Genomic DNA, 57,671 nt, shown 5'->3' with positions numbered 1-57,671 from the left:
TGCCGCAGATCTGACCAAGGTCGAGCCGGAATTCTACCGCCAGGAGGTGGATTACCCCACCTATGAGCCCGCCGGCACGATCGTGGTGGATACGCAGGCGCGCCACCTCTACCTCGTCGGCACCAATGGACGCGCCTTGCGCTACGGCATCGGCGTCGGCAAGGCCGGCCTCGCCTTCGAAGGCACCGCCCGCATCCAGTATAAGCGCGAATGGCCGCGCTGGACGCCGACGCAAGACATGATGACGCGCGATCCCGAGCGCTACGGTCATCTGGCCGACGGCATGGAGCCCGGCCCGACCAATCCGCTCGGGCCGCGCGCGCTCTACCTCTTCAAGGACGGCGTCGACACGCTGTTCCGCATCCACGGAACGACCGAGGATTGGTCGATCGGCCGCGCTGTGTCGAGCGGCTGTATCCGGCTCCTCAACGCGGATATCATCGATCTCTACAGCCGCGTTCCGAGCGGTACCCGCGTCGTCGTTCTGCAAGGCGATTCAGATCCGGTCGTCTGAACCAGGAAGGAAGTGAAATGAACGTCCAGCCCAAAGCTTCGCATTACATCAACGGCCGCTTCGTCGAGGATGAAGGCGGGCAGGCGCTGGATGTTCTTTATCCCGCAACGGGCGAAGTGATCGCCCGGCTCCACGCCGCCACGCCCAACATCGTGGAACTGGCGATCGAGGCAGCTAGAGCGGCACAACAAAGCTGGGCGCGTTTGAAGCCGGTCGAGCGCGGCCGCATCCTGCGCAAGGCGGCCGATCTTCTGCGCGAACGCAATGCCGAGCTGTCGCGCCTGGAAACGCTCGATACCGGTAAGCCGATCCAGGAAACGCTGGTCGCCGACGCGGCTTCCGCTGCCGATGCACTGGAATTCTTTGCCGGCGCGATCCAGAGCTTCAATGGCGACTTCGTGGATCTCGGCGGTCCTTTCGCCTATACCAAGCGGGAAGCGCTGGGCGTCTGCGTCGGCATTGGCGCATGGAACTATCCCATCCAGATCGCCGTTTGGAAGTCTGGCCCGGCACTCGCGATGGGTAACGCCTTCGTCTTCAAGCCGTCGGAAAACACGCCGCTTTCGGCGCTGGCCTTGGCCGAGATCTACACCGAAGCCGGCCTGCCGGACGGCCTCTTCAATGTCGTGCAGGGTTTTGGCGATGTCGGTGCGGCGCTGGTGTCGCATCCCGTGACCGCGAAAGTCTCCGTCACCGGCTCCGTGCCGACGGGCAAGAAGGTGATGGGCCTTGCCGGCTCGCATATGAAGCATGCCACGATGGAGCTTGGCGGCAAGTCGCCGATCATCGTGTTTGATGACGCCGATCTCGAAAACGCCATCGGCGGCGCCATGCTCGGCAACTTCTATTCCGCCGGCCAGGTCTGCTCCAACGGCACGCGCGTCTTCGTGCAGCGTGGGTTGCATGACCGCTTTCTGGAACGCCTCGTCGAGCGCACCAAGGCCATCCGTCTCGGTGATCCGCTCGATGAGGACACGCAGATGGGTCCGGTGATGAATGCCGACCAGCATGCCAAGGTTATGGACTATATCGCGTCCGGCAAGGCCGAGGGCGCTACGCTTGCGGTTGGCGGCAGTGCGCCCGCCATGCAGGGCTTCGAAGGCGGTTTCTTCGTCGAGCCGACGGTGTTTTCCGGCGTCACCGATCAGATGCGGATCGCCCGCGAAGAAATCTTCGGCCCGGTCATGAGCGTGCTGTCCTTCGACGAGGAAGACGAAGTGATTGCCCGCGCCAATGACACCGAATTCGGCCTCGCCGCCGGCGTCTTCACCCGCGACCTGCCGCGCGCCCACCGCGTCATTGCCGAGTTGCAGGCCGGCACATGCTGGATCAATGCCTACAACCTGACGCCGGTGGAACTGCCCTTCGGCGGCTACAAGGCATCCGGCATCGGCCGCGAGAATGGGCTGGCGGTGCTCGGCCATTATTCTCAGCTGAAGTCGGTTTACGTGGAAACCGGCAACGTGGAGAGCCCCTACTAAGGGCTCCTATTCCACCCGATCCAGATACTGCGTCAAAGCGCTGACGAGATGGTAGAAGATCGAGGCCGGGACTTCCGTGGCGGAGGCCCGGCCTTTTTCATCGATCTGGTCGATCCACATGCCGGTCGGCGCGGGGTCGATGTGCCAGCGGAACAGGCGGCCGACGCGCTGCTCGATTTCCGGCTTGAGATCAGGGCCATCGGTGCCGTCCAGCGCGATTGCCGCCTTGATCGCTTCGGATTGCGGCCAGGAGCGGGATTGCCGATCTAGCGGCAGGCCGGCGCGTGACACCGCGCCGTAGGCCAAGCCCGTCGCACGGTTGAGACCGTTTGCGACAGCCGACGCATAGAGCTTGCGGCCGAACGGGATCAGGTCCTTCTGGCCGCTGGCATGGGCGAAGTCGATCAGCAGCGAGGCCCATTCGAAATGGTGGCCGGGCTCGGTCCACTGGCCCTTTTCGCCTTCCGCGCGGCTCCAGTCGTCTTCGAAATATTCGCCCAGCGTCCAGGTGTCGGCATCGAAAAAGCTCGCGCGGAACAGGTCGACGATGCGGGCTGCACGGCGCAGGTAAGCGCGCTTGCCCGTGACCTGATGCCAGGCAAGAAACGCTTCCAGCAGGTGCATATGCGGATTGGAGCGCCGCAGCCCCTTGCCTTCCGACGTTTCAAGGAAGCCGGTCAGGCGCTGGTCTTCCAGATGCTCGTCGAGGAATTCAAAAGTGGCATCGCCGAGCCGCATCGCGTCCGGATTGCCGACCGCATGGGCATGCGCCAGCGCCAGCAAGACGCAGGAATGGTCATAGGCGTCTTCGGCCGGATCGATGACGCGGCCATCGACCGACAGAGTGCGCACGAAGCCGCCGCGCACGGTGCGTGCCTTCAGCGCTAGGAACTCGATGCCATGCGCGATCAGTTGCTCGGCATTGCCGCCCCAGCCCTGCTGCTTGGCGATGGCGAAAGCATAGATCTGGCGCGCCTGCGTGCGCACGCGCTTGTCACGGCCGGCGATTGGCTGGCCATCGAAGGACAGCGCCTCATGGAAGCCGCCATGTACGCGGTCGACGCCGTTCTCGCACCAAAGCGGTAGCGTTTCCTCGAACAGCCAGTGGCGCACGCGCTTGCGCCAGGCGCCGCTTTCCACGATGCGGTCTTCGGTTGGCGTGAAGCGGGTTTCGAGGCGCCCGTTCTTTTCCAACTCCTCGACGATCTTCTTGACGTGCTGCGAATGGGTGACCGGTGCAACGAAGGTCGCATCCAGCGTCGACACCACCGCAACATCCTTCATGCCGATGGCGGTCAAAAGCCGACCGTGGCTGCGAAAATAAGCGTTCTCGCAGTCGATCGCGACCACATCGCCGAGCTTTACGTTGCCCTTCTCGTCGGCCTGCGAAACCTCCAGCAGCGACTGCCAGGAGCCGAGATCGCTCCACTTGAAGCCGGCCGGCACCATGGTGATGTCGTCGGCGCGCTCCATCACGGCATAGTCGATGGAGTCGGAGGGAACGTCGGCATAAAGCTCGGCCGGCAGGAACACGCCGCCGACTTCGTCAGACGCCTGCCCTAGTGCCGCTTCGGCCTTGGTCCAGATGTCCGGCGCCAGCTGCGCAAAGGCATCGCGCATGGCGCTGGCCTTGAACAGGAAAATGCCCGCATTCCAGTAGAAGCCGCCATCGGCGACATAGCGCTCGGCGGTGGCGAGGTTGGGCTTCTCCACGAAGCGCTTGACCTTGCGCGGCTCGTCGCCTTCGCCGGGCGCTTCTATATAACCATAGCCGGTTTCCGGCTGCGTCGGCTTCACGCCGAAGACGACGAGGCTGCCCGCCTTCGCCGCCGGCACGCCGCTCTCGATGGTCGCCCAGAACTGCGCTTCGGTGGAAATCTCGTGGTCCGACGGCAGGATCAGCACCAGCGCGTCGTCATGCTTGGCAAGAACGCGCAAAGCCGCAACCGCCACCGCAGCCGCCGTGTTGCGGCCCATCGGCTCGAAGATCGCCGCGCCGCCGGCCAGATCGATTGGCGCAAGATCGTTGCGCACGCGTTCGGCATGGCGTTCTGATGCAATGAGATAGACCGGCGTTTCGCCTGAAGTGCGCGCCTTCAGTCGCTTCACTGTCTTCAGCAGCATGGAGCCGCCGCCGGACAGGTCGTGGAACTGCTTTGGGTTATCCTCACGCGACAGCGGCCACAGGCGCGAGCCCACACCGCCGCTCATCACGAATCCGACGATGCGTTCGGCCGAGGCGTCGGTGCTCTTGAGGTCGGAAGGGCGCGCATCCATAATCGCGATCTCCTTAGAAGGTCTGGTTGTATGCGCCGACGGCATCGTTGCGGCGCAAAACGGCGTCCACGGCCTCGAACATCGCACGACGGCGCTCCGACGATACCGGGCTTTCGATCACCACCACCAGTTCCGGCTTGTTGGAAGAGGCCCGCACCAAGCCCCATGTGCCGTCTTCCGCCGTCACGCGAATGCCGTTGACGGTGACAATGTCCACGATCTGCTGCCCGGCCAGTGCCTCGCCGCGATCGCGCATGGCGGTGAAGTCGGCGGTCACCTTCTCCACCACGCCGTATTTACGGTCGTCGTCGCAATGCGGCGACATGGTGGGCGTGCCGTAGGTCACTGGCAGCGCGCGGTAGAGATCGGCCATGGACCGGTCGGGGTTGCGGTCGAGCATTTCGCAGACGGCGATCGCAGTAACCAGCCCGTCATCATAGCCGCGGCCAATCGGCGGATTGAAGAAGAAGTGGCCGGATTTCTCGAAGCCGGCGATGGCATCGAGCTCCTTCACGCGTCGCTTGATGTAGGAATGGCCAGTCTTCCAGTAGTCGGTCTTTGCGCCCTTCGCCTTCAAGTCCTCGTCGGTCAGGAACAGGCCGGTCGACTTCACGTCGACCACGAACTGCGAGCCGGGATGCTGGCCGGCGATGTCGCGCGCGAGCATCACACCGACCTTGTCGGCAAAGATCTCGTTGCCCTCATTGTCCACCACGCCACAGCGGTCGCCGTCACCATCAAAGCCAAGGCCGACATCGGCGCCGACCTCTAGCACCTTGTCGCGGATCGCATGGAGCATTTCCATGTCCTCCGGGTTCGGGTTGTAGCGCGGGAAGGAGAAGTCGAGTTCTGTGTCGAGCGGCACCACCTCGCAGCCCAGCCGCTCCAGCACCTCCGGCGCAAAGGCCCCCGCCGTGCCATTGCCGCAGGCCGCCACAACCTTCAGCTTGCGGCTGATGCGCTTGTTCGCGACGAGATCATCGACGTAGGTCTGGCGGAAGTCTTCGACGAAGCGATAGGTGCCCCCGCCAGCCAGATCGAAGTCGCCGTCGAGCACGATCTGCTTCAAGGCGCTCATCTCGTCCGGCCCGAAGGTGAGCGGCCGTTCGCAGCCCATCTTCACGCCGGTCCAGCCGTTTTCATTATGCGAGGCGGTGACCATCGCGACGGAGGGCAGATCAAGCGCGAACTGCGCGAAGTAAGCCATTGGCGACAGGGCAAGGCCAATGTCATGGACCTCGGCGCCTGCAGCCATCAGCCCTTGCGTGAGCGCGATCTTGATCGCCATGGAATAGGAGCGGAAATCATGGCCAACCACGATGCCCGGTGCGACGCCGCGTCTACGAACTAGCGTGGCGAGCCCCATGCCGAGGGCCTGCACGCCCATCAGGTTCAGTTCGGGCGTCTTGCTCGATGCCGGATGACCGAACCACCAACGCGCATCATATTCGCGGAAGCCCGACGCCTTCACCAAGGGCGTCGTTTCAAAAGCGAAGCTGTTGGGTTGGAGATCTTCGGCAGGTTTGAAACGCATCTTGGACTCGGGGGCTCACACAGGCAAAGCTGCGCCCTTATGCCGAACCCCGCCGGCTTTTTCTACGGCAAAGAGCCGGCTTGCGACCAAGACTTTCCGGGTTGAGTTAGCGCGTTGCTGTACTTGCATGCTTTCACTGCATCCAGAAGCGAGCGCTTTTGCTGCGTCTGCAAAGAAAAAGCCGCATCCTTGTTGGGCTACGGCTTTCCTGTTCTTTGATCTGATCTCAACTCAGACGTTGATGTCAACATCCTTGGTTTCACGGCCAAGCAGCAGCGCAATCAGCGTCAGCACGGCCATGGCGCTGAGATAAACGCCGACCCAGAACGGGCTGCCATTGCCATAGCTCCACAAGGCCACCGCCACGAAAGGCGCGAGAGCAGCGCCCAGGATCGAGGACACGTTGTAGGAGATGCCGGAGCCGGTGTAGCGCACATTGGCCGGGAAAAGTTCCGGCAACAGCGCGCCCATCGGGCCGAAGGTGATGCCCATCAGCGAAAAGCCGAGCACCAGCCAGGCGATCACGCCGAGCGTGCCGGCCGACAGCATCGGCACCCAGAGCAGGCCGAAAATGGCAATCGCCAGCGTCACCCAGATCAGCGTGCGGCGGCGGCCGAAGCGGTCTGCCCACGGTCCCGATACCAGCGTGAAGATGCCGAAGAACACGACGCCGAAGATCATCATCAGCACGAAGTGGTTGTAGCTGAAGCCGAGACCCGGCAACGGCGCAGTAGTGGCGGCGCGACCGTAGGACAGGGAGAAGGTCGTCATGAGGTAGAACAGAACGTAGGTCGCCAGCATGTAGAACGTGCCGAGGATCAGCTCCTTCCAGTGGCCCTGGAAGGCGGCGGCTAGCGGCACCTTCTGCACGGCACCCCGCTCCACAGTCTTCTCGAAGGCGGCGCTTTCAACGAGGTTGAGGCGAACCCACAGGCCGACCACGACCATCACGGCCGAAAACAGGAACGGGATGCGCCAGCCCCAATCGAGGAACGCCTGCGAGGGACGCGAGGGGTCCTCAGAGGGCAGTGCTGCCGCAATCAGCAGGAACAGGCCGTTGGCGATAATGAAGCCGATCGGTGCGCCGAGCTGCGGGAACGTGCCGAAGATGGCGCGCTTGCCGGCCGGGGCGTTTTCCGTCGCCACCAGCGCCGCACCGCTCCACTCGCCACCGAGCGCAAAGCCTTGCGCCAGACGCAGGATCACCAGCAACAGCGGGGCAAGCCAGCCAACGCTCGGATAGGTCGGCAACGCGCCGATCAGGAAGGTTGCGATGCCCATCGTGAGCAGCGCACCGACCAGAGTGATCTTGCGGCCGCGTTTGTCGCCTAGGTGGCCGAAGAAGATGGCGCCGAGGGGGCGGGCAACCATGGCTGCGCCGAAAACTGCGAAGGAGGCAAGCAACGCGGTGGTTTCGTTGCCGGCCGGGAAGAAAAGATGCGGGAAAACGAGGACTGCAGCAGTAGCATAAACATAAAAGTCATAGAATTCGATGGTCGTGCCAACCAGACTTGCCAGGATAACGCGAGAACGCGGATTGGCAGGCGCCGGGGTGGCCACCTTTTGATATGATGTCGCGGACATAAGGGTGAGTGCTCCAGAAATATCCAGAGACAGCCACTCGACGGAACATTGTTACCGGGGAGCCTTGGGAGGCCATCGCTGGGAAGGTTCGGCGCGGGCAAAAAGCGGGCGTCGAAAGACCGCCGTCCTTAGTCCCGATATTGGGGAGGCGGCAAGGGTTATTGTGCGGGACGATGGCGTTTCTTGTGCAACGTGTGCGCGCCTGAAGCCGGAAGGTGTCAGGCAGCGAAGATGTTTGCCCTGTGAACGCGCAAAACACCGATATCGCCGCGCAAAACGCGCGTTTCAGGTGGCACATCGAGCTCGATCTGGGTGCCATCAGCGAGCTTGGCCAGGACTCGGCGGTGATCGGGACGATCGATGACACGCGTCACAGTCGCCGACAGTCCCTCGCCTTCCACCGCCCATTCGAGGTCGGCTGGACGGACATAAACATCCGCCTTGCCATCGCGAATGCCGGGCGCCGCCACCGCCGTGCCGCCGAGCTGGACCTGTCCACCACCGACCTGGCCTTGCAGCCGATTCGTGTCGCCGAGAAAGCGGGTGACGAAGGCGGAGTTGGGTCGGCGCGTGACCTCTTCCGGCGTTCCTTCCTGGACGATCTTGCCTTCGCTCAGGATCACGACGCGATCGGCAAGATCGAGGGCTTCTTCCTGGTCATGGGTCACGAACAGGGTGGTGATCCCCAGCTGTTCCTGGATCTCGCGCAGCCACACGCGCAGATCGCGCCGAACGGCTGCATCCAGGGCGCCGAAGGGTTCGTCCAGCAGCAGCACCTTGGGGTCGACGGCAAGGGCGCGCGCCAGGGCCACACGCTGCCGCTGACCGCCGGAAATCTGTGACGGGAAGCGGTTGCCGAGACCTTCCAGCCGCACGAGCTTCAACAATTCGTCCACCCTTGCGGCAATCTCGGATTTGGAGCGCTTCACCTTTGAGACCTTCATGCCGAAGGCGATGTTTTCGCCCACCGTCATATGCGGGAACAGCGCATAATGCTGGAACACGAAACCTACGCCACGCTCGCGCACGGGAATGGCGGTTGCATCCTGATCGCCGAAATAGATTGCGCCGCCATCGGCAAATTCGAGGCCGGCGATCATGCGCAGGATCGTGGTCTTGCCGGAGCCGGAGGGCCCGAGCAGCGCAACCAGTTCGCCGCTCGCCACTTCCAGCGATACGCCATGCACGGCTCGGAAGGTGTCGAAGGTCTTCACCACCTGGTCGAGGCGGATTTTCATGGTTTCTCTCCCTCCGCAATGACATTCGGCGCGGCAAGGCTGACTCGGCTGCGCCGCCCGGCACCTCGACGCTCAAGTGCGACCTTGGCGATGATGGTGACAACGGCCAGCACGGTCAGGATCGAGGCGGCCGCGAAGGCGCCGGCGGTCTGGTAGTCGTGATAAAGCAGCTCGATATGGAGCGGCAGCGTGTTGGTCTGGCCGCGGATGTTGCCGGACACGACCGACACTGCACCGAACTCGCCCATGACGCGGGCATTGCAGAGCACGACGCCATAAAGCAGCGCCCAGCGGACATTCGGCAGGGTGACCGACCAGAAGGTGCGCCAGCCGGATGCGCCGAGCGAGGTCGCGGCTTCTTCGAGATCTCGGCCTTGCGCCTGCATCAGCGGGATGAGTTCGCGCGCCACGAAAGGTGCGGTGACGAACAACGACGCCAGCACGATGCCGGGTAGCGCGAAGAGGATCTTGATGTCGGCGGCTTGCAGGGCGGGCCCGAACAGGCCCTGCAGACCGTAGACGAAGAGATAGGCGACGCCGGCGACGATCGGGGAGATCGAGAACGGGATCTCGATGATGACGATCAGCAGCCGCCGGCCCGGAAAGTCGAACTTGGTGACGGCCCAGGCAGCCGCCACGCCGAAGGCGGTGTTGATCGGGACGGCAATGAGCGCCGTCACAACCGTCAGGAAGATGGCGTGCAGCGTATCGGGTTGACCGATCGCAGCGGCAAAGGCGGAAAGCCCGAGCGAAAAGGCCTGCACGAAGATGACGATCAGCGGTGCCAATACCAGTACGGCGCCGACCAAGAGAACGAGCGTAATCAGCGTGCGGCGAACGGCCGGGCTGTCGCCTACGCGCGGCGGCTTCTTTCCTGTCACAGCAGCGCTCATCTCAGGACCTTTGGGTGTAGCGCAGAGCGCGCGCTTGCAGGAGGTTGGTTACGGCCAGCATAACGAAGGCGGTAATCAGCAGCACGGAAGCGATCGCAGCGGCGGCCTGATAGTCGTATTCTTCCAGCCGGATGAAGGCGAGCAGCGCCGTGATCTCGGTCTGCATCGGCTGGTTGCCGGCAATGAAGATGATAGCGCCGAACTCGCCCAAGCTGCGGGCGAAGGAGAGCGACACGCCGGCCAGAAGGGCTGGTGTGAGCAGCGGCAGGATGACCTTGCGGAAGATCGTCCAGTCCGATCCGCCGAGCGACTGCGCGGCTTCTTCAAGTGCGGGATCAAGGTCTTCCAAAACAGGCTGCACGGTGCGGACCACGAAAGGAAGGCTGGTAAAGGCCATCGCCACCATGATGCCGAGCGGCGTGTAGGCCACGGGGATGCCGATGGCCGCCAGCGGCGCACCGAACCACCCATTAGCCGCGAACAGGGTGGTCAGCGCTATGCCGGCCACCGCTGTCGGCAGCGCGAAAGGCAGATCGACGATCGCATCCACCAGCCGCTTGCCGGGAAAGTTGTAGCGCACCAAAACCCAGGCCAGCGCCATGCCGAAGACGAGGTTGAAAACGGTAGCGACGGCTGCCGAGCCGGCGGTCACGCGGTAGCTCGCCAATGCGCGATTGGAGGAGATGATGCGCCAGTAATCGTCAAGGCCAAGCGAGGCTGCCTTGAAGATCAGCGCGCCGAGCGGCAGCGCCACAATGAGCGCAACATAGAAAATCGTGATCCCGAGCGCCAAAGGCAGACCCGGCAGGACCCGGCGTTTCAAGATGCGCTCCCCCTTGCAATAGACCAATGGCCGGCGCGCCCAGCACGTCGGCCATCAAGCTTAAAGCCTATCCGAGGTCAACGGTCGCCGTAGATCTCGTCCAGCAGCGCACCGGATGCGAAGTGCTCCTTCTGGACTTTTTCCCAGCCGCCGAACACGTCCTCTACCTTCACGAGACGGACCTGGGGGAACTGGTCCTTGAACTCTGCCGAGACGGCTTCGTCGTTCACGCGGTTGCCGTTCTCGGCGATGATCTTCTGCCCTTCCGGCGAGTACAGGAAGTCGAGATAGGACTTTGCGAAATCCCGTGAGCCGCGTTTGTCGACGACGCGATCAACGATCGCGACCGGAAATTCCGCGAGAACGCTCACTTCCGGCACGACAATGTCGAACTTGTCTTCGCCGAACTCCTTGGCGATGCCGCGGGTTTCCGCCTCGAAGGTGATCAGCACGTCGCCGATGTTGCGCTCCACGAAAGTGGTGGTGGCTGCGCGGCCGCCCGTGTCGAACACCGGCACATTGTCGAACAGCTTCTTGACGAAGGCTTTGACCTGCTCCTCGTCATTGTTGAATTTCTCTTTCGCGTAGGCGGTCGCGGCGAGATAGGTGTAGCGGGCGTTGCCGGAGGTCTTCGGGTTCGGGAACACGACCTTCACGTCGTCGCGAACCAGATCGTCCCAGTTCTTGATGCCCTTCGGGTTCCCAGCGCGCACCAGGAAGGCGGGGAGCGAGTAATAGGGCGACGCGTTGTTGGCGAATTCGCTCTGCCAATCGTCTGACACCGCGCCGCCCTTGACCAGCGCGTCGATATCCGTGACCTGATTGAAGGTCACCACGTCGGCGTCGAGCCCTTCCAGGATCGCGCGCGCCTGCTTGGACGAGCCGGCATGCGACTGATCAACAGTCTTGCCAGGGTTCTTCGCGATATAGGCCTCGTTGATTTTGGCAAAAAGCTCGCGCGAGATGTCGTAGGAAGCATTGAGGATTTTGTCCGGCGACTGCGCGGAAGCCGGCCCGGAGATGAGAGCGGCAAGAGCGGCGCCGAGAAGGAGAAGACGCATGTGGTAGGTCCTGAAGCTAAGATGGGCTTCAACCTAGCCGACACAACCGTGCAAGAGGAGGCAAGCCGCCACGGCACCCCCCTCCCATCGGGAACATCTATCTAAAAAGATGTCGTTGAAGGAAACTTTGTTCCTAGACCTTCACCATGTCCAATCAGTCTGTGGGATAAAGATCCTTCGCGCGAACGCGATCGCGGACTTTCTCCTCGATCTTGTCCAACGGCTTTTCGTCGAACCGGCCGGCAAGTTCGGAAGCGATCTGCTTAACCGGGATCATCACTTCGCCATGGGCTGCGGCGTCGTCGACATATTGGTTGATGGCGGAAAGAAGTTCTGGGCTCGTCGTCATTGTCGTTCCTCCCAAAGACTGACGGGCCGAGTATGCCTCAGCCCGTCAGGAGTACAACAGTGAAAGCGGTGCTGGTCGCGTTTAGTCGACGAACTCGACCTTGGTCTTCTTCGCCTTCACCAGCTCGGCCAGGCGGCCGACATCCCAGTTCGTCAACCGCACGCAGCCATGGCTGCCGCTCTTGTTGACGAGGTTAGGCCAAGGGGTGCCGTGAATGCCATAGGTAGGCTTGGACAGGTCGATCCAGACATTGCCGACCGGGCCATTCGGGCCAGCCGGAAGCTCCATCTTTTCCTTGTTCTCGCCCTGCTGGAAGTTGATTTCCGGATTGTAGGTGTAGGTCGGGTCCTTCACCACGGCGACGACTTCAACCTTGCCGGACGGGGACGGCGTGTCTTCCGAGCCGATAGATGCGGGCGCCACGAAGGCCGGCTCCTTGGCGTCGCCAACATAAGCGCGCAACTCACCCTTCTTCTTGTCGACGAGGATGCGGGTAACTTCAGCGTCCGGCGCACCGCCCGGAGCCACGACGGTAATCTTGGTGCCGGCTTTCTCGAAGTCGGCATCCGGATTGAGCGCCTTCAGCAGGCCCTCATCCATATGGAAGCGCTCCGCAAGCATTTCGGTGACATTGCGGTAGCCGATCTGCTCGAGCTTAGCGAGTTCGGCATAATCCTCTGCCAAGTCCGGGAAGTAAGGACCCTTGATGTCCTCGGCAGTCAACTCATAGGACTGAATCGGGCTCGCCGTATCCTGTGCGAGGCTGTCCCAAAGCTTCTCGTCGAGCTCACCCTTGGCTGGCAGACCCTTCATCGCCCGGTAGGCAGCTAGGGCCTTTCTCGTGTTGTCGCCGAACATGCCATCGATCTCGCCAGGCGAGGTGTAAGCGCGGTCGAGCAGAACCTGCACGCGGATCAGAAAAGGATCGGCCTCGGCCTGCTTCTTGTCGCCGCCCTCCTCGCTCTTCTTTTCTTCAGCAGCCTTTTCCTCGGCGGCCTTCAGCTCTTTTTCCGCTTCCGGGTTAGCGGAAACCTGGGCGGCCGCTTCATCGGGGACGTCGGTGGACTGTTCTGGCGTTTCTACGACGGCATCCGGTTGTCCCGGCACCGCGACCTTCGCAGCGTCGGGCTTCGGCGCCTCAGGCTTGGCAGCTTCCACTTCGCCGGACTGCTGATCGATTTCCAGAACAGCCTCTTCGCCGCCGTTCTTGCTGTCGCCCTTGCCGCTCTTGCTTTTCTGCCAGCTGTCGAAAGTCGCATTGGCGATTGCGTCAGGCTCGATCGGCGCCCCATAGGCGAAGGAAGCAGCCAGCGGCATGATCGCGAGGATCGTTGCCAGTTTCAGCGTTGTTTTGGAAATCACCGTGCCCACCATCATCTAAATGACTTTGGGCTTCAACGATCAAGCGTGACAATGGCTCCATTGAAAACGCTTAAATTTCAAGATGCTATCAGAGGTTAAAGGAAGTAGCCCAGCAGGACGACGACGATCAGTCCCAGCAGAACGAAGGCAAGTAACCAGCCCAGCAGATTAGGCGGACCATCGCGGTGCCTGTCGTAGTCGCTCATTGCCCGTGTCTCCGTCGAGGCCGACCAAACGGCCCGGCGTATCCTCAGGGCAAAGCGATTCGATCCGCCCTCGTCACGTATTCCCGCCAGAAAAACGAAAGGAGGGCAAGACCTCGTCCCCGGCTAACTGTGTTTTGGTCTATTCGGTCGCGGCGTCGGCGGACGCTACAATCCCGGTTTCGTTGAACACGGACGTCCGTCCACCAGCGAGGAAGACAAGGACGATGGAGGCGAACAAGGCCCCCCAGATCATCATAAGGCGCATGGGATAATCATTCACTTGGTTGAGTGGCTGATTAACGGAATGCAACCCTGGCGGTTCCCGACGCGGGCTTAGGCGGGTGAATGCCGTTGCACAAAGACAACAGCGGATGGCGGCCAGGCTGTGGGGAGATCAGTGAGCTGAGCGTTTCGGGACCGCTAAACCATTGTTTCGACTGGTCGGAGTGAGAGGATTCGAACCTCCGACCCCCTCGTCCCGAACGAGGTGCGCTACCAGGCTGCGCTACACTCCGTGACCAGTGGCGGGCTTATAACTTTGCGCTTCGCTGATCGCAAGCGGGCTCATGGCAATTTGCAAAAGTTTCCAGACGAGATCGGCGCCCAGCACATCGTGACGGCCGTCGGCACCTGTCAGCAGCGCTGCAACCTCTGCGAGTTGTTATCGAGTACTTAATTTCAGGCAGCATCTAGTGGTTGCATGATCTAAGCTTTAATCGGCGGATGCATTGAGAATGCAAGCAAAGTGGATGAGCCTGTCTTCGCGTTTGTTCGCCTGTAACAAGGGAACGGCAGCGGTTGAGTTTGCCTTGCTGTCGCCGCTCTACATCATGCTCTTGATGGGGCTGATCGCCTACGGCATCTATATTGCGGCCGCTCATTCCGTGCAGCAGATTGCTGCCGACGCAGCGAGGATCGCGGTGGCGGGCATGGATGATGCCGAGCGCCAGAAGCTCGTCACCGACTTCGTGTCGGGTCATTCGCAGGGCTACGCCTTCGTCAAACCCGAAAAGCTGACCGTCGTGGTCAGTCAGCCCGCTGCGGGCAGCGAGTATTTCGTCGTGACGCTGACCTATGATGCGGGCGAGTTGCCGATTTGGCAGCTGGCCACCAACCTGCCTTTGCCGCAAACCGCCATCATCCGGCAGTCGGTGGTGCGGATCGGAGGGCTGTGAGCGATGCTGGCGCGGCTTGGCGCTTTCTGGCGTAATCGGAACGGCAACTTCTCCACGTTGACGGCGATCACCTTTCCCGTGCTGCTCTTGGGCGCGGGTCTCACCTTAAACGCCGGCGCTCTTTTTCTGCAAAAGCGCAACCAGCAGGCCATCACCGATCTTGCCGCCATGACGGCGGCGGCTCATCTGACGAAGGCCGAAGACGCCAGCCTCATGACGTTTGGCGATAACGGACTGTCGGGCATGAGCCTGATCGACGCCAAGGCGTCATCCGGCGCGGCAGTCGGCCCGACCGACACGGTGAAAGTGGAGCCCGGCCGCTACGTGCTCGACGCGGCCAAACCGTTGGCAGAGCGTTTCACGGCAGGAGCAACGCCGCCAAACGCGGTTAGGGTCACCGCGCACAGAAAGGGCGAGACCTACTTTCCGACGCCGGTTCTGTCCGACGCCGTGATAGGCACCACGGCGATCGCGCTGATAGCGCCGGAAGCGAGTTTCTCGGTAGGCTCGCGGCTGGCGGATGTGGATACGAGCGCCAGCCCAATCATTAACAGCGTCTTGGGCGGACTGCTTGGAACCAGCTTGAAACTCAGCTTCAATGATTACCGAGCGCTGCTGAACACCGAGATCGATGCCTTCGCCTTCATGGATGCGCTGGCCAGTGAGCTCAAGCTGACGGCCGGCACGTATCAGCAGGTTCTCGACAGTTCGGCTTCGGTTGGGACTATTCTGAAAGCAGCGTCAAAGGTTTCGGGGATCAGTGCCAACGCCAAGACAGCCCTGTCAGCAATTACCACGGCGCTGCCATCGAAACCGCCTGCGCTGGCGCTCAATAAGCTGATCAGCCTCGACAAGGCGGCTGCAAACAAGGTGGGGACGCAGCCGGTGCATCCTACTGCTTACAGGTCGCCGAAGCTTGCTCTTCTGGACCTCATCAATGCTGCGGCCGCGCTCGGCAACGGGAAGAACCAGGTGGCGGTGAACACCGGCCTGAACATCCCCGGGTTGACGAAGGTGACGGCGGACATTGCCATCGGCGAGCCGCCGCAGAACTCGGCCTATCTTACCATGGGCAGGCTTGGCACGGTTGTTTACACCGCGCAGACACGCGTTCGGTTGGTTGCCACTGTGGGCCTTCTTCCAGACATCTCCATCTTGCCGCTGCCAAAGGCGGAAATATCCGTACCGTTGCTGCTCGATGTCGGCAGTGCCCGTGGTGAGCTGACGGCCGTTTCCTGCCGCAGCAATGATGCATCGACCGCGTCGGTTTCGATCGCTGCGCGCCCGGCGATCGCACAGGTGTATATTGCCGATATCCGAACGCCCACACAGATCAAAGACTTCACTCGCCTGCCAACTTTGAACGATGCAACGCTCATCAATGTCAGCGCTACCAGTCTTCTGGGCGATCTTCTCAGCTTGAAGGTGACCGCAGGAAACGGTTCGGGTGTCAACGCAGCGATCAGCAATGTTCGCGACACGCCGCTGACGTTCAATGCGCTGGCGATACAAAGCCATACGATCAAGACGGCATCGGTCGAGAACTACTCGCAGACGTTGACCGCAAGCCTGCTCAAGAATCTCGCTTTGAACGTTGAACTCAAGCCGCTCAAGGTGGGGGTTGATGTCGGTGCGCTTGTTAAGCCGATCCTTTCGGACGCCGTCATCCCCCTCGACACCCTGCTCAACACCATCCTCACTGCGCTCGGGGTAAAACTCGGTTCGGTCGATGTGTGGGTCAACGGCGTGAACTGCAGCCAGCCCGTGCTGGTTCAGTAAAGCGCGTTGGCGACCGGCCTCTCGGCAGCGAGAACGACGCTGCGGGAGGGACAGGCCATTCGGCCTTCCTCGGCTTCCACGCCGTCGAAAGCTATCCAGAGCAAGTCCCCATGGTGAGGTAGGGCAAAGGTGCAGGGTTGGTCGGCGCCGTTGATCAGGATGGCGATTCGTGCGGCGTCAGTCTTACGGATCAAAGCGAGCTGGCGGTTCTGGCCGTCGTGCCAATCACCTTCGGTGAAGGCTTGGCCATCGGGGCGCTGCCAACTGACATCGGCGTCGCGCAGGAACGACGCGGCATTGATGTCGAGAAAAGAGCGGCGGAAGCGTGAGAAGGTTTGCGCGTGCGCAAGCAGTTCGGCGTCAGCGTGTTTCCAGTCGAGCCAGCTGATCTCGTTGTCCTGGGCATAGGCGTTGTTGTTGCCGCGCTGGGTGCGGCCCAACTCGTCGCCGGCGGTCAGCATGATCGTGCCGGTTGAGGCGAAAAGGGTGCCGAGCATGGCCTTGATGTCACGGCTGCGGGCGTCCTGGATTGCGGGATCGTCGCTCGGACCTTCGACATCGTGGTTCCATGACAGATTGTCGTCGTGCCCGTCGCGATTGTCTTCGCCATTGGCGGCGTTGTGCTTGTGGGCGTAGGCGGTGAGGTCGGCGAGCGTCATGCCATCATGGGCGGCGATAAAGTTGACGCTTCGTGTCTCGTTCGCGTCGCCGCGCCCAAAGATGTCCGAAGAACCGGACAGGCGCGTCGCCAGGGCGGCCAGGCTGCCGTCGCCGCGCCAGAAGCGCCGGATATCATCGCGATAGCGGTCGTTCCACTCCAGGAACGTTGTGGGGAAGTTGCCGAGCTGGTAGCCGTTCGGGCCGATGTCCCAGGGTTCGGCGATCAGAACCCGATCAGCCAGAACGGGGTCTTGCCGCATAGCCTGAAGCAGTTCGGCTTGCGGGGAAAAGCCCTGCGCATCGCGTCCGAGGATCGGCGCGAGGTCGAAGCGGTAGCCATCGACGCCGGCATAGAGAACGAAATGGCGCAGCGACTCCAGCACAAGCCGTTGGACGACCGGATGGTCGCAGGCCAGCGTATTGCCTGTGCCAGTGTCATTCACCAGCCGCCCATCCGCGCGATGCCGGAAGTAGGTTTGCGCATCAAGCCCGCGCAGCGACAGCGTCGGCCCCTGCTCGTCGCTTTCGCCGGTATGGTTGAAGACGACATCGAGGATGGTGCCGATTCCGGCCTCGCGCAGCGCCGCTACCGTTTCGTGTAGTTCAGTCAATCCACCCGGCGCGAGACGCGGATCGAGCGCGAAATAGGAAACGGGATTGTAGCCCCAGGCATTGCTTAGCCCCAGCGGCGGCAGATGCCGTTCGTCGATCCAGGCATGAACCGGCATGAGCTCGACCGCGGAAACGCCGAGTTTCTGGAGATGCTCAATGATGACGGGTTCAGCGAGGGCGGCGATCGTGCCGCGCTTGTGCTCCGGCACGGGTGGATGTTGCATGGTGAAGCCACGCACGTTCAGCTCGTAGATCAAGCCGCCCGGTTTGAAGATCGGAGCTTGTTGATCGAGTTCAGGCGGAAGCTTGATGACGATGCTCTTCGGCATCAGACTTGCGGTGTCGATACCCTCGTCACGCCGAGCGCCCAGACGCGGATCGTAGTGGTAGGGGCGGTCGATCGTCAGGGCATAAGGATCGTTCAGGAGCTTGGCCGGGTCGAACCACAAGCCGGCAGTGGGATCATACGGGCCATCTGCGCGGAAGCCGTAGCGCGCGCCTTCACCGATGCCGGCTACATGCAGCGCGAACACACCATCATCTCCGCGCGACAACTCATGCCGCGCGACTTCATGGTCGCCGCTTTCATCGAAGAGCGAAACCCAGATCCGCTCCGCCGCGCCGGACCAAACAGCGAAGCGTGTTCCATGCTCGTCTGGGATTGCGCCAAGCGTCATGCGCGCGGAAGCAGATGGATCACGTAATCACGCTTGGTTCGTTGCGGCCGGTCTTGGCGCGAATACCGGCGATTTCGTCTGCGGCGGCGATGAGGTCGGCCAGCGCTTCCGGGGTCGGCACGTCGTGCTTAGCGGCGTCGGGTTCGAAGCGCTCGATGTAAACGCGCAAGGTCGCACCTGATGTGCCGGTGCCCGACAGGCGATAAACGATGCGCGAGTCGCCTTCGAACAAGATGCGAATGCCCTGGTTGGCGCTGGTGGAGCCGTCGACCGGATCGAGGTAGGAGAAGTCGTCGGCGGCTGCGATCGTCATGCCCTGCACGCTTGTGCCGGCCAGGCGGTCGAGCTTTTCGCGCAGTTCGGCAACGAGGCCGTTGGCGGCTTGCGTGTCGACATCCTCATAATCGTGCCGCGCATAGAAGTTACGGCCGTATTCGGTCCAATGCGCTTCAGCGATCGCCTTTACGCTTTCGCCACGCACGGCCAGGATGTTCAGCCAGAGCAGAACGGCCCAGAGACCGTCCTTTTCGCGCACATGGTCGGAGCCGGTGCCGGCACTTTCCTCGCCGCAGATCGTAGCAAGACCAGCATCCAGCAGGTTGCCGAAGAACTTCCAACCGGTGGGCGTTTCGTAGGCCTTTACGCCGAGCTTTTCAGCCACGCGGTCGGCCGCGCGGCTAGTCGGCATGGAACGAGCGATGCCCTTCAACCCGCCGGCATAGGCTGGTGCGAGATGCGCGTTGGCGGCGAGCATGGCGAGCGAATCCGACGGGGTGACGAAGATGCCTTTGCCGATGATCAGGTTGCGGTCGCCGTCGCCGTCGGATGCCGCGCCGAAGTCCGGCGCATCGTCCGACATCATCAAGTCGTAGAGGTCCTTGGCATGCACCAGGTTGGGATCGGGATGATGGCCGCCGAAATCTTCCAGCGGCACGAAGTTCTTGACGCTGCCTTCCGCCGCGCCCAGCCGACGCTCCAGGATCTCCTTGGCGTACGGGCCGGTTACGGCATGCATGGCGTCGAAGGTAAGGCGGAAGCCGCCCGCGATCTTCGCCTTGATGGCGGCGAAATCGAACAGCTCTTCCATCAAGGCGGCGTAATCGGCGACGGAATCGATGATCTCGACATCCATGGTGCCGACCTCGACGCGACCGATCTGGTCGAGATCGACATCCGGCGTTTCGCAGATCTTGTAGGTGTCGATCACCCTGGAGCGTGCATAAATCGCGTCGGTGACCTTTTCCGGAGCCGGGCCGCCATTGCCGGTATTGTACTTGATGCCGAAATCTTCGTTCGGACCGCCGGGATTGTGGCTGGCCGACAGGATCAGGCCGCCAAACGCCTTGTTCTTGCGGATGACGTTGGACGCGGCCGGCGTCGAAAGAATGCCGCCCTGCCCCACGAGAACGCGGCCGAAGCCATTGGCGGACGCCATCTTGATCGCGATCTGGATGACTTCTCGATTGAAGAAGCGGCCATCACCGCCGATCACCAGGGTCTGGCCCTCGAAGCCTTCGAGACTGTCGAACACCGACTGAATGAAGTTCTCGACATAGTTCGGCTGCTGGAAAACCGGCACCTTCTTGCGCAGGCCGGATGTGCCCGGCTTCTGATCCTGGAAGGGCGTGGTGGAAACGGTTTTCATAGATGTGTTCCCCGAAGGAGCGAGCGATAAACGTCGATATAGCACTCGGCGCTGTGGTCCCAAGAGACGTCCGACTTCATCGCCTGGATCTGCATCTGCCGCCAATCCCCGGGCTCGCGATGCACGTTGAGCGCGCGGCGGATGGCGTTCAGGAAAGGCTGCCTTGCCAGCGGCTCGAACTGGAATCCGGTGGCGACCTTTGCCGTAAGCGCCGCTTCGTTGGCGTCAATGATCGTATCCGCCAGACCGCCGGTGCGCGTCACGATCGGCACGCAGCCATAGCGAAGGCCATGCAACTGCGTCAGACCGCAGGGCTCGAAGCGCGAGGGTACGAGGATAGCGTCGGCACCGGCCGTGAGTTGATGCGACAGCCCTTCGTCATAGCCAGTCACGACGCCGATGCGGCCGGGATGGCGGCCGGCTGCGGCATGGATCTCGCCTTCGAAGCGCGCGTCGCCATTGCCAAGCAGCGCAACCTTGGCACCCATGCCGACGATGTCGTCCAGGCAATCAACGAGAACGTCGATGCCCTTCTGCCAGGTCAGGCGGCTGACGAGGCACAGAAGCAGGTTGTCGTCCCGATCGAGACCGAAGCGTTCTTCCACATGGTGGCGGTTGCTTTGGCGATCATCGAGAGAGTCAGCGGAATAATGCACCGGCAGATGCGGATCGGTTTGCGGATTCCACTGATCGATATCGATACCGTTGACGATGCCAACTAGAGAAGCCGAGCGGCTGTTCAGAAGGCCTTCGAGACCCATGCCGAATTCGGGCGTGCGGATTTCCTGCGCATAGCTCGGGCTCACCGTAGTGATCGCCCAGGCGGACTGGAGGCCCGCCTTGAGGTAACCGACGCCGCCGTAATATTCCACGCCGTGGATCGACATGGCTTCATCGGGCAGTCCGAGTTCGGCAAAGATGCCGGCATCATACTGCCCTTGAAAGGCCAGGTTGTGGATGGTGATGACGCTCGGCGTTGCGACCGCCGCGCCATAGCGCATGTAAGCCAGCGTGAGTGCGGCTTGCCAGTCATGGACATGAACGAGGTCGGGCCGGTAATCGGCCAGCAAGCCGCCCGCGATATCAGCACCGGCGCGAGACAGAGCTGCGAAACGCCGCCAGTTGTCGCCCCAATCCACGGCGCCATTGCCGTAGATGCCGCCATCGCGCTCGAACAGATGCGGGGCGTTCAGCACGAACAGTTTCAGCCCGGCCACTTCCGCCTGGATGATCTCGGCCCAGCCGCCGTAGAACTCACCCCAGTTGAACACGCTGCGTGCCGTGCCTGACGCATGCACGCGTGCCATGACCTGCTTGTAACCGGGGATCAGCGTGGTGGTGCCGACGCCGTGGCGTTCAAGGGCCAGCGGCAGCGCGCCAGCCACATCGGCGAGGCCGCCGGTTTTGACGAGGGGGTAGATTTCAGAGGCGACTGCGAGAACTTGCATCAGCTGTATGGAAGCCTGTCGATCATTTCCTGGGTGATGAGGCACACGCCGCCTTCGGAGCGGCGGAAGCGGCGGGCGTCCACTTCCGGATCGAAGCCGACGACGAGACCTTCCGGCACTTCGACACCCCGGTCGAGAACCACCTTCTTCAGCTTGACGTTGCGGCCGACGATGCAGTCCGGCATCACCACCGCTTCTTCCAGCGAGGAGAAGGAGTTCACGCGTACGCCGGTGAACAGGAGGCTGCTGCGGAGCGATGCGCCGGAGACGATGCAGTCGCCAGAGACGAGCGAGGAGATTGCCGAGCCGCGGCGGCCATCCTCATCATGCACGAACTTTGCTGGTGGGCGCACCTCGGCATAGGTCCAGATCGGCCATTCGCGGTCGTAAAGGTCGAGTTCCGGCACGACATCGGTGAGGTCGATATTGGCCTCCCAATAAGCGTCGATCGTGCCGACATCGCGCCAATAGGCCTTGTCCTCGAAGCGCGACTTCACGCAGGAGGTGGAGAAGCGGTGCGCGACGGCTTTGCCGTGCTGGACGATGTAAGGGATGATGTCCTTGCCGAAATCGCGGCTGGAACCATGCGTAGCCGCATCGCGGCGCAATTGTTCGAACAGGAACTTGGTGCGGAAAACATAGATGCCCATCGAGGCCAGCGCCATGTCGGGCTTGTCGGGCATAGCAGGCGGATCGGCTGGCTTTTCGACGAAAGCCGAGATGCGGTCTTCGCCATCCACATGCATAACGCCGAAGCCAACGGCTTCCATGCGCGGCACTTCCAGACATCCAACAGTCACATCGGCGTTCTGGTCGACATGCTGACGCAGCATCAGCTCGTAGTCCATCTTGTAGACGTGGTCACCAGCCAGGATCACCATGAATTCTGGATGGTAGTCCTCGATGATGTCGATGTTCTGGAACACGGCGTCGGCCGTGCCCTCATACCATTGATGCTCCGAAACGCGCTGGCTGGCAGGCAGGATGTCGAAGCTTTCATTGCGTTCGGGGTGGAGGAAGTTCCAGCCCTGCTGCAGATGGCGGATCAGCGAATGCGCCTTGTATTGCGTGGCCACGCCGATGCGACGGATGCCGGAATTGAGTGCGTTCGATAGCGCGAAGTCGATGATGCGCGACTTGCCGCCAAAATAAACAGCCGGTTTCGCGCGCCGGTCCGTCAGTTCCTTCAGCCGGCTTCCTCGTCCGCCGGCAAGCACATAAGCCATGGCGTCGCGCGCCAGAGGCTGCTCACGATTCCTGCCCATTCTTCCCTCCCGCCTGCACGTCCAGTCTCATTCCAAGTTCAGTTTGCGAAGTTCAGTTCGCAGTGCAAGTTGCACCATTGTAGCTAGAGGGGGAATGGCGAAAGTCGCGAGCCTTTATGCTTTATTTTGTCGATTACGCATATGACAAAAAAGGGCCGGTGCATGCACCAGCCCCCTATCGTTGCGTCAGGATGCCCGGTCAGGCCGGGACGTCCCAGATCTCGCCGGCATATTGCCGGATCGTGCGATCCGACGAGAACCAGCCCATGCGCGCGGTGTTGTGAACGGCTCGCCTGTTCCAGTCGGCGCTATCGCGCCACAGGTCATCCACGCGGCGCTGGGCATCGGCATAAGAGTCGAAATCGGCGGCGCACATGAAGGTGTCGTGCTCATAAAGCCCGCCGATCAGGCCACGGTAGCGCTCCGGCTCGTCATGCGAAAACACGCCGGAGAGGATGGCCGACAAAGCTTGTGACAGCTCGGGCGAGTTCTCGATTGCCTCGCGCGGATTGTAGCCGTTGGTTCGCGCATCCTTCACCTCAGCTGCCGTCAACCCGAAGATGACGATGTTGTCGTCGCCGACATGCTCCTTCATCTCGACATTGGCGCCGTCGAGCGTGCCGATGGTCAAAGCGCCGTTGAGGGCGAACTTCATGTTGCCGGTGCCGGATGCTTCCATGCCGGCGGTCGAGATCTGCTCCGACAGGTCGGCTGCCGGCATCATGACTTCGGCAAGACTCACATTGTAGTTCGGGATGAACACGACCTTCAGCAGACCACGCACGGCCGGATCATTGTTGATGACGCGGCCGACATCGTTGGCGAGCTTGATGATCTTCTTGGCGTTGAAATAGCTCGGCGCCGCCTTGCCGCCGAAGAATTTTACACGTGGGACCCAGTCCCGCTCGGGGTGCGAGCGGATCTGGTCGTAGAGCGCCACGGCCTCGATAATGTTGAGGAGCTGGCGCTTGTATTCGTGGATGCGCTTGACCTGGATGTCGAACAAAGCCGACGGATCGAGGTTGAGCCCCATCCGCTCGCTCACGACACGCGTCAGCCGCTCCTTGTTGGCGCGCTTCACAGCGGCGAACTTTTCGCGGAACGAGGCGTCGTCGGCGAAACGGTCAAGCTCCTGCAAGGCTTCGATGTCGTCCATGAAGCGATCGCCGATCGTTTCGCGGATCAGCGAGGTCAGCGCCGGATTGCATTGGAACAGCCAGCGGCGCTGCGTGATGCCGTTGGTCTTGTTGTTGATGCGGTTGGGATAAAGCTGATGGAAGTCGGAAAACACCGTCTGCTTCATCAGGTCGGTATGCAGTGCCGACACGCCGTTGATCGAATGCGATCCGGCGAAAGCCAGATTGCCCATCCGCACGCGGCGCTCGCCATCCTCGCCGATCAGCGAAATGTTGCGGATCTGCCCATCGTCCAAGCCCTTGTCGCGGGCTTCGCGCAGAAGCTCGGCATTGATGGCGTAAACAATCTGCATGTGGCGCGGCAAAAGCTGCTCGAACACATGGATCGGCCAGCTTTCCAGCGCTTCCGGCAACAGCGTGTGATTGGTGTAGCCGAAGGTGCGGCGGGTGATGTCCCAGGCCGCTTCGAACTGGAAGCCGTGACTGTCGAGCAGAAGCCTCATGAGTTCGGCAACAGCAACAGCCGGATGCGTATCGTTGAGGTGGATCGCCGCCTTGTCGGGCAGAGAGGTCAGGTCTTCATACTCGCCGAGATGGCGGTTGATGATGTCCTGCAGCGATGCGGCGGAGAAGAAGTATTCCTGCCGCAGCCGGAGTTCCTGACCGGCGAGATGCGAGTCCGCCGGATATAGAACGCGCGTAAGGGCTTCCGCCTTGTTGCTTTCCTTCAACGCGCCGATGTGGTCGCCGGCATTAAAGGCGTCGAGCAAGATCGGGTCGATGGGTATGGCCGACCATAGCCGCAGCGTGTTGACGCGCTTGCCGCGCCAGCCGACTACCGGCGTGTCATACGCCGTCGCCAGCACGCGTTCCTGTGGGCGCCAGATATTTCCGGAGGGCTGGCCGAGTTCGTTCGTCTGCGCCTCGACCGTACCACCGAAGCCGATTTCATAAGCGCGCTCGCGCCGATCGAAATCCCAGGGATTGCCGTGTTCGAGCCAGGTTTCGGGCAACTCCACCTGGTTGCCGTCGTGGATTTCCTGGCGGAAAAGCCCGTGCACATAGCGGATGCCATAGCCATGCGCCGGCACGTCCACGGTTGCCATGGATTCCATGAAGCAGGCCGCGAGACGGCCCAAACCGCCATTGCCGAGTGCCGCATCCGGCTCCAGTTCGGCGATGACGTCGAGATCGACGCCAAGTGAAGCCAGAGCTTCACGCACCTCTTCCAGCATGCCCATGTTGGAAAAGGCGTCTCGCATCAAGCGGCCGATGAGGAATTCGAGTGACAGGTAATAAACGCGCTTGCCGCCGGCCTTGTAGGTGCGCTCGGTCGAGTCGATCCAACTCGTCACGATGCGATCGCGCACGACTTTGATCGAGGCATTCAGCCAGTCATGCCCGGTCGCCACATTGGCATTCTTGCCAACGCGGAACATCAGGGCCTTGAGAATTTCGTCTGCCAGTGTGCCCGGCGCCGCCTGCGGCGCGATCGGGTGGTGCTTCTTCGGAAGTATCTGTCCGCTCATCGCCTTTTCCAGGTTGCGTTCGCCGCTCCTCCGGCGAACATCCTCCCATCCTGCCTTTAACATAGGCTAAGCCGCCGACGGCAGTCCTAAAAGAAAAGGTTCGAAAAAGCTTATGCTGCGAGCGCGTCGGTTGGCGGCTGCGTGGCGCCCGTCATCAAGGCAACCGCATCCGACATCGAGATTTGCTTGGGATCCACCACGCAAAGGCGGCGCCCGAGCCGGTGGATATGAATGCGATCGGCGACTTCAAAGACATGCGGCATGTTGTGCGAGATCAGCACAATCGGCAGGCCGCGCTTCTTCACGTCCTGAATGAGTTCGAGCACGCGGCGCGATTCCTTGACGCCCAGCGCTGCCGTCGGCTCATCCATGATGACGACCCGCGAGCCGAACGCCGCAGCGCGTGCGACCGCGACGCCCTGGCGCTGACCGCCGGACAGGGTTTCCACGGCCTGGCCGATATTCTGGATCGTCATCAAGCCAAGCTCGGTCAGCTTTGCGCGCGCCTGGCGCTCCATGGCGCTGCGATCAAGCATGCGGAACCACTGGCCGAGCACGCCCGGCTTGCGGATTTCGCGCCCGAGAAACATGTTGTCGGCGATCGACAAAGCCGGCGACAGAGCGAGGTTCTGGTAGACGGTCTCGATACCGGCATCGCGCGCTTCCATCGGCGACTTGAAGTTGACCACCTGGTCTCCCAGTCGGATCTCTCCTTCGTCCGGGATGGTGGCGCCCGAAATCGCCTTGATGAGCGACGACTTGCCCGCGCCGTTGTCGCCGATCACGGCCAGGATCTCGCCAGGGTAAAGATCGAAATCGGCATGATCGAGCGCGGTGACCCGGCCATAGCGCTTCACCAGACCCCTAGCGGAAAGAAGCGGCTTCACGCCCGTCTCGTGCAGGATCTGGCTCATGCTGCAACCTTTCTGATCCACTGGTCGATCGCGACGGCAAGGATGATCAGCGCGCCGATCAGGAGGTAGGTCCATTGCGGGTCGGTGCCGATCAGGCGCAGGCCGAGTGAGAACACGCCAACGATCAAGGCGCCGAACAGCATGCCGAGGATCGAGCCTCGTCCGCCGAAAAGGGAGATGCCGCCGATCACCACAGCGGTGATGCTCTCGATGTTGGCGAATTGTCCCGCCGTGGGTGATACCGAGCCGATGCGCCCGATCAGGCACCAGCCGGCCAGCGCGCAGATCAGCCCGGACAGGACGTAAACCGTGACCAGCATTGGCCGAACGCGCACGCCGGACAGTTTTGCGGCTTCCGGGTCATCGCCGATCGCATGGAGATGGCGGCCCCATGCGGTGTGGTTCAGCACGTACCAGAGCAGCGCGACGAGTAGCACCATGGCAATGACGCCATAGGTGAAGACGGCATTGCCGATCTTGAAGGTCTCGCCGAAGAACTGAAGCAGCGGCGCCTGCGCGCCGATCTCCTGGCTGCGGATCGTTTCGTTGGCGGAATACAGGAAGTTGGTGGCGAGGAAGATCTGCCAGGTGCCCAGCGTGACGATGAAGGGCGGCAGCTTCATTACCGAGACCAGCACGCCGTTGATGTAGCCGCACAGCGCGCCAACCGCGAAACCGCACAACACGGAAAGTGCGGGTGGCAAGCCATAGCGAAAGGTGAACTGCCCCATCACCACCGAAGACAGAACCATGATCGCGCCGACCGACAGGTCGATGCCGGCGGTGAGGATTACCAGCGTTTGCGCCGCGCCGACAATGCCGACGATCGCCACCTGCTGAAGGATCAGCGTCATGGAGAAGGCGGAAAAGAAGCGCCCGCCGATAATCGCGCCGAAGATAACCAGCGACGCAACCAGCACGATTAGCGGAACGGCGGCGGGGCTGGAATGGAGGAACTGCTGGGCGTGCTGAAGCGCCGTGCGCCGTTCCGGCTCAAAATTCGCAACGGATGTTTCGCTGCCGGACAGAACGGATTCGAACTCCTGAGGTCTGTGCAGACCGGCCGATGTTTCGCTCATGCTGCTCTCTCCCGCGGCCTGTTCATTCGTCCGACGACGCTCGATGACGCGCCATAATGCCGATGGTGATGAGGAGGACCAGTTTCCCGGCCCTCCTCCTACGAGCCCGTTGTTAAACGGACCGCCTCCCCTCAACTGCTCAGCGCGGTGTCAGCCCCAGCACTTGCCGAGACCGGCCTTGGAGTCGATCGATTCGACGCCCGGTGCCGGCTTGTCGGTGACAAGCGTCACGCCCGTGTCAACGAAATCCTTGCCAGCAGTCGGCTTCGGCTTTTCGCCGTTTTCCGCAAAGGTCTTGATGGCTTCCACGCCCAGGGCCGCCATCTGCAGCGGATATTGCTGCGAAGTCGCACCGATCGCACCATCGGCGACGTTGCGAACGCCCGGGCAGCCGCCATCGATCGAGACGATCAGCACGTTGTCCTGGATGCCGAAGGCCTTCAGCGCCTCGTAAGCGCCTGCTGCAGCCGGCTCATTGATGGTATGAACGACATTGATGCCAGGATCCTTCTGGAGAAGGTTCTCCATGGCCTGACGGCCACCCTCTTCATTGCCGTTGGTGATGTCGTGGCCAACGATGCGCGCATCGTCCTCGTCGCCGATGCGGTTGCCGTCCTTCACGTCAATGCCGAAGCCTTCCATGAAGCCCTGGTCGCGCAGAACGTCGACCGAAGGCTGCGATGGCGTCAAATCGAGGAAGGCGATCTTGGCGTCCTTAGCCTTGTCGCCAAGGGTTGCGGCCGCCCACTGGCCAATCAGCTTCCCGGCGAGGCGATTATCGGTGGCGAAGGTCGCGTCGGCGGCATCGGCTGGCTCGAGCGGCGTGTCGAGTGCGATTACCAGCATGCCGGCATCCCTGGCCTTCTGGATCGAGGGCACAATGCCCTTCGTGTCGGACGCCGTGATCATCAGGCCCTTTGCGCCATCGGCGATGCAGGTCTCGATCGCCGCGACCTGGCTCTCGGAATCGCCATCGATCTTGCCGGCATAGCTCTTCAGGTTGACGCCGAGCTCCTTGGCGCGCGCCGTGGCGCCTTCCTTCATCTTGACGAAGAAGGGGTTAGTGTCGGTCTTCGTGATCAGGCAAGCGGTCACAGGCTCCTGCGCGGAGGCCGGTGTGCCCAGTGCGATCAGGGCAGCCGCAGCCGCGCCGAACACACCTGTCTTCAACAGGGTCTTCGTGGTCATCGTTCCTCCCAGCCAGCTTTCCGCATCATGGCGACAAAGCCTGGCAATTCTCCTCCGGCAGCCGCAAGCCGCGGCACCTTATGCGAGCAAACATCAGCGCTGCGACGCTGTCAATCTGCACGAATTTTCGTGTTGAGACCGCTGACACACACCGCCACAGCCGGATAGGAACTACGACCCTCGACCTTGCCGACCTGCTCCGCTAAATGCGGGTCAGCACAAGACCTTGCATGCCGCTTCGGTATGGCTTGATTGGGAGACCGGATGATGATCGTTTGCTGCGGCGAAGCCTTGATCGACATGTTGCCACGCAAGTCCACCGACGGCGAGGACGGCTATGTGCCTTATGTCGGCGGCGCGGTCTTCAACACGGCCATCGCGCTCGGCCGGCTCGACGTTCCGACCGGCTTCTTCACCGGCATCTCCACCGATTTCTTCGGCCAGCAGCTGCAGGATGCGCTTGCGGCCAGCCATGTCGATAACCGCTACATCCATTTGTCCGATCGGCCGACCACGATGGCCTTCGTGCGCCTGAAGGACGGCCATGCCAGCTACATGTTCTATGACGAGAACACGGCGGGTCGCATGCTGATGCCCGAGCACATGCCGATCCTTTCGCCGGATGTGGAAGCCCTGCATTTCTCCTGCATCAGCCTGATCCCGGAACCCTGCGGCTCGACTTATGAAGCGCTGATGCAGCGCGAGAAGAATGCGCGGGTCATCATGTTTGACCCCAACATCCGCAAGGACTTCATCCCGGATCGCGAGGCACACCGCGCCCGCATGATGCGGATGCTGGAAATGTCGGACATCGTAAAACTGTCGGACGAAGATCTCGCCTGGTTCGGCGAAACCGGCGACCATGCGGAAATCGCGGAGCGCTGGCTGCACAAAGGGCCGAGCCTCGTGATCATCACCATGGGCTCGAAAGGCATTTCTGGCTACACGCTGGAGCATTCCGTCCACATTCCAGGCGAGGCCGTGACGGTGCAGGACACGGTGGGCGCCGGCGACACCGTGAATGCCGGCGTGCTTGGTTATCTCCATGACAACCACCTGCTGTTCAAGAACTCCATCGTCGGCCTGACGGAAGAGCAGATTCGTGCAGCCCTCACCTTCGCCAATCGCGCCGCAGCGGTGACCGTGTCGCGCGCTGGCGCCAACCCGCCCTGGCGGCATGAGCTGAGCGCCTGAGCAGCAGCTTTCAGGCTGGCTTCGTATCCGCGATGAACCAGGGATTGGCGAAGTCGCAATCCTCGGCCTGGCCGCGCTTGCCGTAAGTGAGCGGCTCGCCGTCGACCCGTCGGGTCGTGCCACCGGCAGCTCGCAGGATCGCGTCGCCGGCAGCGGTATCCCATTCCATGGTGCGGCCGAAGCGAGGATAGATGTCGGCCTCGCCTTCGGCCAAAAGACAGAATTTCAGCGACGAGCCTATGGAAACCAGCTCAACCACGCCGCAGGTCTGGATATAGCTGTCGGTTTCTTCGGTGCGATGCGACCGGCTGGCTACGACGGTGGGGACCCTGGTCGGGGTCCGCACGATGATGTTGCGGCGCTCGCCGGGCTCATGATTGACCGTATCGATGCGAAACGCTCCTTCCGGGCTCGCACTATACAGAACACTGCGCGCTGGCGCATAAACCACGCCGATTACCGGAATGCCTTGCCGAATTAGCGCGATGTTGACGGTGAAATCCGGGTTGCGCTTGATGAACTCGCGCGTGCCATCGAGCGGATCGACCAGGAAGAACAGCCCGTCGAGTTCGGGCGGGCAGATGCCGGCTGACGCTTCTTCTTCAGCCACGCAGGGTATATCGGGATAGGCTTCGCGCAAACCGGCGAGGATGATCGCTTCGGCTTTCGCATCGGCCTCCGTCACGGGCGATGCATCCGCCTTGAGCTCGACTGGAAAATCAACCTCGTAAACGTCCATCACTGCCCTGCCCGCCTGCAGGGCCAGGGTCTCGAAGGTGGCGAGGATGTCGCGGTCGCTTGTCTGGGTCATGCCCTCAGCAGTAACCGCGTTCTCGCAGCCAGTCTTCCACTTCGATGGCTAAATCTTCAGGCGAACGACCGAAGGGCTGGAGATGGATGTCGGCATGCTCCGGCGCTTCATAGGGCGAATCGACGCCCGTGAAGTTCTTGATCTCGCCACGCAGAGCCTTGGCATAAAGCCCCTTGGGATCGCGACGGGCGCATTCCTCGAACGGCGTATCCACGAAAATCTCCACGAACTCGCCCTCGCCCATCAGCTCGCGCGCCATGCGGCGCTCGGCGGTAAACGGTGAGATGAAGGAGACGAGGACCAGCAGGCCGGCGTCGGCCATCAGCTTCGCCACTTCCGCGACCCGTCGGATGTTCTCGACGCGGTCCTGATCGGTGAAGCCGAGATCGCGGTTGAGACCGTGGCGGACATTGTCACCATCCAGCACATAAGTGTGCCGACCCTCCGCATTCAGCTTCTTTTCGACCAGGTTCGCCACCGTGGATTTGCCGGAGCCCGACAGGCCGGTGAACCAGAGCACGGCAGGCTCCTGGCCCTTCAAAGCCGCGCGCGACGACTTGCTGACATCCAGTGCCTGCCAGTGAATGTTTTCGGCGCGGCGCAGCGGATGCTGGATCATGCCGGCCGCCACCGTTGCATTGGTGATGCGGTCGATCAGAATGAATGCGCCGGTGGCGCGGTTTTCCACGAAACTATCAAACCCGATGGGCGCCTGCGTGGAGATATTGACGACGCCGACTTCGTTCAGCGCCAGCGACTTCGCCGCTTCCTGCGCGAAACTGTTGACGTTAACGCGATGCTTGAGGTCCGTGATCGTTGCCGTCGACTGATCGGTTTCGGTCCGCAGGATATAGGACCGGCCAGGCAGCAGCGGTTGTTCGGCGAACCAGACGAGGTTCGCGGCAAACTGGTCGGCTACATGCGGACGGGCGCTCGGCGCAACAAGCGCGTTGCCGCGCGAAGCCTCGACTTCGTCCTCGAGCAGCAAGGTCACCGCCTGCCCTTCCACCGCGCGGGTCAGGTCGCCGCGCGGGCCGATGATGCGCTTGATGCGCGACGGCTTGCCCGACTTGGCCACCACCACGGCATCACCTTGGCTGATCGAGCCGGACGCGATCGTTCCAGCAAAGCCACGGAAATCGAGATTGGGACGGTTTACATACTGGATCGGGAAGCGGAACGGCTTTTGCGCCGACCCTTGTCCGAGATCGATGTCTTCCAGATGCTCCAGCAAAGAAGGTCCGGCGTACCAGGCCATGCGGTCGGAGCGCGCAATGACGTTGTCGCCATAGCGTGCCGAAATGGGGATCGGTGTGATCGTGGCAAAGCCGAGATCGCCTGCAAATGCGCGATAATCGGCAGCGATCTGGCCAAACACCTCTTCGCTATAACCGACGAGATCGATCTTGTTGACCGCCAGCACGATGTGGCGGATGCCGAGCAGCGAGGCGATGAAGGAGTGGCGGCGCGTTTGCGTCAGCAGGCCTTGCCGCGCATCCACCAGCACGACGGCGAGATCTGCCGTGGACGCTCCCGTCGCCATGTTGCGAGTATATTGCTCGTGGCCCGGCGTGTCGGCGACAATGAACTTGCGCTTCGGCGTCGTGAAGAAGCGATAGGCGACGTCGATCGTGATGCCCTGCTCGCGCTCGGCTTCCAACCCGTCGACCAAAAGGGCGAAGTCCAGATCCGAGCCGGTCGTGCCGTGTTTCTTCGAGTCATTTTCGAGGGTTGCGAGCTGATCCTCGAAGATCAGTTTGGTGTCGTAAAGCAGACGGCCGATCAGGGTCGACTTGCCGTCATCCACCGAACCGCAGGTCAGGAAGCGTAGAAGCGATTTCTGTTCCTGAGACGCGAGGAAGGCGCGGACCTCATCGCGCGACGCATCTTCAGCCACATCCACTTCGCGCAAGGCAGCGACGGCGCTCATCAGAAATATCCCTCGCGCTTCTTCTTCTCCATCGACCCGGTTTCGTCGCGGTCGATCAGGCGGCCCTGGCGTTCGGAGGTGCGCGCAACCAGCATCTCGCGCACGATGTCTTCGGTAGTTTCGGCATCGGACTCTATCGCGGCGGTCAGCGGATAACAGCCGAGCGTGCGGAAGCGGACGAGCTTCTGTTGCGGGACTTCACCGGGCAGAAGCGGCATGCGGGCATCGTCCACCATGATCATCTGACCATCGCGCTCGACCACCGGCCGACGATCCGCGAAATAAAGCGGCACGATCGGGATGTCTTCCTGAAGGATGTATTGCCAGATATCCAGCTCGGTCCAGTTCGACAGCGGAAACACGCGGATCGACTCACCCGGCGCCACGCGCGTGTTGAAGATGTTCCACATTTCCGGACGCTGGTTCTTCGGGTCCCAACCATGCTTGGCATCGCGGAAGGAGAAGATGCGTTCTTTGGCACGCGACTTTTCCTCGTCGCGCCGCGCTCCGCCGAAGGCTGCATCGAAGCCGTATTTGTCGAGCGCCTGGCGCAACGCGACCGTCTTCATGATGTGGGTATGCGTGTTCGAGCCATGATCGAACGGATTGATGTTGTCGCGCACGCCTTCCGGGTTCTGGTGAACCAGAAGATCAAAGCCGTGCTGCGCCGCCATCCGGTCGCGGAAGGCGATCATCTCGCGGAACTTCCAGCCGGTGTCGACATGCAGGAGCGGAAACGGCAGCTTGGCCGGCGCGAAGGCCTTCAAGGCCAGATGCAAGAGAACGGCCGAATCCTTGCCGATCGAGTACAGCATCACCGGCTTGGAGAAGGTGGCTGCAACTTCACGGAAGATATGGATCGCTTCGGCTTCAAGCCGGTCGAGGTGAGTCAGCGTGGAAGGCATTGCTTGGGGTACGCCTGGCAGACAGAAGAATTTTGTTCTGCATACGCCTTCCCGAACTAAGCTCTCAAGAAATGCCGATCTAAGATTTGCGGTTCTCGTAGAACGTATCTACCGTCAGAAGCGTTTCGACGCTTTCATCCAACAAAAAAGCCACCGCCGTGAGGCAGTGGCTTCCTTGATGGTCAAATTCGACGACTTACTTGCAGCCGTTAGCCTTGGTCGCGGTTGCAGGCGAGCCTGCAGGGCATTCGGTCTTACCGCCAGAATTGCTTTCGGCCGAGCTATCATTGGTGCCACCAGCGCTGGAGCCGGACTGGTTCGAACCGTTTGCGTTGCCGCCAGCGGAGTCTGTGCCTCCACCTTGGCCACCTGCACCACCCGCGCCCCCGCCTGAGCCTCCGGCACCGCCTGCACCAGTGCCGCCAGAGTCATTGTCGTTGCTGCCCGAGCCGCCGGAATTATTCCCGCTCGAATCCTGCGCCCATGCGGCGCCGACACTGCCGCTAGCCATCATCAGCGCGACCATGCCGGCGAGTGCGATCTTCTTGTAGGCCATATCAGTTCCTTCCCAGACTCATTTGGACTTTCAAGACTACAAGCCGCGACAAGGAATAAAGTTTCCTCAGCTCGGAAACAAATCAGACGGTCCGATCTATTAGGACTTGGAAATACTTCTTCAAGCGTATGGCTGGGGCGCCTGGATTCGAACCAGGGAATGACGGTACCAAAAACCGTTGCCTTACCGCTTGGCTACGCCCCACCATCACCAACCGAGAATGGATCATCGGTCGTGAAAAGGATCGCCGGCCTATACACGCAGCGATCCCATCGATCAATCGGGATTGACCCAAGAACTCACAAATCAGGCGAGGCGTACGGCCTCGGTGACCTGTTCGATGATGTAGCGCTGCGTTTCCTCATCCAGATAGGGGTGCATCGGCAAGGCAAACACGTCCTGCGCCACGGTTTCGCTCACCGGCAAACCGGCCGAAGCCTGCGGATAGTCCTTGTAAGCGGTCTGCTGGTGCAGCGGCTTGGGGTAGTACACAGCGGTCGGCACGCCCCTGGAACTGAGATAGCTCAGGATCTTCTGCCGATCTTTGCCGGGTGCGCGCACGACATATTGCGCCCAGACCGAGGTCGAGCCTTCAGCGATCCGCGGCACCTTCACGACGTTTGACAGGCCGTTGTTGTAGCGATCCGCCACTTCATTACGCGATACGATTTCTTCGGGGAAGATCGCCAGCTTCTCGATCAGAACCGCAGCCTGGATCGTGTCGAGACGGCCATTCATGCCGATGCGGACATTGTCGTAGCGATCCGAGCCTTTGCCGTGGAACAGGAGCGAGCGCAGCAGATCGGCTGTCTCATCGTCATTGGTGTAGATCGCGCCGCCGTCGCCGTAGCAGCCGAGCGGCTTGGCCGGGAAGAAGCTGGTGGTGGTGAAGTCGCCGATCGTGCCGACCTTGCGGCCCTTGTAAACGCCGCCATAACCTTGCGCAGCATCGCACAGCAGCCACAGGCCGGCGGCGTGCACGATCGCCTCGATGGCATCATAGTCCGCAGGCTGGCCGAACAGATCGACCGAAATGACGCCGACGACGTTGTGACCGGCGGCCTTGGCTTCGCTCAAAGCGGCCTTCAGCTTTTCCGGATCGAGGTTGTAGCTGTCTTCGTCGATGTCGACGAATAGCGGCGTCGCATGCAGCTGGGCGACAACTTCGGCCGTCGAGGCGAAGGTGAAGCTCGGGCAGACGACGACATCGCCAGGACCGACATTCTTGGCCATCAGGCACAAAGTGAGCGCGTCGGTGCCGTTGGAACAGGCAATCGCGTGCTTCACGCCGGAGAATGCGGCCATTTCCTTCTCAAGCTGCGCGACTTCCGGCCCGAGAATATACTGGCCATGATCCAGAACCTTGGTGACTGCCGCATCGACCTTGTCGCGGATGCGCTTCTGCTGGGTGGCGAGATCGATGAAGGGAATGGTTGGATTTGTCATGGTCGTCCGCGTGCCCCAAGGTCAGTCTGAAACAACGCGGTTGATAGAGCCGCCGCTTGAGATTCGGCAAATCACCTGTTGCGTCACTCTGTTGCAAAGAAAAAGGTGGGGTTGCAAAGAAAAAGGCGGGACCGAAGCCCCGCCTTTTTGCGAACGTCAGTTTTGAACGCTTAGGCGCGCAACGCGCGGATCGCGGCAACGAGCGAGGCTGCAAGCGCAACCTTGATCGCGTCGGCGAGCAGGAACGGCACGACGCCAGCGGTGAAGGCCGTTTCCGAGCCGATCAGCATCGCCAGCCAAGCGAAGCCAAGACCCATGATCGCGATCTCGCCGGCAACCATGGCCGCGCCGATCTTGAAGGGATTGCGGTCCCAGCCGCGATCGGCAGCCAAGCCGACAACGGTAGCTGCGACGACATAACCGGCCAGATAGCCGCCGGTCGTGCCCATCATGTAAAGGAGGCCGACGCCCTTTTCCGGGCTCGACTGGAACACCGGCAGGCCGGCAGCGCCTTCCGCCATGTAGAGAAGGATGGTGGCGAGGCCGAGACGGCTGCCGAACAGGGCAGCAATCAGGAAGATGCCGAGCGTGCCCAAGCTGATGTCGACCGGACCGAGGAACACCTTGGTCTTAGCCGTCAGCGTCAGAAACAGCGTGCCGACAATGGCAAGGCCGACCTGCATCGCCAAGCGCGCGGTGCGATCCTCCGGCAAAAGGCCGGAAATGAAGGGTTTTGCTAGCGATGCCGTGGCCATATCCACTCCCCGAAACGGTTCCCGGCCCCCAAGGCCGGCTCGTCTTTCGGTATATTGGCTTCCATGCTAAGCGGCAACCGCCTTTGGACACTTGTTAGGTCTGCGGATGTCACTGGAATTGAGCATGGCCTTTGATGGCAAAGCGGGTGAGGCCATCGCGATGGCGCCGAAAGTGTTGCGCGTCACCGCCAACAATCCGAGCCCCTACACCTTTCACGGCACCAACAGCTATATCGTCGGCACCGAAACCCTGGCCGTGATCGATCCCGGCCCGGACGATCCGGCCCATCTCGGCGCCCTGCTGCAGGCAATCGATAGCCGGCCTGTATCGCACATCTTCGTCAGCCACACGCATCGCGATCATTCGCCGCTCACCCCTGCCCTGAAGGCTGCAACGGGTGCCGAAGTTCTGGCACAAGGGCCGCATCGTGCCGCCCGCCCATTGCGCGACGGCGAGGTCAACCCGTTCGCTGAAAGCTCTGATTATGCCTTTGCGCCGGATCGTGCCTTGGCCGATGACGAACTGGTAGAAGGCGATGGCTTCGCGATCCGCGCGATCTACACGCCGGGTCATTGCGCCAACCACACTGCGTTTGCCTTGGAAGGCACCGGGCTATTGTTTTCAGCCGATCACGTGATGGCCTTCGCGACGACTGTCGTTGCACCGCCGGACGGGTCGATGTCGGATTTCATGGCCTCGCTCGACCGGCTGCTGCAGCGTGACGACCGCCTTTATCTGCCGGGCCACGGCGGCAATGTTGAAAACCCGCTTCGCTTCGTGCGCGGGCTAAAGGCGCATCGCAAGATGCGTGAGCGGGCAATCGTGGAACGCTTTGCGGCCGGCGACCGCACCATTCAAGAGGTGGTGGCCGCCATCTATCGCGACACCGATCCGCGCTTGCATGGAGCGGCCGCTTTGTCGGTTTACGCGCATGTCGAGGATCTGGTCGCGCGCGGATTGCTGGAGGCCGAACCTGATCTGGCGCTCGACGCGTATTACCGGCCAGCCTGAAGTCCGCTTACTGGCTGACTTGCGGCATCGCTGCGTCGGCCAGAACCGTGGCATCGAGATCGTCGAAGAATTGCTCGATGCGCAGGGCGTTGTCGCCGAAGTCATGTCCGCCATAGCGCGAGGCCGAACGCATATCGACGTAAGCCATCGTTTCCTCGTCAGTAACGCGGATCGCCACATCGCACGGAAAGCCGAGCAGCAACGAGCCGGCCACCACGTTGATCGTTGCGGAAGGTCCGCTCACCTCAGGAAAAGCGCGCACGATTTGCCAGCCGCGATCCTCCACCAGCGTCACGATGATCTGACGAATGCGCTCGGGCGGCAGCGTATAGGAATGGCCGATCACGGTGGGATAGGCGGCAAGCTGTTCTTCGGCCTCCCCTTCGGTCATGGCGCGCGGTCTGTTCATCGCGGATGTCGGATTTGGCACTTGGCTCAGCAGCGGCCGGCTTTCCGTATCGGTGGTGATGTCGTGCAACATCGGCGTCGTCAGCCCGCGATAGGCCAGGAAGCCGACCGGGATCAGCGCGACGATCAGGAAGAAGCCGGCCACGACGAGGTTGGTGCCGACCTTGTCGCCACGCGTCCACATGCGATGAAAGGCAAGAAGAAAGGCGCAGAGCGACAGCACGATCAGGGCTGCCACTACGCCGAGTGTCATCAGGAAGGTTTCTGAATCGAGCCGGCCCAAGCGATGGGTCACCGCGGCCACAACGAATAGGATGACGGCAAAGATCGCGCTGCGGCGCGACCAGCGCGCCGCTCGTGATTGTCGCTCGGGATAGAGGGCAACCATGCAGGAGCTCAGGCCGTCGGCAAACGATAATCCTTGAACCGCTCGCGGAGCGTGATCTTCTGGATCTTGCCGGTTGCGGTGTGAGGAATTTCATCAACAAAGGTCACGTCATCCGGCAGCCACCATTTCGCGACCTTGCCATCCATAAAAGACAGGAGGTCATCGCGCGTCGGCTCCTTGCCGGGCTTCTTGACCACGACGAGCAGCGGCCGCTCGTCCCAGCGCGGATGCGCGATGCCGATCACCGCCGCTTCCGCGACATCGGGATGCGCCACGGCGAGATTTTCGAGGTCAATCGTGGAAATCCACTCGCCACCGGACTTGATGACGTCCTTGGCGCGATCGGTGATCTGCATGTAGCCGTCGGGATTGATGTGCGCGACATCGCCGGTGTCGAACCAGCCGTCCTCGTCGAACTGCTCGGAGCCCGCGCCACCATAATAGGACTTGGCCACAGAGGGGCCGCGCACCTTCAGCCGGCCGAACGTCTTGCCGTCCCAAGGCCGCGGCTTGTCTTCGTCGTCGGTCACCTTCATCTCGACACCGAAGGGCGCGAATCCCTGCGTCTGCTGGATGTCGAGCTTGGCCTCACCGTCCAACTCGGTGAAGTCGGCCTTGAGCGTGCAGAGCGAGCCCAGCGGCGACATTTCGGTCATGCCCCAGGCATGCACGACCTCCACGCCGTAGTTGTCCTGGAACTTCTTGACGATCACGCGCGGACAAGCCGAGCCGCCGATCACCACCTTCTTCAGGTAAGGCAATTTCTTGCCGGTCTCCTCCAGATGCTGGAGCAGCATCAGCCAGACGGTGGGCACGGCCGCCGAGAAGGTGACTTTTTCAGTATCCAACAATTCGTAGATCGACGACCCGTCCATCTTGCCGCCCGGCATCACCAGCTTGGCGCCGATCATCGGTGCACTTTGGCCGAGGCCCCAGGCATTGGCATGGAACATCGGAACGACCGGCAGGATCGTGTCGCGCGAGGAGAGCCCCATTGAATCCGGCATGGCGGCCATCATGGCGTGCAGGACGTTCGAGCGATGGCTGTAGAGCACGCCCTTGGGATCGCCGGTGGTGCCTGACGTGTAGCACATGCCGGCAGCCGTGTTCTCGTCGCCGTTGCAGTCATGCCAGGTGTAGTCGCCGTCGGCGCCACCGAGCCAATCCTCGTAGGCCACGACATTTGGCAGCTTGGTTTGCGGCAGGTTGGCGGCGTCGGTCAGCACCACGATCCGTTTCAGGGACGGCACGGCGGGCGCGATCTTTTCCACCAGCGGAAGAAAGCCGGTATCGACGAACAATGCCTGATCTTCCGCGTGGTTCATGATCCAGGCGATCTGATCGGGGAACAGGCGCGGGTTTAGCGTGTGATAAACGCCGCCCATGCCCATGATGCCGTACCAGGCTTCCAGGTGGTTGCCGGTGTTCCAGGCCAGCGTGGCGATGCGGTCACCCGGCTTGCAGCCTTCCCGTTCCAACAGCTGCGAAATCTTGCGGGCGCGAAGATGAATGTCGGCATAGGTCGTTCTGATAATCGGCCCTTCCGACGAGCGCGACACGATCTCGCGACGCGGATGCTGGATCGCAGCGTGATCAAGGATCTTGTGGCATAGCAGCGGCCATTGCTGCATCAAACCAAGCATAGTCACCTCCCAGTAGTCAGGCCGCCAGTAGAGCTATGAACAGGCTGGATGTCCAGCGCCTGGCTGGCACACGGCTCCGTTACGGAACTTCCATTTCGATGTCCCGTTCTTTTATGTCACTGCCGGCGCAAGACGCATGACACTGCACGCGCCTTATTTGTGACATCCGAACCGCCAAGGATCATCCGCGGCACGCAGAAGGCAAGCGCGGAGACCCAAGATGAAGGCGCAGCGAGTTTTGCAGGACGACTTCGACTTTTCCGATGCGTTGGAAACGATCGAGCTGGAACTGGCGCTTCAGGTTCAGGACGTTCCCGGCCTCGGCTTCGATGCGGCTGTCGATGCGGCCTTGACCAGCCTCGGCGGTCAGCTTTTGTTCCGCCTGCCCGCCGCCCCCGGAGAGTATGTGCGCGAGGTTGCCGCCGTTTCCATGCCGACGGGCGACGAAGGCGGTCGCAAGCTGTTGCTCGTGATCCTTGAGCAAGACGGCGAAACCATGCGCGTCGAAGATGCGAGTGACGGCCACAATCCCGTTGCTGATCTCGCCTGTTCCATGGCGGGTGTGCTTGATACCTTTGCCGTCAGCACGGCGCGCGAAGAAGAGCCGATCCTTCTTTAAACGTCTATGCACCGGGATCCTGCGACAGCCGCTCGCCTGCCTCGGATGGAACACGCCGCCTTTGCTCGCGTTCATCGCTCACACAGCAATGAACAGGGAGAGCGGATCATGGACAGCTTCGACGCTTCAACCGCAAACAAGCAGCCGGCCACGGGCGGCATCACAGTCGAGCCGTTCGACGGCGTCGTGACCGCAACCTTTGCGGACGTGATCATCGGCTCCTCGAAGGAAGCGCTTCTTCTTCGCGAGGAAGACCACGATCCCGTCTTCTATATTCCGTTCAAGGACGTTTACTTCGACTTCTTGCGAAAGTCGCCGACCGTGACGCATTGCCCCCACAAGGGCGATGCCTCGCATTGGAGCGTGTCGGCCAATGGCGAAGGCATGGATGATGTGGTGTGGGCGTATGAGACGCCCTTCGCCGGCGTGGCCGAAATCGCCGGCCATGCCGCATTCTACCCAAAGAAGGTCCGCATCGAAGCAGTCAACAACCAGACCGATCAGTCGATCGATCTCTGATTGCTATGCACGATCACGATGACCGGTGCTCCGCTCATCGTGATCGCGGCGGGCGGCGTTGTGATCCTGCCGCCCTGTTCCGGCGCCGATTACCGGCCATTTCCTGGGCCATGAACCCAGACCTCTCCCCTTCAAAACTTTCCCGTCGCACGTTTCTGGCTGCTGCCGGCTCGGCCGCACTGGCACCGCTCCTGATCCGTAACGCCGCAGCTCAGGACATGGCGTGGAAAGCTGCGATCCTCGATCGCGCCAACGGCTTCGATGCTTTGCGCTCCCTGATCGTCACACGAGGCGGCCAGCCGCTGATTGAGGAGGTTCTTCGCGGCGGCCCGCTTACGCAGGGCGTGAACATCAAGTCTGCATCGAAGACGATCCTCTCCGTGCTTGTCGGCATCGCCATCGACAAAAAGGCGCTGGAAGGTCCGGATCAGAAGATCGTGCCCTTGCTGGGCAATGCTGTACCATCTGACGCCGATCCGCGTCTGCGCGACGTCACCATCGGCAACCTCCTGTCGATGCAGGCCGGCCTCGAGCGCACGTCTGGTCCGAACTACGGCCGCTGGGTACAAAGCCGCAATTGGGTACGCTATGTGCTGGAACAGCCCTTCGTCGATCAGCCCGGCGGAAAGATGCTGTATTCCACTGGCAACACGCATCTGCTGTCCGCCATCCTCACCCGCGTCACCGGCAAATCCACACTGTCTCTCGCGCGTGAATGGCTGGCCGAGCCGCTCGACATCACCATCCCCGCCTGGTCGAAGGACCCGCAGGGCATCTACTTCGGCGGTAACGAGATGGTTCTGTCGCCCCGCGCGCTGCTTGCCTTCGGCGAGATGATCCGCAACGGCGGCAAGGTTGGCGACACCCGCGTCGTTTCGCAAGGTTGGCTCGATCTCAGCTGGCAGCCTCGGACGGCTTCGCCCTGGACCGGGCATCAATACGGCTATGGCTGGTTTCTGCGCGATGTCGGCGGCCAGCCGGTGCGCTATGCCTGGGGCTATGGCGGACAGATGCTGTTCGTGGCGCCGCAGGTCGATCTGGTTACGGTGATGATCTCGGACCCCAACGCACCGTCCGGGCGCAACGGCTATGTGCAGGAGCTTCACAGCCTCTTCGACGATATTCTCGTAGCCGCTCAGAAAGCAGCTTGGGCAACCGGCGTGCCGGTCTCGTCGCCTTCGATTCTGTCGAGCTTGACGAACTCCGCCCTCCGCGCCTTCAACGCCAGCAACCCGGCTGCGACGCCCGCGCCGGCCTGATGGGTCGGCTGGTTGATATGGGCAATGATGACGTCACCGTCCCTGGCGGCGGCGATTCGCTTGGTGGCTTGGCTCGCGCCGAGCAGAGAACCGCCATCACCATTCAGGGAATAGCCGGCGATCTTCAATCCCAACGCGTGAACCTCGCTGATCGCGCCCTGGCTGTATTTCGCAGTCGCACCGCGAAACCAGCGCGGATGCGCGACGCCGGCAGCAACCAAGGCATCCGCCCCGCCCTGCACTTCCACCTTCACCGCTTCGGGTGAGCCGGCAGCCTTCAGCCCATAAATTGTCGCCGCATGATCAACAGCGGGAATGTGGTTGGCGCCATGGTCTTCGATCTCGAACAGATCGGGATGCGCCTTCAACACTTCCAGAGCGGCACCATTGTGCTTCAGCCAGCGGCCTGTCGCAAAGATCGTTGCCGGAATGTGGTTGGCGACCAGCGTGTCGAGAATGCGCGCATCGGTCTTACCGCCACACGCATCGAGCGTCACAGCCACCCGCAGATGGTCGCTGTGTGGAAGATGCAGGGTTGGTTCAACCAGCTGCTCGGCCGAAGCCGCACCGAGGGAGACCAGAAAGGCAAAGACTGACAGGCTGAAGCGCATGGGACGGACTCAAGAAACGCAATCCGGTCCCGCTGCGCCCAGCCTGTGGCAAATGCGTGGCGCTACTTCTTACCTACCGCCGCCTGTGCAGCGGCGAGGCGTGCAATCGGTACACGGAACGGCGAGCAGGATACGTAGTCCAGGCCAACTTCCTCGCAGAAGCGAATGGAAGCGGGATCGCCGCCATGTTCGCCGCAGATGCCGAGCTTGATGTCGCCGCGTGTCCGCCGACCCTTCTCGGCTGCGATCCGCACCAGTTCGCCGACGCCATCGACATCGATCGACACGAAGGGATCCTGCTCGATGATGCCCTTCTGGCGATAGGTTTCGAGGAAGCCGGCCGCGTCGTCGCGCGAAATTCCAAAGGTTGTCTGCGTGAGATCATTGGTGCCGAAGGAGAAGAACTCGGCCTTTTCAGCAACCTTGTCGGCCTGAAGCGCTGCACGTGGAAGTTCGATCATCGTTCCGACGAGATAGTCGATCGGCATGTAGGCTTCGGCAATCACGTCCTTGGCGACCTGATCGATGCGCGCCTTGACGTAGTCCAGCTCGGCGACCAATCCGACCAGCGGCACCATGACCTCTGGAACGATCGGCTTGCCCGTCTTCCTGGCGGACTCGACAGCCGCCTCGAAGATCGCGCGGGCCTGCATCTCGGCAATTTCCGGATAGGACACGGCCAGCCGGCAGCCGCGATGGCCGAGCATCGGGTTGAACTCGTGCAGTTCTTCCGTGCGATGACGGAGCTTATCGGGTTCGACGCCCATCGCAGCCGCGACCTCGGCGATTTCTTCCTCGGTCTTCGGCAGGAATTCATGCAGTGGCGGATCGAGCAGGCGGATCGTAACGGGTAGACCGGCCATGATCTCGAACAGGTCAAGGAAGTCGGCGCGCTGCATCGGCAGCAGCTTGGCGAGCGCCTTGCGGCGGCCCTCTTCCGTGTCCGACAGGATCATCTCGCGCACCGCAATGATGCGATCCTCGTCGAAGAACATGTGCTCGGTGCGGCAAAGCCCAATGCCCTCCGCGCCGAAGGAACGCGCCATTCGCGCATCGGCCGGCGTTTCGGCATTGGTGCGCACCTTCATGCGGCGGATCTTGTCGGCCCATTCCATGATGGCCGCGAAATCGCCTGACAGTTCCGGCTGCAGCATCGGCACGGCGCCCTTGAGCACCTGACCATTGGAGCCGTCGATGGTGATGATGTCGCCCTTCTTGAAGGTCTGGCCCATCACGCTCATCGTGCCCGCACGCGCATCGACGCGCAGCGTGCCAGCGCCGGACACGCAGGGCTTTCCCATGCCGCGCGCCACAACCGCCGCATGGCTCGTCATGCCGCCGCGCGTGGTCAAAATGCCCTCGGAGGCATGCATGCCATGAATGTCTTCCGGGCTCGTTTCCACGCGAACCAGAACGACCTTGCGTCCCTGCTTCTTCAGGTCCTCGGCTTCATCCGAAGTGAACACGATTTCACCCGTGGCTGCACCGGGTGATGCCGGCAAACCGACGGCCACCACGTTGCGTTCAGCCGACGGATCGATAGTCGGGTGCAGCAGCTGGTCAAGCGACGCCGGATCAATGCGCGCCACCGCTTCTTCCTGGGTAATCAGCCCTTCGCTCGCCATTTCGACAGCCGTCTTGAGCGCTGCCTTGGCGGTGCGCTTGCCCGAACGCGTTTGCAGCATCCATAGCTTGCCGCGCTCGATGGTGAATTCGAGATCCTGCATGTCGCGATAATGCTGTTCCAGCACATCAGCGATGCGGACGAATTCGTTGAAAGCGTCTGGCATGACCTTTTGGAGCGACGGCTGGTCGGAACCGGCCGCAATGCGTGCTTCTTCGGTGATGTTTTGCGGCGTGCGGATGCCCGCCACCACGTCCTCGCCCTGGGCGTTGACAAGGAATTCGCCGTACAGCGCCTTTTCACCCGTTGACGGATTGCGCGTGAAGGCGACGCCGGTGGCCGAGGTCTCGCCCATATTGCCGAACACCATGGCCTGAACGTTGACGGCCGTGCCCCAGCTTTCCGGGATGTCATGCAGGCGGCGATAGGTGATCGCGCGCGCATTCATCCAGCTCGAAAACACCGCGCCGATTGCGCCCCAAAGCTGTTCCTGCGGGTCCTGCGGGAAAGGCTGCCCCAGCTCTTCTTCGACCTTTGCCTTGTAAAGCCCAACAATCTTCTTCCAGTCAGCGGCCTTGATCTCGGTATCAAGATCGACACCCAACCGCGCCTTCTGGTCTTCCAGGATTTCCTCGAAGTGCTCATGATCGACGCCGAGCACGACATCGGAATACATCTGGATGAAGCGGCGATAGCTGTCCCAGGCGAAGCGTTCGTCGGAGGCATCCTGTGCCAAGGCTTCAACTGTATCGTCGTTGAGGCCCAGGTTGAGAACGGTGTCCATCATGCCCGGCATTGACGCTCGGGCGCCTGATCGAACGGATACGAGGAGCAGCTTGTTCTTGTCGCCAAAGCGGCGCCCAGCGATCTCGCCAACCTTGGCCAAGGCGTCTTCGACCTGCCCCTTCAGCTCGGGCGGATAGCTCTGGCCGTGCGTATAATAATAAGAGCAGAGTTCGGTCGTGACGGTGAAGCCGGGCGGTACGGGAAGGCCCAGGCTGCACATTTCAGCAAGGTTCGCGCCCTTGCCACCCAGCAGGTTCTTGTCGCCGGCCCGACCTTCAGCCGCGCCATCGCCGAAGCTGTAAACCCACTTTGCCATTCGTCCCTCCTGCAGCGGCCGATCAAGCTCAAAAAGGCCGATAGGCTGTGGCTTCCCCAATGGCAAGACACCGCCCCCCTTATCCACCTCACCTCAATCGATTAGCAGCGCGATCTCTTCCGACGACTGGACAAGTCAGCGTCTTCATGTAAGAACATATCAGGAACATCATAGGAGGCAAGCATGAAGATGACGGGCAAGCTCGATTATCTCGAACTCCCTGCTTTGAACGGCACGCTCGATGCGACGAAAGCGTTTTATGCAGGCGCGTTCGGCTGGAGCTTCACGGATTATGGACCGACCTACGCGGCCTTCGATGAAGGGCTGGAAGGCGGCTTCCAGGCCGATCGCGAGGAAGCATCGGAGAAGCCGCTGCCGGTTCTTTATGCCGAACATGTGGACGCTGTTCTTAATGCGGTGAAAGGTGCCGGCGGACGGATCACTCGCGATATCTACGCCTTTCCGGGCGGCAGGCGCTTCCACTTCACCGATCCTGCCGGCAATGAACTGGCGGTGTGGGGCGCGTAAGCTATACGGCTTCCGCGATCTGTTCGGCGGTTTGCAGATCGACCGAAACAAGCTGGCTGACGCCTTGTTCGGCCATGGTCACGCCGAACAGCCGGTTCATCCGCGCCATGGTGATGGGATTGTGGGTGATCACCACGAAGCGCGTGTCGGTAGACGCCGCCATCTCATCCATGAGGTTGCAGAAGCGCTCGACATTGTGGTCGTCGAGCGGTGCATCGACCTCGTCCAGCACGCAGATCGGCGCGGGATTGGTAAGGAACACGGCGAAGATCAGCGCCATGGCCGTCAGCGCCTGCTCACCGCCGGACAATAGCGTCATGGTCTGCGGCTTCTTGCCCGGCGGTCGCGCGACGATTTCCAGCCCGGCTTCCAGCGGATCTTCCGATTCGATCAGCTGCAGCTCCGCCTCGCCGCCGCCGAACAGATGCGTGAAGAGACGCTGGAACTGTCCGTTCACAGTGTCGAAGGCGGTCAGCAGGCGCTCGCGGCCTTCGCGGTTCAGGCCCAGGATGGCCTGACGCAGCATGCGGATGGCTTCCACAACGTCGTCGCGATCTTTGACCAACGTGTCGAGCCGTTCGGTGAGTTCGCGCTGTTCCTCGTCGGCGCGCAGGTTCACGGCACCCAGCCGCTCGCGCTCGGCCTTCAAACGCTCAAGCCGCTGTTCAATCTCCGCTACCGTCGGCAGCGCTTCCCCATCCGTCAACCCGGCATGAGCAAGCGCCTTGTGCGGCGGCACGCCCAAAGCCTCGCTGATGCGCGCTTCGATCTCGAGGCGGCGGTCATCGGCGGCCGTGAGACGTTCTTCGGCACGGCCACGGGTTTCGCGCGCTTCGGAGAGTGCGGCGATCGCCGCCGTTGTCGCGCGGTCGAGTTCGAGCTGCCTGGCTTCGGCCGTTTTCATGGTATCGGCAGCCTGTGTGTGCGCCGCTTGCGCTTGCGCCAACTCGCCGCCCAAGGAACGGCGTCGCGCCTCAAGCTCTTCGGGTGCCGCCGATAAGGTCGCCTGCTCGGCCTGCGCATCGGCGCGGCGGGCTTCAAGCGCCGCAAGCTGCTTGCCGGCATTATCGTTGCGGTCGTGCCAAGCGCGGCGCTCATTCGCAATCGCGCCCAGGCGGCGCGTCCGCATGTCGGTCTCGCGGCGTATAGTCTCGACGGCTGCGCGCAGGTCGGCATGGCGGGTCCGTTCGGAAGCAGCGACGGCGCGCGCGGCATGAAGATCGGCATCGAGCGTGGAGAGTTCCGGCGCCGTGCCGATCGCGTCCGTTGCATCAGCAAGCGCGCGCTCGGCCTCGCTTCGGCTGTCGTTGATGCGCGCCGATGCCTCGCTGATTGCGGCTTTCCGCGCGGCAAGATCGCCGGCAGCGCGCTCGGCTCGCAGCAACGCGTCGCGTGCGCGCGCATTTTCCTGCTGCAAATGCCGCAAGGTGTCACGCGCCGATCGCTCGGCATCCACTGCCTGTTTCAAGCTGGCTTCGGCAACCTGTGCGTTTTGCTCGGCACCCTCAAGGCCTGAACGCGCCTGCTGAAGCTCTGCATCGAGTTCGGCCAGCCGGTTTTTCTGGGCAAGGCGTTGCGCAGCCGCCGTGGGCGCATCGGCGCTGGCGCGGTAACCATCCCAGCGCCACAAAGCGCCGTCACGTGTCACCAGTCGCTGGCCTGGCGCCAGTTCGCCTTGGCGACGCGCGCCATCTTCGGCCGTCACCAGCCCGATCTGCGCCAGCCGACGTGCCATCTGGCGGGGTGCTTTGACATGCTGTGCGAGAGGCACGATGCCGACTGGCAGGCTTGGATCATCCAGCCGGAACGGCGCGTCGCCCCAGAAGGCTGGCGCGTGCTGATCAACAGGCAGATCGAGGTCGTCGCCCAGCGCCGCGCCAAGTGCTGCCTCATAGCCGCGCTCGACTTCGATCTGGTTGAGCACGGGGGAGAAGTCCTGGCTAAACCCGGCATTCAGCACCTTGGCCAGCGTGCGCGCCTCCGTTTCGATACGAGCGAGCGCGGCTTTTGCATCGGCGAGCGGACCACGTGCTGCACTTTCCTCCTGCCGAGCGCCCACGACGCCAAATTCAGCCTGAGCCAGCGCGCTTTCAGCCTGCTTGATTTGTGCTTCGGCAGCAGCAAGGGCGCGCTTTGCCTCGTCAACGTCGGGCGCTGCCGTAAGCCTGGCATTCAGCGCTTCCGCATCGCGCTGGATGTCCGTTGCCTGGACATTCAGGCGCTGCAACCGCTCTTGGGCGGATCGAAGAGCGCGATCGAGCTCCGCTTGCTGTGCGGCCACTTCCGCGCGGCGCGTCGTGGCCTGGCCGAGCGCTGCTTCAGCAGCTGCTAAATCTGCACTTCCCTGCTCCACGGCCCCGTGGCTTTGTTTTTCGCGGAGATCGGCACCGTGGTCATCGGCTCGAAGGGCGGCTTCCTCCTCGTCCAAACGGGAAAGAGCGGCCGTGTTCTCGGCACCAAGCTGTTCTTCGCGCGCGAGGTCACCGGCCAATTGCTCAAGACGCCGCGCCAGCTCTGCCTGGCGCTCGCGCAGGCGCTTGGCCTCGTCCTCCACTTGCCCCTTGGCAAGCTCCAGTCGCTGGACGGTGGCTGACGCTGCTGCCGCCGCATCGCGCAACGCCGGCAGATGATGCGCGCCGATACCCTGTTGCTTTGCGGCTTCCATCTGCGCCGCCGCGCGCTCGGCCACAACCATCGTCGCCTGATGTAGCACGGTTTGCGCCTGCGCCGCTTGCTCCTTGGCCTGTGTCCAGCGCAAATTCAGCAAGGTGGCCTCGGCCTTGCGGATGTCGGCCGACAGGTTCTTAAATCTCTGCGCCTGGCGCGCCTGCCGTTTCAGGTTCTCGATCTGCGTGCCGAGTTCGCCGACCACATCATCAAGGCGTTCGAGGTTCTGCTCAGCCGCGCGCAGCCGCAACTCCGCCTCATGGCGGCGCGTATGCAGGCCGGAAATGCCGGCGGCTTCTTCCAGCAAAGCGCGGCGCGCCTGCGGCTTGGCCTGGATCAGCTCGCCGATGCGGCCCTGCCCCACCATGGACGGCGAACGGGCGCCGGTGGACTGGTCGGCAAACAGCAGCTGCACATCCTTGGCGCGCGCTTCCTTGCCGTTGATGCGGTAGATTGAGCCGGCTGCACGCTCGATGCGGCGCGACACCTGCAACTCGTCGTCATTGTTAAAGGATGGCGGCGCGGTGCGATCGGCATTGTCGAGGAAGAGCGTGACTTCGGCCGCATTGCGCGCGGGGCGCGTTGCCGAGCCGGAAAAGATCACGTCGTCCATGCCGGACGCGCGCATGTTCTTGTAGGAGCTTTCGCCCATTACCCAGCGCAGGGCTTCGACAAGATTGGACTTGCCGCAGCCATTGGGCCCGACCACGCCGGTCAGGCCGCGCTCAATCACGAACTCGGCCGGTTCCACGAAGGACTTGAAGCCGAGAAGGCGAAGGCGGGAAAAGCGCATCAGCTCTTTCCCTGCATGCAGACGGACGCGGCCAGACCGCGCCCGAAGAGCGGCTTAAAGCAGGCCGTCGATAACCGCCGACATCTCGTCGACCGAGAGCGCGCCGGAATATTTCTTGCCATTGATGAAGAAGGTCGGGGTGGCATCGACGCCAAATTCCTGGGAGCCGCGGGTCCGGACAGCCCTGATATCGTCGAGCAGCTTCTGGTCGGTCAAGCAGGCCTCGAAGCTTTCCTGTGTAAAGCCGGCAAGCTTGGAGATCTGAAGCAGGGCTGCCTTGGCGTCCTGAACCGGTGCCCACTGTTCCTGCTGCTTGAACAGAACGTCGACCATGGCGAAGTAGTTGTCGCCTGAGCAACGCGCCAGCATGAAGCCAGCTTCGGCGCGCGGATCGAAGGGGAATTCGCGCATGATCAGCCGGGCCTTGCCGGTATCGATGTACTTTTCCTTGATGGTCGGCAGCGTGGCTACATCGAAATGCGCGCAGTGGCTGCAGGTCATGGATGCATATTCGACGATGGTTACCGGCGCGTCATCCTTGCCCAGCACCTTCTCCGGCAGCGAACCGGCCTGCAGCAGCTTGGCCATGTCGACATTGCCGGTTGCGGCTGGGGCTGCGCCTGCAGCGCCGCCGGCAGGCGTTTGGGCATTGGCGACACCGCTTTCGCCGAAAGACGCCAAAGCGAGCGCGGCAGGAACGACTGACATCGAACCCAGCAGGGAGCGGCGTGTAAGCGAGGGCGTCATGATCGGGATCACCTGTAACATGGATCTGGTAGTGGGCATTTGGTAGCCGCCGCACCTTGATGCGGCAAATACGTCATTTCTGTCGTTAAACCAATTAAGTGAATGAGACAAAACATTCACGAATGCGCGAAAAATATGGTCACTTGTGGCGGCCAATCACCGCACGGCCCAAAGCCTCCAGGGATTTTCGCAAGCCTTCGTCTTCGATAACACTCACGCGACCTGCCAGCTTCTCGCTTTCGCGTGACGTCAATGGCCGCAGCTCTGGCTTCGATTTGGCATGCGGATGCAGGATCGGCTTTTGCACGATTTTGATGCGGCCTATTGCGGGAAAGCCGAGATAGCCGTTGATGCGCCCGATGATTTCCGTCGCTTCATGCTGAATGCGCATGGCAGCCAAGCCTTCGCAGGCAATGATCAGCGTGGCGGGCTGGTACGGATCGTCCTCATGCGCGCGGCGTGGCCATTGGATTTTTTCCGGACGCGAAGTCGCCGCAACCTTCGGCCCGACGATCTCTTCCCAGGATTGCACGAGGCCCACCGAGATGCCGGCGCGCCGTTTCAGCACCGGATCGAGGATCGCGGTGGAAAGATCGCTGACGGGCTGGGCGTTGTAGGAGCGACGTTTCTCTGCCATGGGGTGGGTTTACCGCTTCGCCACGCTGGATGGTAGCCGTCCTCCGCCGCATGACACTTCTTTCGACTGATCTGCCTCCCCTGTCGCCCAAGGCTGAGCGTCTGCTTGCCTGGTATGATCGCCATCACCGGGTGCTGCCTTGGCGCATTTCGCCCGCGGAGGCCGCGCGGGGCGTGCATGCCGATCCCTATCGGATCTGGCTGTCCGAGGTCATGCTGCAGCAGACCACGGTTGAAGCGGTGAAGAAGTATTTCCTGGCCTTTACCGAGCGCTGGCCCGATGTGCTGGCGATGGCTGCCGCAAGCGAGGACGACATCCTGCGGGCGTGGGCCGGCCTCGGCTATTACTCGCGCGCTCGCAACCTCAAGAAGTGCGCCGATGTCGTGGCGCAGCAGTACGGAGGCCACTTCCCCGACACGGAAGAAAGCCTGCGCGCCCTGCCCGGCATCGGCGCTTATACCGCTGCCGCGATCGCGGCCATCGCCTTTAACCGTCCGGCCGTGGTGATCGACGGCAATATCGAGCGCGTGGTGACGCGGCTTTACCGCATCGATACGCCGCTGCCGCAGGCCAAAGCAGCAATCCGTGCCGAGCTTGCCGGGCTTGTGACTGCCGATCGTCCCGGGGACTTTTCGCAAGCCCTGATGGATCTCGGCTCTTCCATCTGCACGCCGCGCCGGCCCACCTGCATCTTGTGCCCGTTCAAGGATGATTGCGAGGCGCTTGCGCTGGACGAACCCGAACGCTTTCCGGTCAAGAAGCCGAAAGCGGAGCGCCCGGTGCGGCACGGTGCAGCCTTCATAGCGCTGCGCGCTGATGGTGCGATCCTGCTGCGCAAACGGCCGGACAAAGGGCTGCTCGGCGGCATGGCGGAGGTGCCGGGCAGTTCCTGGGATGCCACTGGCGGGTTCGGCCCTGCTGACGCGCCGTTTGCCGCGGATTGGCAGCCAGCCGGTACGATAACCCACATCTTTACGCATTTCGCGTTGATGCTGGATGTGTACCAAGCGCAATTAGAGGGTCCGGCGCCTGCCGGCATGTGGTGGTCCGCACCTAGCGACCTCACCGGCGAGGCCTTGCCGACGGTGATGAAAAAGGCCATCGAAGCTGCCGTTCCCAACGCCTTCAGACGCCAAGCGAGATGAGGATATGGCAGAGATCAAGCACATCGTTTTCGACATCGGCAAGGTGCTGATCCATTACGACCCAAACATCCCTTTTTCCCGCCTGATCCCGGATGACGAAGAGCGTCGTTTGTTCTTCGAGACGGTCTGCACCAACGATTGGAACCTGGAACAGGACCGCGGCCGCTCTTGGGAAGATGCCGAGGCGCTGCTGATTGCCGAGCATCCGCACCACGAAGGCATGATCCGGGCCTTTCGCAAGCATTGGCACGAAATGGTCAGTCACCATTACGAAGACAGCGTCATTCTCCTGAGACGCCTGATCGCCGCCGGCTGCGACGTCACCATGCTCACCAACTTCAACTCCGACACCTTCGCGCAAGCCCGGACGATCTTCCCGTTCCTCAACGAAACGCGCGGCGTGACCGTGTCCGGCGATGTCGCGCTGATAAAGCCTGACAAGGCGATCTACGACTGCCATGCCGCCGACTTCGAGCTCGATCCGGCATCAACGGTGTTCATCGACGACAGCCTGAAAAACGTCGAAGGCGCCAAAGCTGCCGGCTGGCAGGCAATCCATTTCGCAAGCGCCGAGCAGTTGGAGAGGGATCTTAGGGGGCTTGGGGTGGAGTTCTGAGAACAGAACTCTGATCGCCGAAGTTGATTTTTCCAGCTGCTGCAGCTAGATTTCTGGAGTGAGGAGCCGAGCTTTCGCCCGGCCCCTCTGGTCTAGATAGTGAATTGGACCCGGAACGTCACTTGCCAGCTGGTCCGGGTCCGTTTTACTTCCAGAGTGATGCGCATTGGTTTGAACCGCATCGCATGCACCTCCAGTTCGAGAGCAAAGCCCCTTGCCTGGGCCGGAGTGGCTCATCCTCTCCGGTGCGCCGGCTGGATCGGCGCGTCTGCTTCTGCTCTCGAAACCGGTAAGTTGTAGGCCTTAAGCCCCCGCGCGCTCGATGCCGACACGCGCCACGCGGCGGAGCTCGTCGATTGGCGTGAGGCCGCCGGCGCGCTCGTAGTGCCAGAAGGTCCAGCCGTTGCAGGCTTCAGCTTCCTGCACCTGCGCGCCGACCTTGTGGATCGAGCCTGCCAGCGTTCCGCATGACAGCGTGCCATCAGCGCGAACAACGGCCGTATAGCGACGCTTCGAATCGTAGAGCTTGGTGCCGGCTTTCATCAGGCCGGCATCGATTAGGCTGACGAAGGCGATGCGCGGTTCGGAGCGCTTGCTCACGAGCAGTTCCAGCGCCTGGCGCTCGAGCGTCTTCACATCGGCAATGCGTTCCTGGGCGGCGTCGATATAGGCCTGTTCGCGCTCGATGCCGACATAATGGCGACCAAGGCGCTTGGCGACCGCACCCGTGGTTCCGGAGCCGAAGAAAGGGTCGAGCACGACGTCACCCGGCTTGGTGGACGACAGCATCACGCGTGCCAGCAAGGCTTCCGGCTTCTGCGTCGGGTGGATCTTGACGCCCTTGTCGTCCTTCAGGCGCTCATTACCGGTGCAGATCGGGAACAACCAGTCGGAACGCATCTGCACATCGTCATTGGCGGCCTTCATGGATTCGTAGTTGAAGGTGTAGCCCTTGGCGTTGCGGTCGCGGCTGGCCCAGATCATGGTTTCATGCGCGTTCTGGAACCGGCGCCCGCGGAAGTTCGGCATCGGGTTGGTCTTGCGCCACACCACGTCGTTGAGGATCCAGAAGCCGAGATCCTGCATGATCGCGCCGACGCGGAAGATGTTGTGGTAGGAGCCGATCACCCAGATCGTGCCGGTTGGTTTCAACACGCGTCGCGCGGCAAGGAGCCAGGCGCGGGTGAAGGCGTCATAGGCCTGGAAGCTTTCGAACTGGTCCCACTCGTCATCGACCGCATCGACCTTGGACTGGTCCGGACGGTGCAGCGCGCCTTCGAGCTGCAGATTATAGGGCGGATCGGCGAAGATCGCGTCGACGGAATGGTCAGGCAGGCGGTTCATGGCCGCCACGCAATCGCCTTTCAGGATCGAATCCAGCCAGGCCGGAGCGGGCTGGCCCTTGTAGAGGGGTGCGAGCGAAGTCTGATCGTCAACGAGACGCAAGGCGGTCATGGCGGGCACTCGAACAAACGCGTTACAGGGCTTTTACTGACCGTTATGGTTACCGAACGGCGTAAAAATTTGATGAACCTATCGCGCTATTTGCGTCTGCGTGCCCCTTGCGATAGACCCCGCCCCTTCCCGACCGTGTCCGATTGTCCTGGAGGTTCCTATGCCGCAACCCGATCTCGTGATCTTCGACTGCGATGGCGTCCTGGTGGACAGCGAGATCATCGCCGCGCGTGTGGATGCAGGCATCCTGACGGCAGCGGGCTTTCCGATCGAGGCGGAAGAGTTCGCCGAGCGCTATGCCGGCCTCACCTTCAAGGACATTCTTCTGCGTCTCGAAGGTGAAAGCCAGATCCCGTTCCAGGCGCGGATGATCGACGAGGCCGAAAAACAGCTGGATCAGCGTCTCAAGGCCGAAGTGCGTGCTCTGGAAGGCGCCCACGAAGCCGTTGCGTCGGTCAGAACCAAGCGCTGCATCTGCTCGAACTCCACGCTGCCCCGCCTTGAGATGATGCTGGATAAGGTGCGGCTCAAGCCCTTCTTCGAGGGTCACATCTATTCGGCGCGCAACAATCCCGGCATCCGCCACAAGCCGGCGCCGGACATTTTCCTGCATGCTGCCCAGAAGGAGGGTGCCAATCCCGCAGCCACCTTCGTGATCGAGGACTCCGTGCATGGCGTCACGGGAGCGGTGGCCGCTGGCATGCGCGTGATCGGTTACACCGGCGCCTCGCACAGCTATCCCGGCCATGCCGATCAGCTGACCGAAGCCGGTGCCGAAACGGTCATCCGGCGCTGGGTCGATTTCCCGACCGTGCTGGCGGCGCTCTCCGAATGGTCGGAGAACGCCTAGGCTCTTACTTCTTCGCGCCTTCGTCGAAGCCGATAAAGATCGAGACGTTGCGCTGCGGCGGCATCGGGATCGTGATGTCGGCATCGGTGAACATGAACTGCGTTGCCGCCGTCGTGTCGCTCACCGGCACCTGCTGCTGGTGCAGCTTGGAGTAGAGCACCTCGGAGCCGCGCACGACCGCCACGCGGATCGGCATGGTGATCGTACCCGGCCGCACTGCCGGCCCCGGCACGACCTTGCCGGCGGCCGCAACCTTGATCGTCACATTGTCGCCTTCATAGGTGCAGGCGCGCGTCGTGTCGGACAAGGACGCTTGATAGATCACCTTGGTCGCATCACCGTCGCCACCCTTGGCATAGGTGGAGAAGTAGGACGTGCCTTCGCGCAAGGAAACGCCCGGGCAATAAGCGCGCAGTTCCGACTCACGCACAACCGGCGGCTTGGCCATATCCGGAACATCGCGGGTCGGATTGTCGCTCGACTGACAGCTCGCGGCGATCAAGGCCAAGCCCATCACGAGCGAGCGGGCGAAAAGTCCACCAGTCTTCAACGGAACCCCCATCCAAGCTTTCAAACCGAACTGCCGTCCTATACACAGCCCGCGACTGAAATGCGACGGCCTGACGCAATCCTGGCTGTCGCGTTCCACAGCATGCGACAGTTCCAGAGCCACGGACACCCCGTCATGAACTTCATCAGCACCCGCGGCAACGCACCTCGTCTCGGATTTCGTGATGCTTTGCTCGCCGGCCTTGCCCGCGATGGCGGCCTTTATCTGCCCGAAACCTGGCCGCAATTCTCCGCAGCCGAGATCAAGGCCATGCGCGGCCTGTCTTACCCCGACCTCGCCGTTCGGGTGCTGACACCTTTCGTAGAAGGCGAGATCGAGGCCGAAACCTTTTCGCAGATCGTGCATGAAGCCTACGCCACCTTCCGCCACCCGGCCGTGTGCCCGCTGGTGCAGCTTGATCATGACCGCTTCGTGCTGGAACTGTTCCACGGCCCGACGCTCGCCTTCAAGGACGTTGCCATGCAGTTGCTCGCGCGCCTGATGGATCACGTTCTGGCCGAGCGCGGCGAGCGCGCCACGATCATCGGCGCGACTTCGGGCGACACGGGCGGCGCGGCCATCGAAGCCTTTGCCGGCCGCGACCGTACCGACATCTTCATCCTGTTCCCGGATGGCCGCGTGTCGCCGGTGCAGCAGCGGCAAATGACGTCGTCCACGGCTTCCAACGTTCATGCGCTGGCGCTCGGCGGTAATTTCGACGATTGCCAGACCATCGTGAAGGACCTGTTCAACGACCACGCCTTCCGTGACGGCGTGGCTTTGTCGGGCGTGAACTCCATCAACTGGGCCCGCGTCATGGCCCAGATCGTGTACTATTTCTCATCCGCTTTGTCGCTCGGCGCACCGGATCGGGCCGTGTCCTTCACAGTGCCGACCGGCAATTTCGGCGACATCTTCGCAGGCTACGCCGCCAAGCGCATGGGTCTGCCGATCGAGCATCTGGCAATCGCCACTAACGACAACGACATTCTGGCCCGTGCTTTGTCATCGGGCGCTTACGAGATGCGCGGCGTGACAGCCACGACCTCGCCCTCGATGGACATCCAGATTTCCTCGAACTTCGAGCGCCTCTTGTTCGAGGCCTCGAACCGCAACCCGGCGGAAGTTACGGGCTATATGAACGGGTTGAAGCAGTCCGGCTCCTTCACCATTGCACCGGCTACGCTGGAAGCCATCCGCGCCGAGTTCTCGGCCGGTCGCGCTTCCATGGCGGAAACCGACCGCACCATCGAAGAGGTGCTGGCCTCAACCGGCTACCTGCTCGATCCGCATACCGCGACCGCCGTCAAGGTCGCCAGCGAAACGACGTGCGAGGCGCCTATGGTGGTGCTTGCCACCGCTCATCCCGCGAAATTCCCGGACGCCGTGCAGGCCGCCAGTGGCCGCCGTCCGGAACTTCCGGTTTGGCTCGGCGATCTGATGGACCGACAAGAGCGCTTCACGACCCTTTCCTCGGACGTAAAAATGGTGAAAGATTATATCACCCGCCATTCGCGGGCAGCCCGATAATGGGCAGATAATGGGATTGAGTCTCTATGAATGTTGAGGTCAGCCGGCTGTCCAATGGTTTGACAGTCGCCACCGAAACGATTCCTCACATCGAGTCTGTTGCACTCGGAGTGTGGGTGAAATCGGGTTCTCGTCACGAGCACGAAGAAGAGCACGGCATCGCTCATCTGCTCGAACACATGGCTTTCAAGGGCACCAGCCAGCGCTCTGCCTGGCAGATCGCCTCGCAGATCGAGGATGTCGGCGGCGAGATCAACGCCGCGACCAGCGTCGAAACCACGTCCTTTTACGCGCGGGTACTCGATACCGACGTGCCGCTCGCGATCGACATTCTTGCCGACATTCTGAGCGATTCGAAGTTCGATGCGCATGAACTCGAACGTGAGCAGAACGTCATCCTGCAGGAAATTGGCGCGGCCTTCGACACGCCCGACGATATCGTTTTCGACCACTTCACCGAAACGGCCTTCAAGGGCCAGCGCGTCGGCCGCTCGATCCTCGGCACGCCGGAAACCGTGCAGTCCTTCACGCCGCAGCAGCTGCGCGGCTTCATGGATCGCCAATATGCCGGCGACTCCATGGTCGTGGTCGCTGCCGGTAATCTCAAGCATGAGGATTTCGTGCGCGAAGTCGAAAAGCGGCTCGGCCACTTCCGCCCGCATGCCGAAACCCAGACGCTCGACCAGGCGACCTATGTCGGCGGCGACTTCCGCGAGCATCGCGATCTCATGGATGCGCAGGTGATCCTCGGTTTCGAGGGCCGCGCCTATCATGCGCGCGACTTCTACGCCTCGCAGGTTCTGTCGATGATGCTGGGCGGAGGCATGTCTTCGCGCTTGTTCCAGGAAGTGCGTGAAAAGCGCGGCCTTTGCTATTCCGTTTATGCCTTTCACTGGGGCTTTTCGGATACCGGCATTTTCGGCGTTCACGCCGCAACCGGCA

46 protein-coding genes, 2 tRNA genes and 1 pseudogene (2 of these 49 running past the window's edge) are annotated in these 57,671 nt (G+C 61.9%); 15 read left to right on the top strand and 34 right to left on the bottom strand.

Annotation, left to right across the window (positions count from 1 at the left end):
* Together IE166_RS01640 and betB are read left to right on the top strand one after the other, a co-directional pair.
* Positions 1 to 514, top strand: the 3' portion of a protein-coding gene (locus IE166_RS01640) for a L,D-transpeptidase (protein WP_189501234.1). 167 nt of this gene lie to the left of the window's left edge; only the last 514 of its 681 coding nucleotides appear in the window; the start codon falls outside the window, past its left edge; the stop codon is at positions 512 to 514.
* 17 nt (positions 515 to 531) lie between these two features.
* Positions 532 to 1,995: a betaine-aldehyde dehydrogenase gene (gene betB, locus IE166_RS01635; protein WP_189501232.1), complete on the top strand. Its 1,464-nt coding sequence runs from the start codon at positions 532 to 534 to the stop codon at positions 1,993 to 1,995.
* Positions 1,996 to 2,001: 6 nt separating this feature from the next.
* On the opposite strand, the gene IE166_RS01630 is transcribed toward betB, so the two are convergent.
* From IE166_RS01630 to IE166_RS01585, 10 genes are all read right to left on the bottom strand, one after another.
* Complete coding sequence (locus IE166_RS01630) at positions 2,002 to 4,272, bottom strand: AGE family epimerase/isomerase (protein WP_244641287.1); 2,271 nt, start codon at positions 4,270 to 4,272, stop codon at positions 2,002 to 2,004.
* A gap of 13 nt (positions 4,273 to 4,285) precedes the next feature.
* Complete coding sequence (locus tag IE166_RS01625; protein WP_189501230.1) at positions 4,286 to 5,806, bottom strand: phosphomannomutase/phosphoglucomutase; 1,521 nt, start codon at positions 5,804 to 5,806, stop codon at positions 4,286 to 4,288.
* A gap of 231 nt (positions 5,807 to 6,037) precedes the next feature.
* On the bottom strand, positions 6,038 to 7,390 hold the full coding sequence (locus IE166_RS01620) for an MFS transporter (RefSeq protein WP_189501228.1): 1,353 nt from the start codon (positions 7,388 to 7,390) through the stop codon (positions 6,038 to 6,040).
* A 218-nt stretch (positions 7,391 to 7,608) separates the two neighbouring features.
* Positions 7,609 to 8,628, bottom strand: coding sequence for a sulfate/molybdate ABC transporter ATP-binding protein (locus IE166_RS01615; RefSeq protein ID WP_189501227.1), 1,020 nt, complete (start codon positions 8,626 to 8,628; stop codon positions 7,609 to 7,611).
* Complete coding sequence (gene cysW / locus IE166_RS01610) at positions 8,625 to 9,521, bottom strand: sulfate ABC transporter permease subunit CysW (RefSeq protein ID WP_189501224.1); 897 nt, start codon at positions 9,519 to 9,521, stop codon at positions 8,625 to 8,627. Before cysW ends, IE166_RS01615 begins: the two co-directional genes overlap by 4 nt.
* A gap of 1 nt (position 9,522) precedes the next feature.
* Positions 9,523 to 10,344: a sulfate ABC transporter permease subunit CysT gene (gene cysT / locus IE166_RS01605; protein WP_189501222.1), complete on the bottom strand. Its 822-nt coding sequence runs from the start codon at positions 10,342 to 10,344 to the stop codon at positions 9,523 to 9,525.
* A gap of 77 nt (positions 10,345 to 10,421) precedes the next feature.
* The gene (gene cysP / locus IE166_RS01600) at positions 10,422 to 11,405 is read right to left on the bottom strand and encodes a thiosulfate ABC transporter substrate-binding protein CysP (protein WP_189501220.1); all 984 of its coding nucleotides are present in this window, start codon (positions 11,403 to 11,405) and stop codon (positions 10,422 to 10,424) included.
* A 154-nt stretch (positions 11,406 to 11,559) separates the two neighbouring features.
* The gene (locus tag IE166_RS01595; protein WP_189501218.1) at positions 11,560 to 11,754 is read right to left on the bottom strand and encodes a hypothetical protein; all 195 of its coding nucleotides are present in this window, start codon (positions 11,752 to 11,754) and stop codon (positions 11,560 to 11,562) included.
* Positions 11,755 to 11,835: 81 nt separating this feature from the next.
* Complete coding sequence (locus tag IE166_RS20610) at positions 11,836 to 13,116, bottom strand: L,D-transpeptidase family protein (protein ID WP_244641286.1); 1,281 nt, start codon at positions 13,114 to 13,116, stop codon at positions 11,836 to 11,838.
* 644 nt (positions 13,117 to 13,760) lie between these two features.
* Positions 13,761 to 13,837, bottom strand: a tRNA-Pro gene (locus IE166_RS01585).
* A 234-nt stretch (positions 13,838 to 14,071) separates the two neighbouring features.
* On the opposite strand from IE166_RS01585, the gene IE166_RS01580 reads away from it, so the two are divergent.
* Positions 14,072 to 14,497, top strand: a complete 426-nt coding sequence (locus IE166_RS01580) for a TadE/TadG family type IV pilus assembly protein (RefSeq protein WP_244641285.1) — start codon at positions 14,072 to 14,074, stop codon at positions 14,495 to 14,497.
* Positions 14,498 to 14,500: 3 nt separating this feature from the next.
* Positions 14,501 to 16,276: a TadG family pilus assembly protein gene (locus IE166_RS01575; RefSeq protein ID WP_189501214.1), complete on the top strand. Its 1,776-nt coding sequence runs from the start codon at positions 14,501 to 14,503 to the stop codon at positions 16,274 to 16,276.
* Here IE166_RS01575 and glgX read toward each other — a convergent pair.
* The 8 genes from glgX to IE166_RS01535 form a co-directional block, all read right to left on the bottom strand.
* Positions 16,270 to 18,225 carry a glycogen debranching protein GlgX gene (gene glgX, locus IE166_RS01570; RefSeq protein ID WP_189501213.1) on the bottom strand — a complete coding sequence of 652 codons (1,956 nt, stop codon included), beginning with the start codon at positions 18,223 to 18,225 and terminating at the stop codon, positions 16,270 to 16,272. The two genes, IE166_RS01575 and glgX, sit on opposite strands and share 7 nt — an antisense overlap.
* 19 nt (positions 18,226 to 18,244) lie before the next feature.
* Positions 18,245 to 19,870 (bottom strand): alpha-D-glucose phosphate-specific phosphoglucomutase, encoded by a 1,626-nt coding sequence (locus IE166_RS01565; protein WP_189501211.1) that lies wholly within the window; start codon positions 19,868 to 19,870, stop codon positions 18,245 to 18,247.
* Positions 19,867 to 21,318 carry a glycogen synthase GlgA gene (gene glgA, locus IE166_RS01560; protein WP_189501209.1) on the bottom strand — a complete coding sequence of 484 codons (1,452 nt, stop codon included), beginning with the start codon at positions 21,316 to 21,318 and terminating at the stop codon, positions 19,867 to 19,869. The genes IE166_RS01565 and glgA overlap by 4 nt, the downstream gene beginning before the upstream one ends.
* Positions 21,318 to 22,583, bottom strand: a complete 1,266-nt coding sequence (gene glgC, locus IE166_RS01555; RefSeq protein WP_189501207.1) for a glucose-1-phosphate adenylyltransferase — start codon at positions 22,581 to 22,583, stop codon at positions 21,318 to 21,320. The genes glgA and glgC overlap by 1 nt, the downstream gene beginning before the upstream one ends.
* A 199-nt stretch (positions 22,584 to 22,782) precedes the next feature.
* Positions 22,783 to 25,248 (bottom strand): glycogen/starch/alpha-glucan phosphorylase, encoded by a 2,466-nt coding sequence (locus IE166_RS01550; protein ID WP_189501205.1) that lies wholly within the window; start codon positions 25,246 to 25,248, stop codon positions 22,783 to 22,785.
* Between the two features lie 110 nt (positions 25,249 to 25,358).
* A complete protein-coding gene (locus IE166_RS01545; RefSeq protein WP_189501203.1) occupies positions 25,359 to 26,162 on the bottom strand; it encodes an ATP-binding cassette domain-containing protein in 804 nt (267 codons plus the stop codon).
* On the bottom strand, positions 26,159 to 27,241 hold the full coding sequence (locus IE166_RS01540; protein WP_189501201.1) for an ABC transporter permease: 1,083 nt from the start codon (positions 27,239 to 27,241) through the stop codon (positions 26,159 to 26,161). Before IE166_RS01540 ends, IE166_RS01545 begins: the two co-directional genes overlap by 4 nt.
* Positions 27,242 to 27,391: 150 nt before the next feature.
* Positions 27,392 to 28,429: a sugar ABC transporter substrate-binding protein gene (locus IE166_RS01535; protein ID WP_189501199.1), complete on the bottom strand. Its 1,038-nt coding sequence runs from the start codon at positions 28,427 to 28,429 to the stop codon at positions 27,392 to 27,394.
* A gap of 267 nt (positions 28,430 to 28,696) precedes the next feature.
* On the opposite strand from IE166_RS01535, the gene IE166_RS01530 reads away from it, so the two are divergent.
* Positions 28,697 to 29,623: a carbohydrate kinase family protein gene (locus tag IE166_RS01530; RefSeq protein ID WP_189503172.1), complete on the top strand. Its 927-nt coding sequence runs from the start codon at positions 28,697 to 28,699 to the stop codon at positions 29,621 to 29,623.
* Between the two features lie 10 nt (positions 29,624 to 29,633).
* On the opposite strand, the gene cysQ is transcribed toward IE166_RS01530, so the two are convergent.
* From cysQ to IE166_RS01495, 7 genes are all read right to left on the bottom strand, one after another.
* Positions 29,634 to 30,434 carry a 3'(2'),5'-bisphosphate nucleotidase CysQ gene (gene cysQ, locus IE166_RS01525; RefSeq protein WP_189501197.1) on the bottom strand — a complete coding sequence of 267 codons (801 nt, stop codon included), beginning with the start codon at positions 30,432 to 30,434 and terminating at the stop codon, positions 29,634 to 29,636.
* A gap of 4 nt (positions 30,435 to 30,438) precedes the next feature.
* The gene (gene cysN, locus IE166_RS01520) at positions 30,439 to 32,364 is read right to left on the bottom strand and encodes a sulfate adenylyltransferase subunit CysN (RefSeq protein WP_189501195.1); all 1,926 of its coding nucleotides are present in this window, start codon (positions 32,362 to 32,364) and stop codon (positions 30,439 to 30,441) included.
* Entirely contained in the window at positions 32,364 to 33,269 is a 906-nt protein-coding gene (gene cysD, locus IE166_RS01515; protein WP_189501193.1) for a sulfate adenylyltransferase subunit CysD, read from the bottom strand. The genes cysN and cysD overlap by 1 nt, the downstream gene beginning before the upstream one ends.
* A gap of 196 nt (positions 33,270 to 33,465) precedes the next feature.
* Positions 33,466 to 33,825 carry a hypothetical protein gene (locus IE166_RS01510; protein WP_189501191.1) on the bottom strand — a complete coding sequence of 120 codons (360 nt, stop codon included), beginning with the start codon at positions 33,823 to 33,825 and terminating at the stop codon, positions 33,466 to 33,468.
* A gap of 129 nt (positions 33,826 to 33,954) precedes the next feature.
* Positions 33,955 to 34,029 (bottom strand) — tRNA-Gln (locus IE166_RS01505).
* Positions 34,030 to 34,131: 102 nt separating this feature from the next.
* Positions 34,132 to 35,271 carry a DegT/DnrJ/EryC1/StrS family aminotransferase gene (locus IE166_RS01500; protein ID WP_189501189.1) on the bottom strand — a complete coding sequence of 380 codons (1,140 nt, stop codon included), beginning with the start codon at positions 35,269 to 35,271 and terminating at the stop codon, positions 34,132 to 34,134.
* Positions 35,272 to 35,441: 170 nt separating this feature from the next.
* Positions 35,442 to 36,026, bottom strand: coding sequence for a biotin transporter BioY (locus tag IE166_RS01495; protein ID WP_189501188.1), 585 nt, complete (start codon positions 36,024 to 36,026; stop codon positions 35,442 to 35,444).
* A 106-nt stretch (positions 36,027 to 36,132) separates the two neighbouring features.
* On the opposite strand from IE166_RS01495, the gene IE166_RS01490 reads away from it, so the two are divergent.
* Positions 36,133 to 37,038: an MBL fold metallo-hydrolase gene (locus tag IE166_RS01490; RefSeq protein WP_189501186.1), complete on the top strand. Its 906-nt coding sequence runs from the start codon at positions 36,133 to 36,135 to the stop codon at positions 37,036 to 37,038.
* Positions 37,039 to 37,045: 7 nt separating this feature from the next.
* Here IE166_RS01490 and IE166_RS01485 read toward each other — a convergent pair whose 3' ends face one another.
* Positions 37,046 to 37,834, bottom strand: coding sequence for a DUF1499 domain-containing protein (locus tag IE166_RS01485; RefSeq protein WP_189501184.1), 789 nt, complete (start codon positions 37,832 to 37,834; stop codon positions 37,046 to 37,048).
* An 8-nt stretch (positions 37,835 to 37,842) separates the two neighbouring features.
* Positions 37,843 to 39,477 carry a fatty-acid--CoA ligase gene (locus tag IE166_RS01480; protein WP_189501182.1) on the bottom strand — a complete coding sequence of 545 codons (1,635 nt, stop codon included), beginning with the start codon at positions 39,475 to 39,477 and terminating at the stop codon, positions 37,843 to 37,845.
* A 220-nt stretch (positions 39,478 to 39,697) separates the two neighbouring features.
* Here IE166_RS01480 and IE166_RS01475 point away from each other — a divergent pair, with 220 nt between their 5' ends.
* The 3 genes and pseudogenes from IE166_RS01475 to IE166_RS01465 all read left to right on the top strand — a co-directional run.
* Positions 39,698 to 40,096, top strand: a complete 399-nt coding sequence (locus IE166_RS01475; RefSeq protein WP_189501181.1) for a hypothetical protein — start codon at positions 39,698 to 39,700, stop codon at positions 40,094 to 40,096.
* A gap of 108 nt (positions 40,097 to 40,204) precedes the next feature.
* Positions 40,205 to 40,615, top strand: a complete 411-nt coding sequence (locus IE166_RS01470; RefSeq protein ID WP_189501178.1) for a DUF427 domain-containing protein — start codon at positions 40,205 to 40,207, stop codon at positions 40,613 to 40,615.
* 110 nt (positions 40,616 to 40,725) lie between these two features.
* Positions 40,726 to 41,754, top strand: a pseudogene (locus IE166_RS01465) (serine hydrolase domain-containing protein); the annotation flags it as partial.
* Here IE166_RS01465 and IE166_RS20605 read toward each other — a convergent pair.
* Together IE166_RS20605 and ppdK are read right to left on the bottom strand one after the other, a co-directional pair.
* Complete coding sequence (locus tag IE166_RS20605) at positions 41,751 to 42,485, bottom strand: polysaccharide deacetylase family protein (RefSeq protein ID WP_244641284.1); 735 nt, start codon at positions 42,483 to 42,485, stop codon at positions 41,751 to 41,753. The pseudogene IE166_RS01465 and the gene IE166_RS20605 sit on opposite strands and share 4 nt — an antisense overlap.
* A 62-nt stretch (positions 42,486 to 42,547) precedes the next feature.
* Positions 42,548 to 45,211, bottom strand: coding sequence for a pyruvate, phosphate dikinase (ppdK, locus tag IE166_RS01460; RefSeq protein WP_189501176.1), 2,664 nt, complete (start codon positions 45,209 to 45,211; stop codon positions 42,548 to 42,550).
* A 183-nt stretch (positions 45,212 to 45,394) separates the two neighbouring features.
* Here ppdK and IE166_RS01455 point away from each other — a divergent pair, with 183 nt between their 5' ends.
* Entirely contained in the window at positions 45,395 to 45,739 is a 345-nt protein-coding gene (locus IE166_RS01455; protein WP_189501175.1) for a VOC family protein, read from the top strand.
* A gap of 1 nt (position 45,740) precedes the next feature.
* Here IE166_RS01455 and IE166_RS01450 read toward each other — a convergent pair whose 3' ends face one another.
* The 3 genes from IE166_RS01450 to IE166_RS01440 form a co-directional block, all read right to left on the bottom strand.
* Positions 45,741 to 49,199, bottom strand: a complete 3,459-nt coding sequence (locus tag IE166_RS01450; RefSeq protein ID WP_189501173.1) for a chromosome segregation SMC family protein — start codon at positions 49,197 to 49,199, stop codon at positions 45,741 to 45,743.
* A 54-nt stretch (positions 49,200 to 49,253) separates the two neighbouring features.
* Positions 49,254 to 49,946, bottom strand: a complete 693-nt coding sequence (locus IE166_RS01445) for a DsbA family protein (protein WP_189501172.1) — start codon at positions 49,944 to 49,946, stop codon at positions 49,254 to 49,256.
* Between the two features lie 139 nt (positions 49,947 to 50,085).
* Positions 50,086 to 50,583 carry a DUF721 domain-containing protein gene (locus IE166_RS01440; protein WP_189501170.1) on the bottom strand — a complete coding sequence of 166 codons (498 nt, stop codon included), beginning with the start codon at positions 50,581 to 50,583 and terminating at the stop codon, positions 50,086 to 50,088.
* A 50-nt stretch (positions 50,584 to 50,633) separates the two neighbouring features.
* Here IE166_RS01440 and mutY point away from each other — a divergent pair, with 50 nt between their 5' ends.
* Together mutY and IE166_RS01430 are read left to right on the top strand one after the other, a co-directional pair.
* Positions 50,634 to 51,728 (top strand): A/G-specific adenine glycosylase, encoded by a 1,095-nt coding sequence (gene mutY / locus IE166_RS01435; protein ID WP_244641283.1) that lies wholly within the window; start codon positions 50,634 to 50,636, stop codon positions 51,726 to 51,728.
* A gap of 4 nt (positions 51,729 to 51,732) precedes the next feature.
* Entirely contained in the window at positions 51,733 to 52,344 is a 612-nt protein-coding gene (locus IE166_RS01430) for an HAD family hydrolase (RefSeq protein WP_189501166.1), read from the top strand.
* A 303-nt stretch (positions 52,345 to 52,647) separates the two neighbouring features.
* Here IE166_RS01430 and IE166_RS01425 read toward each other — a convergent pair whose 3' ends face one another.
* Positions 52,648 to 53,799 carry a site-specific DNA-methyltransferase gene (locus IE166_RS01425; RefSeq protein WP_189501164.1) on the bottom strand — a complete coding sequence of 384 codons (1,152 nt, stop codon included), beginning with the start codon at positions 53,797 to 53,799 and terminating at the stop codon, positions 52,648 to 52,650.
* Positions 53,800 to 53,959: 160 nt separating this feature from the next.
* Here IE166_RS01425 and IE166_RS01420 point away from each other — a divergent pair, with 160 nt between their 5' ends.
* Positions 53,960 to 54,649 carry an HAD family hydrolase gene (locus tag IE166_RS01420; protein ID WP_189501162.1) on the top strand — a complete coding sequence of 230 codons (690 nt, stop codon included), beginning with the start codon at positions 53,960 to 53,962 and terminating at the stop codon, positions 54,647 to 54,649.
* Between the two features lie 4 nt (positions 54,650 to 54,653).
* Here the strand turns inward: IE166_RS01420 and IE166_RS01415 are convergent, their stop codons facing one another.
* On the bottom strand, positions 54,654 to 55,211 hold the full coding sequence (locus IE166_RS01415; protein WP_189501160.1) for a hypothetical protein: 558 nt from the start codon (positions 55,209 to 55,211) through the stop codon (positions 54,654 to 54,656).
* Between the two features lie 123 nt (positions 55,212 to 55,334).
* Here IE166_RS01415 and thrC point away from each other — a divergent pair, with 123 nt between their 5' ends.
* Both thrC and IE166_RS01405 read left to right on the top strand, forming a co-directional pair.
* Complete coding sequence (gene thrC / locus IE166_RS01410; protein WP_189501158.1) at positions 55,335 to 56,729, top strand: threonine synthase; 1,395 nt, start codon at positions 55,335 to 55,337, stop codon at positions 56,727 to 56,729.
* Positions 56,730 to 56,755: 26 nt separating this feature from the next.
* Positions 56,756 to 57,671, top strand: partial view of a M16 family metallopeptidase gene (locus IE166_RS01405; RefSeq protein ID WP_189501156.1) — the 5' portion only. The gene runs 377 nt beyond the window's last position; only the first 916 of its 1,293 coding nucleotides appear in the window; it begins with the start codon at positions 56,756 to 56,758; its stop codon lies beyond the right edge, outside the window.

The sequence above is a fragment of the Tianweitania populi genome, assembly GCF_014652875.1.
In the GTDB taxonomy this organism is placed as follows: domain Bacteria; phylum Pseudomonadota; class Alphaproteobacteria; order Rhizobiales; family Rhizobiaceae; genus Tianweitania; species Tianweitania populi.
This window is presented reverse-complemented; position numbering and strand designations above follow the sequence as displayed.

Excerpts from the sequence above, each read along its gene's own strand:
- betB (WP_189501232.1), top strand. The coding sequence starts at position 532 with ATGAACGTCCAGCCCAAAGCTTCGCATTACATCAACGGCCGCTTCGTC.
- IE166_RS01630 (WP_244641287.1), bottom strand. The coding sequence starts at position 4,272 with ATGGATGCGCGCCCTTCCGACCTCAAGAGCACCGACGCCTCGGCCGAA.
- IE166_RS01625 (WP_189501230.1), bottom strand. The coding sequence starts at position 5,806 with ATGCGTTTCAAACCTGCCGAAGATCTCCAACCCAACAGCTTCGCTTTT.
- IE166_RS01620 (WP_189501228.1), bottom strand. The coding sequence starts at position 7,390 with ATGTCCGCGACATCATATCAAAAGGTGGCCACCCCGGCGCCTGCCAAT.
- IE166_RS01615 (WP_189501227.1), bottom strand. The coding sequence starts at position 8,628 with ATGAAAATCCGCCTCGACCAGGTGGTGAAGACCTTCGACACCTTCCGA.
- cysW (WP_189501224.1), bottom strand. The coding sequence starts at position 9,521 with ATGAGCGCTGCTGTGACAGGAAAGAAGCCGCCGCGCGTAGGCGACAGC.
- cysP (WP_189501220.1), bottom strand. The coding sequence starts at position 11,405 with ATGCGTCTTCTCCTTCTCGGCGCCGCTCTTGCCGCTCTCATCTCCGGG.
- IE166_RS01595 (WP_189501218.1), bottom strand. The coding sequence starts at position 11,754 with ATGACGACGAGCCCAGAACTTCTTTCCGCCATCAACCAATATGTCGAC.
- IE166_RS01580 (WP_244641285.1), top strand. The coding sequence starts at position 14,072 with ATGAGCCTGTCTTCGCGTTTGTTCGCCTGTAACAAGGGAACGGCAGCG.
- IE166_RS01575 (WP_189501214.1), top strand. The coding sequence starts at position 14,501 with ATGCTGGCGCGGCTTGGCGCTTTCTGGCGTAATCGGAACGGCAACTTC.
- glgX (WP_189501213.1), bottom strand. The coding sequence starts at position 18,225 with ATGACGCTTGGCGCAATCCCAGACGAGCATGGAACACGCTTCGCTGTT.
- IE166_RS01565 (WP_189501211.1), bottom strand. The coding sequence starts at position 19,870 with ATGAAAACCGTTTCCACCACGCCCTTCCAGGATCAGAAGCCGGGCACA.
- glgA (WP_189501209.1), bottom strand. The coding sequence starts at position 21,318 with ATGCAAGTTCTCGCAGTCGCCTCTGAAATCTACCCCCTCGTCAAAACC.
- glgC (WP_189501207.1), bottom strand. The coding sequence starts at position 22,583 with ATGGGCAGGAATCGTGAGCAGCCTCTGGCGCGCGACGCCATGGCTTAT.
- IE166_RS01550 (WP_189501205.1), bottom strand. The coding sequence starts at position 25,248 with ATGAGCGGACAGATACTTCCGAAGAAGCACCACCCGATCGCGCCGCAG.
- IE166_RS01545 (WP_189501203.1), bottom strand. The coding sequence starts at position 26,162 with ATGAGCCAGATCCTGCACGAGACGGGCGTGAAGCCGCTTCTTTCCGCT.
- IE166_RS01540 (WP_189501201.1), bottom strand. The coding sequence starts at position 27,241 with ATGAGCGAAACATCGGCCGGTCTGCACAGACCTCAGGAGTTCGAATCC.
- IE166_RS01535 (WP_189501199.1), bottom strand. The coding sequence starts at position 28,429 with ATGACCACGAAGACCCTGTTGAAGACAGGTGTGTTCGGCGCGGCTGCG.
- IE166_RS01530 (WP_189503172.1), top strand. The coding sequence starts at position 28,697 with ATGATCGTTTGCTGCGGCGAAGCCTTGATCGACATGTTGCCACGCAAG.
- cysQ (WP_189501197.1), bottom strand. The coding sequence starts at position 30,434 with ATGACCCAGACAAGCGACCGCGACATCCTCGCCACCTTCGAGACCCTG.
- cysN (WP_189501195.1), bottom strand. The coding sequence starts at position 32,364 with ATGAGCGCCGTCGCTGCCTTGCGCGAAGTGGATGTGGCTGAAGATGCG.
- cysD (WP_189501193.1), bottom strand. The coding sequence starts at position 33,269 with ATGCCTTCCACGCTGACTCACCTCGACCGGCTTGAAGCCGAAGCGATC.
- IE166_RS01510 (WP_189501191.1), bottom strand. The coding sequence starts at position 33,825 with ATGGCCTACAAGAAGATCGCACTCGCCGGCATGGTCGCGCTGATGATG.
- IE166_RS01500 (WP_189501189.1), bottom strand. The coding sequence starts at position 35,271 with ATGACAAATCCAACCATTCCCTTCATCGATCTCGCCACCCAGCAGAAG.
- IE166_RS01495 (WP_189501188.1), bottom strand. The coding sequence starts at position 36,026 with ATGGCCACGGCATCGCTAGCAAAACCCTTCATTTCCGGCCTTTTGCCG.
- IE166_RS01490 (WP_189501186.1), top strand. The coding sequence starts at position 36,133 with ATGTCACTGGAATTGAGCATGGCCTTTGATGGCAAAGCGGGTGAGGCC.
- IE166_RS01485 (WP_189501184.1), bottom strand. The coding sequence starts at position 37,834 with ATGGTTGCCCTCTATCCCGAGCGACAATCACGAGCGGCGCGCTGGTCG.
- IE166_RS01480 (WP_189501182.1), bottom strand. The coding sequence starts at position 39,477 with ATGCTTGGTTTGATGCAGCAATGGCCGCTGCTATGCCACAAGATCCTT.
- IE166_RS01475 (WP_189501181.1), top strand. The coding sequence starts at position 39,698 with ATGAAGGCGCAGCGAGTTTTGCAGGACGACTTCGACTTTTCCGATGCG.
- IE166_RS01470 (WP_189501178.1), top strand. The coding sequence starts at position 40,205 with ATGGACAGCTTCGACGCTTCAACCGCAAACAAGCAGCCGGCCACGGGC.
- IE166_RS20605 (WP_244641284.1), bottom strand. The coding sequence starts at position 42,485 with ATGCGCTTCAGCCTGTCAGTCTTTGCCTTTCTGGTCTCCCTCGGTGCG.
- ppdK (WP_189501176.1), bottom strand. The coding sequence starts at position 45,211 with ATGGCAAAGTGGGTTTACAGCTTCGGCGATGGCGCGGCTGAAGGTCGG.
- IE166_RS01455 (WP_189501175.1), top strand. The coding sequence starts at position 45,395 with ATGAAGATGACGGGCAAGCTCGATTATCTCGAACTCCCTGCTTTGAAC.
- IE166_RS01450 (WP_189501173.1), bottom strand. The coding sequence starts at position 49,199 with ATGCGCTTTTCCCGCCTTCGCCTTCTCGGCTTCAAGTCCTTCGTGGAA.
- IE166_RS01445 (WP_189501172.1), bottom strand. The coding sequence starts at position 49,946 with ATGACGCCCTCGCTTACACGCCGCTCCCTGCTGGGTTCGATGTCAGTC.
- IE166_RS01440 (WP_189501170.1), bottom strand. The coding sequence starts at position 50,583 with ATGGCAGAGAAACGTCGCTCCTACAACGCCCAGCCCGTCAGCGATCTT.
- mutY (WP_244641283.1), top strand. The coding sequence starts at position 50,634 with ATGACACTTCTTTCGACTGATCTGCCTCCCCTGTCGCCCAAGGCTGAG.
- IE166_RS01430 (WP_189501166.1), top strand. The coding sequence starts at position 51,733 with ATGGCAGAGATCAAGCACATCGTTTTCGACATCGGCAAGGTGCTGATC.
- IE166_RS01425 (WP_189501164.1), bottom strand. The coding sequence starts at position 53,799 with ATGACCGCCTTGCGTCTCGTTGACGATCAGACTTCGCTCGCACCCCTC.
- IE166_RS01420 (WP_189501162.1), top strand. The coding sequence starts at position 53,960 with ATGCCGCAACCCGATCTCGTGATCTTCGACTGCGATGGCGTCCTGGTG.
- IE166_RS01415 (WP_189501160.1), bottom strand. The coding sequence starts at position 55,211 with ATGGGGGTTCCGTTGAAGACTGGTGGACTTTTCGCCCGCTCGCTCGTG.
- thrC (WP_189501158.1), top strand. The coding sequence starts at position 55,335 with ATGAACTTCATCAGCACCCGCGGCAACGCACCTCGTCTCGGATTTCGT.